This is a genomic window from Flavobacterium sp. F52, from assembly GCF_000278705.1.
Classification (GTDB): Bacteria; Bacteroidota; Bacteroidia; order Flavobacteriales; family Flavobacteriaceae; genus Flavobacterium; species Flavobacterium anhuiense.
Window position 1 is genome coordinate 1 of the sequence record NZ_AKZQ01000032.1, and the last position, 57,671, is coordinate 57,671.

The window sequence follows — 57,671 nt, forward strand, 5'->3', positions numbered from 1 at the left end:
AGATTCTGAGATTCTGAGATTCCCTAAAATAAATTTACTGCGCAAATTTATTTTCTGCAAGTCTGCAAATAAAAAAAGCCTCTTCAAAAGAAGAGGCTTTAGTACTCAGAGCGGGACTTGAACCCGCACGAACATTGCTGTTCACTGGATTTTAAGTCCAGCGTGTCTACCAATTTCACCATCCGAGCATTGTATGGTTTTAGAGCGAAAAACGGGGCTCGAACCCGCGACCTCGACCTTGGCAAGGTCGCGCTCTACCAACTGAGCTATTTTCGCATTTTCAAATTTTACTAAGAACCGCAACACTTGATTTGTTTCGTATTGCGAGTGCAAATTTAGGACATTTATTCAATTACACAAGCGTTTTTTCAAAAAAAAATCGACTTATTTTATAACATTCTGATAACCTAAAGTTTAAAATTGAAAATTTTTTGAATTTTATTTTTTAACCAGCATTCTTTTGATCTCATTCAGTTTCATCAATGCTTCTACCGGTGTAATGGCATTAATATCGAGATTCAAAATCTCTTCTTTTATCTCTTCTAGCAAAGGATCATCAAGATTAAAGAAACTCATCTGCATTTCTTCATTTGCCGATTTTATTCCATTCAAAGCATCACTAGAATGATTCTTTTCTAATTTCTTTAAAAGTTTCTGAGCCTTCGAAATAACCAGCTGAGGCATTCCAGCCATTTTTGCCACGTGAATTCCAAAACTATGCGCACTTCCTCCTTTCACCAGCTTTCTAACAAAAAGAACAGTGTCTTTTAATTCTTTTACAGCGACATTAAAATTCTGAATTCTCGGCATCGATTCTGTCATTTCGTTCAGCTCATGATAATGCGTCGCAAAAAGTGTTTTTGCTCTTCCTGGATGTTCGTGCAAGAATTCTGCAATTGCCCAAGCAATCGAGATTCCATCATAGGTACTTGTCCCTCTTCCAATCTCATCCAGCAACACCAAACTTCTATCTGATAGGTTATTCAAAATAGAAGCCGTTTCATTCATTTCGACCATAAAAGTAGATTCTCCCATCGAAATATTATCTGAAGCTCCTACTCTGGTGAAAATCTTATCTACAATTCCCATTCTAACGCTATCAGCAGGAACAAAACTTCCCATCTGAGCCAAAAGCACAATTAATGCCGTTTGCCTTAAAATAGCCGACTTACCCGACATGTTAGGCCCGGTAATCATTATAATCTGTTGCGTTTCTCTATCTAGGAAAACATCATTTGCAATATATGGCGTGCCAACAGGCAATTGTTTTTCAATTACGGGGTGTCTTCCGTTTTTGATATCCAACTCAAATGAATCATCAATTTCAGGCTGTACATATTGATTTTCGACAGCCATTTGCGTAAACGAACATAAACAATCCAACTGCGCAACCAAATACGCGTTCATTTGAACAGGTTTGATGTAAGTAGAAATCCAAGCTACTAATTGCTCAAAAAGCTCGCTTTCTATTTTATAGATCTTTTCTTCTGCTCCTAAAATTTTGGTTTCGTATTCTTTTAATTCTTCGGTAATATAACGCTCTGCATTTACCAAAGTCTGCTTACGAATCCATTCTTCTGGAACTTTATCTTTATGCGTATTTCTAACTTCAATATAATATCCAAAAACATTATTAAAAGAAATTTTCAATGAAGAAATTCCTGTTCTTTCCGATTCACGTTTTTCGATTCCTTCCAAGAATTCTTTTCCAGAAGTTGAAATAGAACGCAATTCATCTAATTCCTCATTTATTCCTGCCGCTATCGCATTTCCTTTTGAAATGGCAACTGGCGCATCTTGATTTAAAGTCGTTTTGATTTTTTCTCGAAGCAAATCACAAGCGTGCAAACTGTCTCCAATCACTTTTACCGCTTCCTGTGGACTTTCAAGCGCAAGAGTCTTAATTGGAATTATAGCATCTAAAGACTCTTTCAAATACACTATTTCTCTTGGTGAAACTTTTCCCGCAGCAATTTTAGAAATCAAACGTTCTAAATCTGAAATCTGCTTGATTTGATATTGGATATTATGAAGGATTTCAGGATTTGATTTTAAATACGCCACAACTTCATGTCTGCTTTTTACCTTGTTCGCATCTTTCAAAGGCAAAGCCAGCCATCTTTTCAGCAAACGCCCTCCCATTGGAGAAAGCGTTTTATCAATCACATCCAAAAGCGTCACTGCGTTCGGATTATAACTGTGGTATAATTCTAAGTTTCTAATCGTAAAACGATCCATCCAAACGTAGGCATCTTCCGCAATACGCTGAATTGCTGTAATATGCTGCACACGATTGTGTTGCGTCTCTGACAAATAATACAAAATTGCTCCAGAAGCAATAATTCCTTCTTTTAATTCTTCAACACCAAATCCTTTTAAAGAATTGGTCTGAAAATGCTTAGTCAAGGTTTCTAAAGCATAGTCTTCTTTATAAATCCAATCTTCTAGAAAAAAGCTATGAAAATCTTCTCCGAAAGCAGTTTTAAAGTCATTCTTACAAGTCTTTGGAACTAAAACTTCACTTGGATTAAAGTTTTGCAGCAATTTATCAATGTATTCTGCATTTCCTTGAGCGGTTAAAAACTCTCCTGTAGAAACATCTAAAAATGAAATTCCGATATTTTTATTAGCAAAATAAACAGATGCTAAGAAGTTGTTTGATTTTGACTGCAAAACCTCATCATTCAGAGAAACTCCAGGAGTAACAAGCTCCGTCACACCTCTTTTTACGATTGTTTTGGTCATTTTGGGATCTTCCAGCTGATCACAGATCGCCACACGAAGTCCGGCTTTTACCAGTTTTGGCAAATAAGTATTTACAGAATGATGCGGAAACCCAGCCAGTGCTGTTTCGGTATCAGACCCTGCTCCTCTTTTAGTTAAGGTTATCCCTAAAATTTTTGAAGCTCTAATGGCGTCTTCTCCAAAGGTTTCATAAAAATCTCCTACTCTGAAAAGCAGACATGCATCAGGATATTTAGCCTTGATTTCGTTGTACTGTTTCATTAAAGGTGTTTCCTTCACCACTTTCTCTTTAGCTGCCAAATTATTATATTTTTAAATGAAAAATTAAGACAGCGAATTTATGATTTTTTGGCGGCATATCGAAAGCTTCAAAAATTAAAATATTTTAAGATTTTTTTAGTTACTGATTTAAGAATTTTATATAGCTTTGTTTATCATTTAAAAAAAGACCCTTAAAGATGAAAAAAATAATTTTATTCGCTATGTTGGCTGTTGCTGGTATCACAGCTACAAATGCACAAACAACTAAAAAAGCTAAAGCAGCTAAAGTTGCTAAAGTTGAAGGAGCAGGAATGCTTTTCGAAACTGAAACTATTGACTACGGAACTATCGCGCACAATGCTGATGGAAAACGTGAGTTTGTTTTTGTTAACAACGGAACTAAACCATTAATCATTACAAACACTCAAGGATCTTGCGGATGTACTGTTCCAACTACTCCAAAAGAACCAATCGCTCCAGGAGCTAAAGGTGTTATTGGTGTAAAATATGCTACTGACAGAGTTGGTGCTTTTACAAAAACTGTAACTGTTACTTCTAACGCAGAAGGACAACCAACAAAAATCCTTACTATTAAAGGTACTGTTTTACCAGATCCAGTAAAAAGCTAATCTGAAAAACATTTAAAATAATGAAAAAGCTTCCTTATCTTTGGAAGCTTTTTTTATGACTACAATTCAAAAACAATGAGAAAACTCGAAAACAGCGAACTTGACCGTAAATCAATTGAAGATTTTAAAAAATCGGAGAAAACTCCTTTAATCTTGGTTTTAGATGATATTCGAAGTCTGCACAATATTGGTTCTGTATTTAGAACAGCTGATGCGTTTTTGATTGAAAAGATAATTCTATGCGGTATTACTGCCACTCCTCCAAACAAAGAAATTCATAAAACAGCTCTTGGCGCAACTGAAACTGTTGCATGGGAACATCACGAGAATGTTTTGGAAGTAATTGAAAATTTGAAGAAAGAAAATGTTTTAACAATGGCTATCGAGCAAGTTGAAAGCTCGGTATTTCTTCAGGATTTCAAAATTGAAAAAAATCAGAAATATGCTTTAGTTTTTGGAAATGAAGTTTATGGCGTATCGCAAGAGGCCGTTGCCATCTGTGATGGGTGCATTGAAATTCCTCAGTTGGGAACAAAGCATTCTCTTAATATTTCTGTAAGTGCCGGAATTGTTGTCTGGGATTTATTTCAAAAAATAAACTGGCCTGAATAAAAATTTATTTTTTTATTCTCAATTAATTGATATTTTTAGCGAATGAAGAATATCAAATTAACAGCATTTGCCGTTTTACTTTCCGTTTTAAGTTTTAATTTTTCTAATGCAAATGAAAAATCAAAAACTTTTAACAAAAAGAATATATACTTTTCAAAACCTATCGTAAATTCAAAAATAAAAAAACAAAAGAAAAGCGATTTTGCCATTGACCCTCCAAAACTTATTGCGCAAGGAGATCAATTTTACTGCCCACAAACATCTATAAAGATTGTAACCGACTTTACAATTAATCATGATATAGCCGAAAATGGGACACAAGTACTTTATATTCAGATTTCGTCTGGATATTCAAATGGCTTTGACCGATTAGAACTAACAAATCCGACCTTGCATCCTAATATTGTAACCAGTTGGGACGCTACTTCCGGAAAGCTAAGGTTGTCGGGAACAACTACTGCTGACATTCCTTATGATGATTTTGTTTCAGCAGTAAAGGATGTTGTATTTACTAACTCTTCTGCAACAGCTAATGGAACAAGAACATTTTCGATTACTATTGGACAAGCTAATTATTTGCCATCTACTGGACATTACTATCTCTTTATCCCAAATGTGGGTGTAACTTGGACAAGTGCACGAGATCTAGCCGCATCAAGCACCTATTATGGTCTTCAAGGATACTTAGCCACCATTTTATCTGCTGATGAAGCAAAACTAATTGGTGAGCAAGCTTCTGGAACTGGATGGATTGGAGGAAGCGATGCTGAAACTGAAGGCATCTGGAAATGGGTGACAGGCCCTGAATCTGGAACTGTTTTTTGGAATGGCAACGCAAATGGTTCGACTCCTAATTTTGCTTTTTGGAACACAGGCGAACCTAACCAACAGGGTGATGAAGATTATGCCCATATCACTCAGCCTGGTGTTGGAATAAGAGGTTCTTGGAATGATTTATCAAATACAGGAGATGCCACGGGTAATTATCAGCCAAAAGGCTATGTGGTGGAATATGGCGGAATGCCAGGAGAAGCTCCGTTAGAAATTGCCACAAGCACCAAAATCACTATTCCTACAGCAACTCCAGCTATTGATCCAACTCCAGTTTGTGATTCGGGAAGCTTTACCTTTAATGCGACTGCAACTGCTGGAACGACAATTAGATGGTTTGATGCCGCTGTTGGAGGAAATTTATTAGCTACTGGCCCAACATACACTACACCACCAATAAACGCAACTACAACTTATTATGTTGATGCTGGCTGCGAATCTAACCGTAAATCGGTAAAAGCAACTGTCAATGCAACTCCCGCCACTCCTATTGCAGAACAAGAAACTTATACGAATTGCGGTCCAGGAACTCTACCGATTAAAGCAACTTCAAATATTGGAACTATAAACTGGTATACTTCGGCAACTGGTGGAACAAGCGTTTTTCAAGGAACAACTTTTACAACTCCAACAATTTCATCCAATACAACTTATTATGCTGAAGCTTCAAATAATGGATGCACAAATCCAACTAGAACCCCTATAGACATTGTAATCTATACGCCTCCAACTGTTACAGATGAGACTTTGACTCTTTGTCAATTTCAATCCATAACATTAGATGCGGGAATTCCTGGAATGAATTATTTATGGTCAAATGCTAATGAAACTACTCAACAAATTACGGTTACCAAAGAAGGAACCTATACTGTTGTTGTTACAAGTCCTGAAAACTGTTCGAGCACAAAAACAATTGTAGTAGAAGAACACAAGATTCCGCAAATTGCACGTGTTGATGTTGAAGGAACAAGAGCTATTATTTATCCTGTAAAAGAAGAAGATTATTTTGAATATTCTGTTGATGGTGTCAATTATCAAAACTCTACTGTTTTTTACGATGTTCCTGGCGGATTGCAAACTGCTTATGCACGAGAAAAAAATGGATGCGGAGGAACTATCAAACAATTTGTAGTACTTGCTTTTCCTGCATTTTTTACGCCAAACAATGATTCATATAACGATGTTTGGGAGGTTACCGGAATGGAAAATTATCCTCAAGCTGTCGTTACAATTTTTGATCGCTACGGAAAACTAATAGCTCAATTAAGCCGTTTCAAAATGAGTTGGGATGGCACTCTAAACCAAGTTCCGCTTCCCGCATCTGATTATTGGTACGCTTTAAAAGTAGACGATTCAATGCCGGTTTTAAGAGGACATTTTACATTAAAAAGATAATTATGAATATAGAAACCATTCGAGAAATCTGTCAAAAACTAACTGGCACAACTGAAGATATAAAATGGGAACACGACCTAGTATTCTCTGTAGGCTCAAAAATGTATTGTGTTGTTGGACTTGACCAAAATCCCACTTCTGCTTCATTTAAAGTTTTGGATGAAGAATTTGAAGAAATGAGCAATAGACCTGGATTTAAACCTGCACCCTATGTTGCCAAATACAAATGGGTTTTAATTGATGATATCACTCGAATGAAAAAATCAGAATGGGAAAAATACATTCAACAATCTTATCGTCTTGTTCAGGAAAAATTATCTGCAAAACTTAGAAAACAGCTCGGAATAATATAAATTTAAGAAGCTATTTTATTCTTAATTTCATTTAAGATATAAAGATAATCTTCGTGGTTTTTTACAAAATCACGGTCAGAAACATCGATGATTAAAACATTCAAATCGGTTTGAGATTTTATGTATTCCAAATAGCCGTTATTGATTTTTTCTAAATAAGCAGCTTCAATATTCTGTTCATAAACTCTTCCGCGCTTTTTGATATTTTGAAGAAGGCGATCTGTATTTTGATATAAATAAATATACAAGTCTGGCTTTGGCATTTCTTTGTAAATAATATCGAATAGATTTCTGTACAAACGATATTCATCTTCTGCAAGCGTTATTTTTGCGAAAATCAGCGATTTAAAAATATGATAATCGGCAACTATAAAATCTTTAAATAAATCAAATTGCGCCAAATCATCGGCTAACTGCTGATAGCGATCGGCTAAAAAAGACATTTCTAAAGGAAACGCATATCGGCTTTGGTCTTTGTAAAACTTTGGAAGAAACGGATTATCAGCAAATCTTTCTAAAACTGTTTTCCCATTAAAATCTTCTGCAATTTTATGCACCAAAGTAGTTTTTCCTGCTCCAATATTGCCTTCAAAAGCAACATAATTAAATTGGTTTAACGGAATTTCACCAACTGGACTTTTTAAATCCTGAACAATTGTACATACACTGTCGTCTGTAGTAATGGCAATCAATTCTGAAACTGTTTTCTGCAAAATCGGATGTTTCCAATTTAACTTTAAATCTTGCATTGGCAGTAAAACAAAATTTCTATTCTGCATTAATGGATGAGGAATCTGAAGTTTTTCTGTATCAATTATTTCCGCATCAAAAGCAATTAAATCAACATCAATAATTCTAGACTGATACCCTTCTTGATTCAAGCGGATTCTTCCCAGTTCCTTTTCGACTTTTAAAATTTGATTGAGTATTTTTTGTGCAGATGAATAGGTATGCAAAAGAAGTGCGCAATTATAAAAAGCATCACTCTCAAAACCCCATGCAGGAGTCTCGTAAAGTTTTGAAACCTGAATGACAGTTCCCACATTTTGGTGTATTAAATCAATACATTTCTGAATGTTTTCTAGTCTGCTGCCTTGGTTGCTGCCTATCGATAAAACGACTTGATGCTGTAATTTCATAATTAATGCAAATTAACTAAAACTATTTTAGAATTAACCAATATATTTGTGAAACGACGTCTCAAATCAAATCATAAATTTAGAAGTCTAGTTTGTAACATTTTGCCCTTTTTCGCTACTTATTAAAAAAATATACATATGAAGTTTTTAGGAAATGTAATTGCCACAGTAATTGGTATTTTTGTATTTATTATGCTCTTCTTTTTTGGAGTAATCTTTATCGGAGCCATTTTTGGCGGAGACGACACGGTTTCTGTTAAATCTGATTCGGTTATCGAATTGAACTTAAAAGAAATCAAAAACGATTACGCAGGAAAATACAAAGATCCGTGGGTAACTGTTTTTTCAGACAAAAAAGGCATTGGCCTGACCGATGTTATTAATGCTATTGAAGCGGCAAAAACAGATGATAACATCAAAGGAATTTCGATTTTAAATGACGAATCTTCTCTTGGTCTCGCACAATATAAAGATTTACGAAATGCTCTTGAAAGCTTTAAAAAATCTGGAAAATTTGTCTGGGCTTATGCCAATACTTATTCTCAAAAAGAATATTATTTAAATTCTGTTGCTAATACGATTTATATAAATCCAGCAGGAGATTTAGATTTTAAAGGTCTTTCTTCTGAAGTTATGTTTTTCAAAGATTTTCAGGATAAATCTGGCATCCACATGGAAGTAATTCGTCACGGAAAATATAAAAGTGCCGTCGAACCTTTCTTAGAAAATAAAATGAGCGATGCCAACAGAGAACAGATTACTGCACTTTTGAAATCTATTTGGGCTACCGTTTCGGCTGATATTTCAAAAAGCAGAAATATTCCACTTCCTAAACTAAACGAAATTGCAAACGGGCTTCTGGCAAGAACTCCAGAAATGGCCAAACAACAGCATTTGGTTGATATTGTTGCTTATGAAGACGTTTACCATGATGCGATTAGAAAAGCCTTAAAGGTAGACAAAGACGAAGATTACAATAAAATCTCGATCACAGATTATACTCAAAATCACGTAACAACAGCTTTAGCTAATACTGCAACAGATCAGATCGCTATTATTTACGCTCAAGGCGAAATTGGAAGCGGCGAAGGAGATGTAAATACGATTGGAGAAGGTTCGATGAGACGTTCTCTACAGGAAGCAAGAAAAAATGACGATGTAAAAGCGATCGTTCTTAGAATTGACAGCCCAGGCGGAAGCGCTCTAACATCTGATTTAATTTGGAGAGAAATAGAAATCACGAAAAAAGTAAAACCAGTTGTGGTTTCTATGGGGAATTATGCTGCATCTGGCGGTTATTACATCGCTTGTAATGCCAATAAAATCTTTGCTGAAAACAACACTATCACAGGATCTATTGGAGTTTTCGGGATGCTTCCAAACTTTAGTCCATTGGCTAACAAATTAGGAATCAATTCTGAGCAAGTTAAAACGCATGAAAATGCTGCAAACTATAGTCCGTTTTTACCACTTGATGAAAAATTCAAAGCGTTTACTTTAGAAGGAGTAGAAAAAATTTATAACACATTTGTAAGCCATGTTGCTGAAGGCCGCAAAATGTCTTTTGCACAAGTTGATTCTATTGCTCAAGGTAGAGTTTGGTCTGGAACTGAAGCTTTAAAAATTGGTTTGGTTGATAAAATCGGCGGATTGAATGATGCGATTGCTGAAGCTGCAAAAATCGCTAAAGTGAAAAAATACAGCACTCAGAATTATCCTGAATATGAAAAAACCTTAAACGATCTGCTGGGTAATCTCCCTTTTGCAAAATCGAAAGAAGCGTTTATAAAAGAAGAAATTGGAGAAGAGAATTATCTTCTTATTGAACAGGTGAAAAAATTCCAAAAACAAAAAGGAATACAAGCCATATTGCCTTACGGAATCAATATTTATTAATTGGATTAAAAGATGAATAAAGCAATTCTTTTTCTAACGGTTTTGTTTTGGAGTTTCTTAAATGCCCAAACCAAAAAAGAAATCACGTTTAAGGAAACACCAGCGATTTTAAAAATAAACAATGATCAGATTTTTGGTACGCTGACAACGCCAGATTTAACCAAAAAGTTTCCAGTTGCTTTGATCATTGCTGGTTCTGGCCCAACGGACAGAAACGGAAATAATCCGATGATGAAAAACAATTCGTTGAAAATGCTGGCAGAAGCGTTGGCTAAAAACGGAATTGCATCTCTTAGATATGATAAAAGGGCAATCGGCGAAAGTAAAGCAGCAGGCGGATCTGAAAACAGTCTAGTTTTTGAAAACTACATCCAAGATGCCAAAAGCTGGATTAATTATTTAAAACAAGATAAACGTTTTTCTAAAATAATTATAATTGGACACAGCGAAGGTTCTTTAATTGGAATGGTTGCCAGTGCAAAAGCCGATAAGTTTATCTCGATTGCAGGCGCAGGCGAACCAGCAGATCAGATTTTAAAAACGCAGATTGGAGCGAAGTCAATGAAACAGTTAAATGACATGACTTTTCCAATCATTGACAGCTTAAAAAACGGATTTGAGGTAAAAAAAGTAGATCCAATGCTGAATTCGCTTTTCAGACCAAGCGTTCAGCCTTATCTAATTTCTTGGTTCAAATACAATCCGCAGACCGAAATACAAAAACTTACTATACCTGTTTTAATCGTACAAGGAAACAAAGATATTCAGATTGCAGTAAAAGATGCCGAAAACCTAAAACAAGCCAGCAAAAATGCAGATTTGCAGATTATTGACAAGATGAACCATATTATGAAAATTGTTGATGGCGATCAGGAAGATAATATGGCTAGTTATAATAATGAAGCACTTCCAATTTCTGAAGCCTTAGTTGAGAAGATTGTCTCTTTTATTGAGAAATGATAAAATAAATACCCTAAAAAATCCGTTTTGAAAATAGTTCTCAACGGATTTTTTTTATTTTATAAATTTTAATAAAATTCCTACACAATTAAGAAAACTTTATCTTCAAACTCTAGTAAAAAAAACTATTTTTGCAGGAGTCGATTTTAAAAATGTAAACCCTCAAATCTATTTATATGCTAAAAAAAGTTCTAAAAATAAGTGCCATAGTCCTTGTGGTATTTGTTGCTGCATTATTTGCCATTCCGTTTTTGTTTAAAGACCAGATTAAGGCTAAAATTGTCGAAGCCATTAACGAAAGTGTTGATGCTAAAGTAAGTTTTACAGATGCTGATTTAAGTTTGTTTAAGAATTTTCCAAACGCAACAGTTGGAATAGAGAAATTAGTCATCATCAACAAAGCTCCTTTTGAAGGCGACACTTTGGTTTCATTAGGAGAATTGAATTTAAAAATGAGCATTAAAGAACTTTTCAAAGGAAAAGATGAACCTTTAAGCATTCAGGGAATTAGTTCTACAAACGGATTAGTAAATATTATCTTCAATAAAGATGGTATCGGAAACTTTGATATTGCTCTAAAAGACAAAAAAGAAGAAAATGCCAAAGACGAAGCAAGCAAACCTCTTGCCTTGAAAATTCAAAACTATAAAATTGAGAATTTTACTTTTAGATACATCGATCAAGGTTCTAAAATTAAAATGGTAATTGACAGTTTAAACCACGAAGGAACTGGAGATTTTACCAATTCAAAATTAGATCTGGCTACAAAATCTACTGCAAAAGTTTCATTAGACATGGATAAAATAAATTACATGAAAAATGTGAAACTAACTTTAGACGCTGTCCTTGGAATCGATTTAGAGAAAAGCAAATATACTTTTAAAGAAAATAAAGCTTTAATCAATCAGTTGCCTTTAGAATTCGATGGATTCATTCAAATGGCAGAGAAAGCTCAGATTTACGACTTAAAGTTTAAAACTCCTACTTCATCTTTTACCAATTTCTTAGGCTTAATTCCTTCGGCTTACGCTGCTGGTTTAGATGGCGTAAAAACAACTGGAGATTTTACCGTAAATGGTTTTGCAAAAGGAGAACTTACAGATACAACTGTACCTAAATTTAATATTGAAATTGCATCAAACAATGCTTCTTTCCAATATCCAAACCTTCCAAAATCGGTTCAAAATATTGTAATTGATACGAAAATCATTAACGAAACTGGAATTTTAAATGATACTTATGTGAACCTAGACAAGCTATCATTTAGAATTGACCAAGATGTTTTTAACGCTAAAGCGAATATCAAAAACATTACTGTAAATCCTATTATCGATGCGGCTTTAAAAGGAACAATCAACTTAGCTAATCTTTCAAAAGCGTATCCAATTAAAATGGATAAACCTTTGGCAGGTATTTTAAAAGCAGATGTTACCACTAATTTCGATATGGCTTCTGTAGAAAAAAGTCAGTACCAAAATATCAAAAATGCTGGTACAATGAGCTTGTCAGGATTTAAATATACTGATGAAAACAATAAATCAATGAACATCAGCACAGCGTTGGTTGAATTCAATCCGAGCAAAATTAACTTAAAGCAGTTTGATGCTACGACTGGAAAAAGCGATATCAGCATTAACGGAGTTTTAGAGAATTTCTATGGTTTTATGTTTAAAAAACAAGAGCTGAAAGGAAACTTCAATATGAGCTCAAACCAATTAGCTGTTGATGATTTCATGACTGCTGGCGAACCTGCAAAAGAGGAAACCAAAACTCCAGCAAAACCAGCTGATGCAATGAAGATTCCTGCTTTCTTAAACTGTACGTTAAATGCAAAAGCAACAACAGTTTTATATGACAATCTGAAACTAAAAGATGTTTCTGGAAGATTGCTTATTAAAGATGAAAAAGCAACGCTTGAAAACTTTAAAACAAACATTTTCGGAGGGTCTATCGGTCTTAACGGAGCGGTTTCTACAAAAGAAAAAGTGCCGACTTTTGATATGAATTTAGGTTTCAATCAAGTTGATATTGCGCAGACTTTTACGCAGTTGGATATGATGAAAAAAATTGCGCCAATTGCTGGAATCATCAACGGAAAATTAAATTCGACTATCAAACTGAATGGTAATTTGGATGCAAAAGAATTGACACCAGATTTAAAATCGATTTCAGGAGACTTATTAGGTCAGCTGTTATCTACTACGGTAAATGCCAAAAATTCAACAGTTTTAAATTCACTTACTTCAAACGTGAAGTTTCTGGATCTAAACAAATTGAATCTAAACGATTTAAAAATGGCACTGACTTTTGATAACGGAAAAGTAAATGTTAAACCGTTTGATATTAAATACCAAGATATTAAAGTAAGCGTTGGCGGAACTCATGGCTTTGACCAAAGCATGAATTACAATCTAAAATTTGATGTTCCTGCCAAATATTTAGGAACTGAAGCTAATAATTTAATTGCGAAAATGTCTCCTGCGGACGCTGCAAAACTAGATAATATTCCAATTAATGCTTCTTTGACAGGGAATTTTTCAAATCCTAAAGTCAGTACAGATATGAAAGCTGCTGTTAGCAATTTGACTACGCAATTGGTCAACCAGCAGAAAGAAAAACTGACTCAAAAAGGAACTTCAGCACTTACAGATTTGATCAACAAAAACACTAAAGCAAAAGATACCACTCAGGCTGCTAAAACTGAAAAAGAGCAAAAAACTCAGGAAGTAACTAAAAAAGCTAGTGATTTATTGAATGGATTGTTTAAGAAGAAGAATCCATAAAGAAAGATGCTGAGATGCTAAGATGCTAAGTTTCTAAGTTTCTCAAAGCTAAAAAAAACTGAGAACCTCAGCACCTTAGAATCTTAGCATCTTAAAAAACAAAAAATCCTGTTCAAAATGAACAGGATTTTTTGTTTTTATATTGCTTTTGACAAACCATTCAATCTGCCGTTATTCAAAATAGTATTTATCGTTTTTATGTATTTCTTTTTGGTGTAGAGATTTACATCTATCCCAATGCTGCAATTATCGTACGGCTCATATTTTTTCAAATTTGATACGGAAAACAGCCCAATAGTTGGTGTATGTACCGCACTCGACAAGTGCATAATGCCACTGTCTGCACCAATAAACAACTCCGTATTTGCAATAACAGATCCTATTTCGCGAATATCTTTACTATAAAATGATGGTGCTTTAAACCCGATTTGCGATACGTTTTCTACCGGCAGAATTTCAATAATATTATAATCTTTATATTCTGCAGTAAGCTGAGAATAAAATTTTTCCCACCACTCTTCCGAAAGACATTTTGCTCCTGTCGCATAAGTAAAAATGCAAATCGTTTTTTTATCGTTGTCTGTAATTTCTTTTAGTTTTTTTCTACCTTCTGTAATTTCAGAAGCAGACAATTTGAGATCTATAGGCGCAATTATTTTATTGCCGTTTGTTGGCAACCTAAGTTTTGATAAAAAATTTCGAAAATTATAGACTGGATATTTTGCAATGTGTTCAAAATCATTCTTTTGTTCTACAGACTCATCGATGGAATCTCCAAAAAACTTGTATTTTGCATTTGAAAATTGAACTGCCAATCGGCCCGAAGAAGAATTTTGATCTACATTAATAGCTAAATCGTAGTGTGCTTTTTTTAATGAAATCCAAACCTTTGAGTATTCCACTAAACTTTTAAATGGCTTTTTAGGCAAATGAATTATTTTGTCAACGCTATCATATTTTTCAAAAATAATGGGAGCTAATGTACCTTTTACAAATAAATCGATTTTACAATTTGGAAACATTTCAGACACTTCTTGAACGAGTGGGGTAATCAATAAAAGGTTACCTAACCTTCCATTTGGTCTGCAGATAAGAACTTTCTTGATTTCACTCTTGTCGACCAAAATAAAATCGTCCTGTATATTTGCTTTTCCAACATTCTTTGTCAGGTTCCGCATTATGTTTCTTCTGTGTACATTAATTTTGCTTAAAACACTCATTTATGGAATAATTTAGGGGGATTACAAATCTCAATTAAAATTTAAAATAGTGGCAAACTCAAATCTACCTCCTTTTATTTTTTAAAAATAAATTCTTCCAATAAGCATTTGTTACAAAATTGTAACGAAATGTATCAATATTTACATCTTTTTGTTTTTGGAATTGAGTTAAAATTACAATAAATTATAATATATTTAACATTTTAATAGACGTATACATAAAAATTATCGACAAATACCGACCAAACCTAGACATTAATTGTGACAACATAACCTTCAGAACCGCGGATATTAAATACTGTTCCGTTCTCAAATAACAAATACTGGCCTTTAATCCCAGTTAGTTTTCCACTGAAAGAAGGTGTTTTATCTAAATTTAAACTATTCACTTTTGCAGGATAACTTAAAACTGGATATTGAAGTTCGTAAACATCATTTTTTTGAGCATAAAAATAATCTTTAACTTCTGACGGTATCAAACTTTCGATTTTGGCTTTTTCTGCAATCAGGTCAAAAGTCTCAACAGAATTTTGCAGCATTTTTCTCCAATTCGTCTTATCTGTATAATGATCTTTTAGCGCCACCTCTGTTATTCCAGCCAAATATCTGTTCGGAACCTCAACAATTGCAATAGCTTGAGAAGCGCCTTGATCTATCCAACGAGTTGGCACTTGCGATTTCCGCGTTACACCCACTTTTATCTCACAAGCCGAAGCCAAATACACAATGTGGGGCTGTAACTGCGCTTTTGATTCGTATTCTAAATCTCGGTCTGCAATTCCTAAATGTGCTGTGCTCAATTCTGGCCTCATAATCCAATCTCCAACAGCTGGACTTGAATAAAAGCATTCGTAACAAAAACCTTGTCGGTATATTTTTTTCTTCTTCTCGCAATTCAAGCATTGACAGCCTACAAAATTAATTTCAATTTCTTTGTCTAATAATTGATTCACATTTAAGAAACTATCTTCGAACACCAAATAATATTGAATTGGACTTCCAAGTTCAGTTTGCATTTTTGTCAGTACGCCTTGATATTGCATTCGTATTTTTTTATAATTGCTGATTTAGATTTATCAAAAGATTTAAAATTTTTTGTGTTAAAATTCGTTTATATAGTTGGAATCTTTACTTCAAATAGAATTGTTTTTTACAAAAAAATAGTATTTTTGATATGAAGACAAAGTTACTATTTGTCTCTCGATATTCAAATTTTATGTTTTTTGTTTTGCAAAGATTGTAAGATTTAAAACCTAAAATCAGTTAACTTAAAAACAAATTCATGCCTTTATCTATTATCAATTCGTTTGCATCTTGGGTCCTAAAACAAAGGATTCATCAAATAGAGCTTTTTTTAAAATACCCTAATGAAGTTCAGGAAGAATTATTGCACAACTTATTGACGGCATCTGAGAATACAGTTATTGGAAAACAATATGAATTTTCGAGTATTAATTCTTATCAGACCTTTGCAGAAAGAGTTCCTATTGCAACTTATGAAGAACTGCAGCCACTTATTGAACGCACACGTTTAGGCGAACAAAACGTTTTTTGGGAAAGCCCTATTAAATGGTTTGCCAAATCGAGTGGCACTACAAATGCTAAAAGTAAATTTATTCCCGTAAGTAATGAGGCTTTGGAAGATTGCCATTATAAAGGCAGTAAAGATCTTCTTTGTCTTTATTTGAATAATAATGAAGATTCTGAATTGTTTTTAGGAAAAAGTCTCCGTTTGGGAGGAAGTTCTCAGATTTACGAAAACAACAATACTTACTTTGGAGATTTATCGGCAATTTTAATTGAAAATATGCCAATTTGGGCAGAATTCAGCAGTACTCCAAGCAGCAAAACTTCATTGATGAGCGAATGGGAAACCAAACTTGCAGCTATTATCAACGAAACAAAAAATGAAAATGTAACTAGTTTTGCAGGGGTTCCATCTTGGATGCTGGTTTTAATGAATAAAGTTTTAGAGAATACAGGAAAACAAAACTTATTGGAACTTTGGCCAAATCTTGAAGTATATTTTCATGGCGGTGTGAGTTTTTCTCCATATAAAGAACAATACAAGAAAATTTTACCTAGTTCAGATTTTAAATATTACGAAATTTACAATGCTTCAGAAGGCTTTTTTGCGATTCAGGACCTAAATTATTCGAGCGATTTACTACTGATGCTGGACTACGGAATCTTCTACGAATTTATTCCGATGGACACTTTTGGAACTCCAAACCAAAAAGTAGTTCGTCTGGCAGATGTTGAATTAAATAAAAATTACGCTATTGTTATTACTACAAATTCTGGTTTATGGCGATATTTAATTGGCGATACAGTTCGTTTTACTTCTTTAAATCCGTACAGAATTAGAGTTACGGGAAGAACGAAGCATCACATTAATGTTTTTGGTGAGGAATTAATGGTTGAAAACACCGATCAAGCTATTGCAAAAGCTTGTCAGGTGACTCAAACTGAAGTTATAGATTACACAGTTGCTCCTATTTTTATGCAGGACAAAGAAAAAGGCGCGCACGAATGGATGATCGAATTCAAGAAAAATCCTGCCGATGTAGGTCTTTTCCAAAAAGTGCTTGATGAGACTTTACAAACGTTGAATTCTGATTACGAAGCGAAACGCTACAATAATATGACTTTAAATCCTTTGGTGGTTAATGTTGCCCGTGAAAATTTATTCTATGACTGGCTAAAGGAAAGAGATAAATTGGGCGGTCAGCATAAAATTCCGAGACTTTCGAATCAGAGAGATTATTTGGAACAATTGAAAGAAATGTGCTAAAACAACTTATAAAATGAAAGAAACAAAATTCAGCGAAATGACCACTGAAGAACTGATTAAAAATCAGAAAACACTAAAAACCGTGAATACCGTATTTTGCGTTGTGCTTTTTATGCTGTTCATTCTTAATATATTCATCGTTTTCATGAAGGGTTTTAGTGCCATGAATGTTATTCCTGTTGCCTTATTGCCTATTCTTTTCTTGAATCTTAAGAATTTGAAGGAGATTAAGAATGAATTGGAATCTAGAAAATAAAACGTTAATTCTACTAAACCTGCATTAGGGATAGAAGTGGAAATCCTTTTGTGGTAGTCCCGATAGTTATCAGGAGGCACAAAAGATTGCAACGGATAGCCCGACCCGACTTTTTCTGGCGGAACATGCCCATAAAAACAAACCTCAGCCTTTTATTGCAAAGACTGAGGTTTTTTTTTTATTTTGATTACGGAATTTCTAAATGCTATTTCTTCTTTGCCGAATAACATAGATGAATTTACTTTGCCAGGCTGAGCGGAGTCGAAGCCCTTTTCTACATGAAAGCCCTTCGACTCCGTTCAGGGCGACAGATTGCAAATTACATCATATCAATATATCTATCGTGATATCCTAATAAGTATAAAACACCATCAAGACCTAAACTTGAGATGGATGTTGAGGCGCTTTCTTTTACTTTTGGTTTCGCATGGAAAGCGATTCCAAGACCTGCTAAGTTTAGCATTGGCAAGTCATTGGCTCCATCTCCAACTGCGATTGTCTGATTGATGTGAATTCCTTCTTTTTCTGCGATTGCTTTTAGATATTCGGCTTTTTTCTGGCCATCTACGATGTCTCCTAAATATTTTCCCGTCAGTTTACCATCTTTTATTTCTAATTGATTGGCGTGAACGTAGTCTATTCCTAATTCTTTTTGAAGGTATTCTCCGAAATAGGTAAATCCTCCTGAAAGAATTGCAGTTTTATAGCCATAATATTTTAAAGCTTTCATCAAACGGTGTGCTCCTTGTGTTATTGGCAGATTTACGGCAACATTTTGCAAAACTTCTTCGCTTAAACCTTCTAGAAGTGCCATACGCTTTTTGAAACTTTCGTTAAAATCAATTTCACCGTTCATAGCCGATTCTGTAATAGCACGAACTTGATCTCCTACTCCATTCAATTCCGCAAGTTCGTCGATTACTTCGGTTTGAATTAAAGTTGAATCCATATCGAAGCAAACCAAACGGCGGTTTCTTCTGTAAATATTGTCTTCTTGGAAAGAAATATCAACGTTTAGCGTTCTGGAAATTTCCATAAAACTCGCTGTCATTATGATCTTGTTTACAATTTCACCCGTTACAGACAATTGAATACAAGAACGCGGATATTCTTCTTTTTCTACAACAGAAGTTCTTCCTGTTAATCGAATAATCGAATCGATATTTAAATTTTGGTCTGACAATATTTGGGTCACTGCAGACAATTGTGAAGCCGCCAGTTTTTCTCCCAAAATATTGATAATATAACGTTGTTTTGATTGTGATTTTACCCAAGTTTCGTAATCTTCTATAGAAATCGGAATAAATTTCACTTTGATTTCCAATTCGTATGCTTTAAACAAAAGATCTTTTAAAACAGGTGCAGATGATGATCCTGCGGCAATTTCGAACAAAATTCCTAGAGAAAGCGTATCGTGAATATCAGCTTGCCCGATATCTAAAATATTAGCATCGTATGCTGCTAATACAGCTGTTAATCCTGCTGTAACTCCAATTTTATCGTGTCCAGAAACTTTTAGTAAGATTATTTCTTTGTCTTCTGCTGCCATTTTTCTTTCTTGATTATGAAGCGACAAAAATCGACAATCTCTAGATGATAAAAAAGAATAATCTTTGTTTTTTTGAAACAAAAAAGCACATTTTCATGTGCTTTTTTGAGTAATTTAACAATTATGTCCCGCTATTAAAATAACGTAACTTTTATGTTATTTCATTCCTTCGTTTTTGTCAAAACTCACCATCCAGTTGATGCCGAATTTATCTTTAAACATTCCGAAATAAGATCCCCAGAAAGTGTCATTCATCGGCATTTCTACTTTTCCACCTGCCGAAAGTCCGTTGAAGATTTTGTCTGCCTCTTCTCTGCTTTCTGCATTAATAGAAACAGAAAAATTATCTCCAAAACCGACATCTCCATATCTTGGATGTGTGTCGCTTCCCATTAAAATACTATTTCCAATTGGAAGCGATACGTGCATAATTCTATTCAAAGCTTCTTCAGAAAGCACCTCGCCTTCTTCTGCCGGAGCATCTTTAAATTTTCCGATATAAGGAAAATCTCCACCAAAAACTGATCTGTAAAACAGAAATGCTTCTTCGCATGTTCCGTTAAACATTAAATATGGATTTACTGCTGTTGCCATGATATTTTGTTTTTAATTGTTAATTATCAGTTATAAATTGTAAATCTCTTTCTTCTATTCTCTTTTCTCTCTCTTCTAGCTTTACTTCTCTGACAATTCTTTAATCAATTCTACCGCTTTTGGAAAGGCATCTTTGAAATAATCAATATGTTTTTCGATTACATCTACCTCAACATGAAGATCTACAACATCTCCTTTTTGAGTCAGTCTGTATGTTTCCATAGAACCACTCCATTTTTCCGTTTCCTCATTTGGCGGCACTTCTTTAAAGTCTTTGATTTCGCCAAGATGTTTAAAAGCCATATATTCGTTTGGAATTTTAGTCTCAATAAGGCTATTCATCCCTGTTCCTCCAGGTCCAAGAAAATAAATTTTGTCCCCTTCGTTCCAATTCGATTCAGCGTAACTTCCTTCACAAAAAGCGCTTGTCCACTTTCGGTAAGTTTCATCATCCCATAAGACTTTCCAAATTTTCTCTTTAGAAGCCTTTATCTCAGTATTAAATATTAATTTTTCCATCTTAACCTGGTAATTTACTAAAATCCATAAATAGAATATTCCAACGATGACCATCCAAATCGGCAAAACCACAGCCATACATCCAACCTTGGTTTTCTGCAGGAGGAGCAAAAATGGTTCCGCCAGCTTCTTTGACTTTTTCAGCTAATTCATCAACTTCTTCCCTGCTTTCTGCGTCGATTGAAATCAAGACTTCCGAACTTGAATTCGTATCGGTAATGTTGTTCTTGGAAAAACTTGAAAAAAGTATTTCTTCAAAAAGCATTATCACAAAATGTCCTTCACCTACAACCATGCACGTCGAACTTGGCGTATCATGTTGTTCATTAAACGAAAAACCAATTTTCCAGAAAAAATCTTTCGCTTTTGCCACATCCTTTACAGGAAGATTCAACCATATTTGTTTTGTCATTTTTTTGTTTTTTTTTGTTGGGTTAGATATTTATTTCTTTTAAACCATATGAGTAATGTAAGCTAATTTAAGTTTGTAATCTTTGAACCTTTGTCACTTTGAGACTTTAGAAGTCTAAAAACTAATTTGCTTCAATGTAACTTTTAAAATTATCCAAAATTGCCTGCCAGCCAGCGCGCTGCATCTCTTCTGGATTTTGTGTTTCTGGATCGAAACTTTCAATTATTTCAACACCTTCTGCTGTTTCTGTAAAAGTAATTTCAACCTTTCTTCCGTCTCCCATAACATACGAAAGCGCTTGGTTTGGTTTTACTAAAGTAAATTCTCCTTCGAAATCAAAACTCATACTTCCGTCTTTTGCAGCCATAGTCGATTTGAATCTTCCTCCTTCTCTCACATCGGCTTCTGCATAAGGCGTGTGCCAATCAGGAGAAGCAAAGCTCCATTTTGTAATATGTTCTGGAGTGTTCCAAAAATTCCAAACTTTGTCAAGAGATGCATTAACGGTCTTTTTAATTGTGATCATTTTTAAGTTTTTTAATAATTTATTTTCCGTTTGATTTTGTTCTTACTTAATTACATGTTTTCTGGAATCTGACTTTCATCCATAAAGAAAACTTCCCAATGATGTCCGTCTACATCTAGAAAAGTTCTTTGGTACATCCAGCCATAATCTTGAGATTGCTGGTAATCTATTCCTCCAGCCTTAACTGCCTTCTCAATCATTTCATCTACCTGTTCTCGAGTTTCTACAGAAAGTGCCATAAGCGCTTCGCTGGTTGTTGTAGAATCACAAATTTCCTTCTTTGTAAATGTTTGATAAAACTCTTTTACCAAAAGCATCACAAAGATGCTTTCGCTTATAACGATACAAGCTCCTTTGTCATTAGTAAATTTCGGATTAGTTGGAAAGCCGAGTTCGTTAAAAAAAGATATTGCGCGATTTAAATCTTTTACAGCAAGATTTAAGAAGATTTTTGTTTTCATCTTTATAAAATTACGAATTAATTAAAACAAATTTAATTTTTTAAGATTACTTAAAAATGCCAATAAAAGTCATTTTTAGGGGCATTTGAGACAATTTGCTTATTTTTGTAAGATACTGAAATTCCAAAAGACCAAAAATCATGAGCAAGAAACTAGGATTAATCGTACCTCACGACTATAAATTACTGAGCATTGCTGCAATATTAGAAGTATTCGAAACCACAAATAAACTTACGTCTGGAGATGAGAAACCATTCGAAATTATGATTTTTCAATCGAAAGAACAAAACGATCAAGGAAATGTATTTGGATATAAAAGCAATGCCATTGAAACTTCGGATAGTATTCTAGACTTAATTTTAATTCCCGCTTTTACTACCGACAATATGAGCGAAATGATCAAGAAGAATAAAAGTTTTATTCCGTGGTTGCAAAAACAGCACAAGGCAGGAGCTGAATTAGCGAGTTTTTGTACTGGAGCTTTTTTGTTTGCTGCTTCTGGTTTACTAAATGAAAAATTGGCCACAACACATGTTGATGCTTGCAGCGCTTTTACAAAAGCTTTTCCGATGGTAAAACTAAAACCTGAAGAAACGCTAACTGCAGACGGAAGTTTATACACCAGCGGAGGATCAACTTCAACTTTTCACTTGCTGATTCTTTTGGTTCAGAAATTCTGTGGCAACGAAATGGCAGTCAAAATCGCCAAAATATTTTCTATCGATTTGAACAGATACAAACAAAGCTATTTCAGTACTTTTAGACCCAATCATTTACATAATGATTCTTTAGTAGCTATGCTACAGCAAAAAATTGAAAGCCAGTACCATTCAATCGAAAAACTGGAAGAAATCACAAAAGATATTCCGACAAGTGCTCGAAACATGACACGCCGTTTCAAACAAGTGACAGGAATTCCGCCAATTGAATATTTACAGAATATTAGAGTCGAAAGTTCGAAGAAATATTTAGAACAAACCCAACTTTCAATCTCGGAAATTATTGAAAAAACTGGCTATAACGATCCAAAAGCTTTTAGAAAAGTGTTTTATAAAATGGTCGGCATGAAACCAATTGAGTATCGCGAGAAGTTTAGAGTGCAATAATAAAAAAACCTGCTCAAATAAATGAGCAGGTTCTATAATTGAACTTTGTCAAAGTTATTTTTTACTTTAAGAAGCAATTTCCATACGCTTCAATAAGTTTTTGCTTAGCGTATGTTCTGCATATTCTTTGTCGATTGTCAAACTTATATCATCTGATGTTGGCAGTTCGTACATGGCATCTGTCAAGATAGCTTCACATAATGAACGCAATCCACGAGCTCCTAGTTTATACTCTAAAGCTTTATCTACAATAAAATCTAAAGCCTCGTCTGTAATCGTAAATTCAACATCATCCATTAAGAATAATTTCTGATATTGTTTGATCAATGCATTTTTAGGTTGTGTTAAAATCGCACGAAGCGTTGCTTTATCCAAAGGATCCATGTGCGTTAAAACTGGCAAACGTCCAATGATCTCAGGAATCAAACCAAAGTCTTTGATATCTTTTGGTATGATGTATTGCAATAAATTATCTTTATCAATATTGTCAGTGTTTTTAGAAGTAGAGTAACCAACTGCCTGACGGTTTAAGCGTTTTGAAATAATACGTTCTACTCCATCAAAAGCACCACCAGCAATAAATAAGATGTTTTGAGTATTTACCTCAACGAATTTTTGGTCTGGGTGTTTACGTCCACCCTTTGGCGGTACGTTTACGACTGTTCCTTCCAATAACTTCAATAATGCCTGTTGAACACCTTCTCCAGAAACGTCACGCGTTATTGAAGGGTTATCACTTTTACGAGCGATTTTATCGATCTCATCAATAAATACGATTCCTCTTTCTGCTTTTGCTACGTCATAATCTGCAGCTTGAAGCAAACGAGTCAAAATACTTTCAACGTCTTCCCCAACATAACCCGCTTCTGTCAATACTGTAGCATCAACAATTGCCAAAGGAACGTCTAACATTTTAGCAATAGTTTTTGCCACTAATGTTTTTCCCGTTCCTGTCTGACCAACCATAATGATGTTGCTTTTTTCAATCTCAACTTCATCGTCCAATTGCTGTTGCATTAAACGTTTGTAGTGATTGTAAACCGCAACCGACATTACTTTTTTAGTCTGATCTTGACCAATAACATATTGATCTAGGAAAGCTCTAATTTCTTTTGGTTTCTTCAAAATCAAGTCCCCAACTAGTTTCGCGCTTCCGCTAGATTTTAATTCTTCTAAAACAATTCCGTGTGCCTGTTCAATACACTTATCACAAATATGTGCATTGATACCAGCTATTAATAAATTAGTTTCTGGCTTCTTTCTTCCACAAAACGAACATTCTAATACTACTTTTGCCATTCTATTTAAGTTACTAAGCTGCAAAGATACTAAGTTTCTAAGCTTTTTGATTTAATTAAAACTTAAAAACTTAATTCTTTGCAGCTTAATATTTATTTTTTGTTTCAAGTTTCAGGTTCCAAGTTTCAAGTTGGTTTGTGTTATACACCAAATTTGAACTTGAATCCTTAAACAATTTAAAGCTTAAAAAATTATCCTCTTCTTAATACTTCGTCAATCATTCCGTATTCTTTTGCTTCGTCTGCTTTCATCCAGTAATCACGTTCACTGTCTTTGTGAACTCTTTCGAAAGTCTGACCAGAATGATGAGAAATAATATTGTAAAGCTCATCTTTTAATTTTAACATCTCACGTAAATTGATTTCCATATCTGTTGCAACACCTTGCGCTCCTCCAGACGGCTGGTGAATCATAACTCTTGAGTGAGGCAATGCAGAACGTTTTCCTGCAGCTCCAGCACATAATAAAACTGCTCCCATAGAAGCTGCCATTCCTGTACAAATTGTCGCTACATCAGGCTTGATGTATTGCATAGTATCGTAAATTCCTAAACCTGCGTAAACACTTCCTCCTGGAGAGTTTAAATAAATTTGAATATCTTTTGAAGCGTCAGCGCTTTCTAAAAATAACAACTGAGCCTGAACGATATTAGCAATCTGATCGTCAATACCAGTTCCTAAAAAGATAATTCTGTCCATCATTAATCTTGAGAAAACGTCTAATTGAGAAATATTCAGCTGACGCTCTTCTATAATATATGGAGTCATATTGGTTGGAGTCATTGCCGCTACGATTTTATCGTAATACATTGCGTTTACCCCTTGGTGCTTTGTAGCAAATTTTTTGAATTCTTTACCGTAGTTCATATTTTTAGTTTAAAGTTGAAAAGTCTAAAGTCAGAAAATAACTAAAACGAATTAAACAAAGTTCATACCTTTTTATGAAGGATGCCAATTTGTCTTCTTTTTTTAAGATGCTAAGATTCTAAGGCGCTAAGGTTCTAAGTTTTTTTTACTAAGGAACATTTTACCAACTTGAAATCTGAAACAAAAAAAGAACGTCAACAGAATAAAAATTCCATTGACGTTCAAATATAATTATTTTTATCTTTCAGTTTCTGTAATAAAATCTTAATTTTTAAAAAGTATACTTCTTAACTTTCGACTTTAAAACTTTTGACTTTTCAGACTTAGATTTATTCACCGTAAGAAGCTGCGATAAATTCTTCGTAAGTAACCTCTTTAGTAGTTGGGTTAGCTTTTTCTTTGAAGATTTCCAGCATCTTAGATGCTACAACTTGTTCAGAAAGTCTTTTCACTTCGTCTTGGTTAGATAAAACTCTAGCCACGATTCCTTGAACTTCTTCGTCAGTTGGGTTTGTTTGACCAAATTGAGCCATCTGCTGTCTGATTGCGTTTGATGTAAACTCTTTCAAATCTTCAAATGTAATTTGGATATTGCTTTGAGCTAAAGCTTTTCCTTCAATTAGTTGGAAACGTAAACCTTTTTCAGATCTTGCGTATTCTACCTCAGCTTCTTCTGGAGTTAATTTCTTCTCTCCAACAGTTTGCAACCATTTTTTCAAGAATTCAGCTGGTAAATCGAATTTTGTGTTTTCGATTAAGAAATCCTGAACATCTAATAATAATTTTTGTTCTGCTTGCTGCGCGAATTGTGCTTCAGCATCTTCTTTAATTTTAGCTTTTAAATCTTCTAAAGAAGCTACTTTTCCTTCTCCAAAAAGTTTGTCAAATAATTCTTGGTTCAATTCAGCTGGCTCAGAACCGTTGATAGCTTCGATTGTGAAGTTTACCTCAACATCTAAACCGTGAACTCCTTCGTGACCTACTTTTAAGTAATCCATTAATTGGTGATCGTCATCAAATAAACCTTTTGTGCTTACTGTAACGACATCTCCAACTTTTTTACCTATGAATTGTTTTTGAGCTTTTTTGCTGAATGTATCAACAGAGATTGTAGTAGTATTGTTGATTCCGTTTGCTTCGCTTGAGAAAGTTCCAGTTAAGTCAGATTTTGCATCAGATACTTCTTGTGGAACTGCTTTTCCAAATTGTTTTTGGATACGCTCAACTTGTCCGTCGATTAATTTATCGTCAGCAGTAACAATATATTTTACGATGTTATTTTTAGCTTCCAAATCAATTTCGAAGTTTGGCACTAAACCAATCTCGTACTCGAAAGTTAATTCTTCTGCATCCCAGTTAAAATCTTCGTTTACTTTTGGAAGCGGAGTTCCTAAAAGATTTAATCTTTCAGATTGAATATAACGCTCTAAAGCCAAATCAACTACTTTTTTGATCTCTTCTTGCTTAATAGCTTTTCCGTATTGTTTTTCAACAAGATCTTTAGGAACTTGTCCTTTTCTAAATCCTTTTACTTGCGCTAAAGGCATTTTTTCGTTGATTCTTTTTGCTACTTGACCTTTATAATCCATATGAACAACGTTCATAACAATCGTCTCGTTTACAGCGTCTATTGCTACTCTTTTAATATCCATCTTCTTCTTTAATTTACGTAATAAAATTGGGTTGCAAAATTATAAAATTTTTGCAACCCAACCAAGTTTTTAATCTATTGTATTTGAAGCAGTTTTAATCTGCTCGATTTGTTTTTATTTATCGTCTCCCAATATTTTATAAGTAAGGGATTGGAGTATAGACAAAATAATACTGAATATTAATGCTGTCCAAAATGAATTTACTGCAAAACCGCCTACAATATTAGTGCACAGCAAAATAATTACCGCGTTGATCACCAGTAAAAACAAACCTAATGTGACCAATGTAACTGGCAAAGTTAAAATCACTAAAATTGGTTTTATAAAAACATTCAGTAATCCTAAAACTACTGCAACAATTAGAGCTGTACCAAAACTAGCCACATGCACTCCAGTCAAAATATTAGACAACAACAAAACTAAAGCAGCAGTAACAAGGAGTCTAAGTAATAATTTCATGGTTCTTGAGGTTTAAAATTTATTTAAAAGTAATAAAATTTCATCAAAAAGAACTACTCTTTTAAAAACGTAGTGGTCAATTCGAAAAACAGCTGCGGATTTTCAGCATGAAGCCAATGTCCAGCATTTGGAATCGTTTCTAATTTTAAATTCGGAAAATGCTTTCGGATTCCGTCAATATCCTGATCTTGAATATAGCCCGAATTTCCTCCTCTAATAAATAATGTCGGATTATTAAAAACTAAATGATCTGCCAAAGGCTTCCCAATAGCATCTAAATTATTATTGAAAGCCTCTAAATTAAATCGGAAAGCCAATTGCCCAGGTTCTTTCCAATATAAATTCTTTAGCAAAAACTGGCGCGTTCCAAAATCTGTTACATATTGTGATAAAATTGCCTCCACATCATTTCGGCTTGGTTTTACCGAAAAATCAACAGCATTTAATCCTGCCAAAATATCTTGGTGATGCTGTTTGTAGAATCTCGGACCAATATCTGCCACAATCAATTTGTCTACAATTTCAGGATGAGTCGTTGCAAAAAGCATCGCTACTTTTCCTCCCATTGAATGGCCTAGGATATCAATTCGCGTTAAATTATTTGCCTGACAGTATTCATAAACATCTTGAACCATCGCCTCGTAACTCCATTCATCCGAATGAAAACTGCGGCCGTGGTTTCTTAAATCTAAAATATGAACTTGAAATCCGGCTTCTACATATTGTCCCGCAAGAGTTTTCCAGTTATCAGACATTCCAAGAAATCCGTGCATGATGATAAATGGTTTTCCTTCGCCTTCTATTTTTGAATAAAGCATATTTTTATTTTTTTCCTTTAAACGAATTATTTCAATTTATTCAGATACATATTTACAGTGTTATCCAAACCTACATAAAGTGCCTCCGAAATCAAGGCATGACCAATAGAAACTTCCAATAAACCTGGAATATTTTGTTTGAAAAACTTGATATTATCTAAACTTAAATCGTGTCCAGCATTGATTCCTAAGCCCAATTCATTTGCCAATTCTGCCGCTTTAGTGTACGGTTCAATTCCTTTTTCGTTTCCTAAACTATATTGATGCGCAAAAGATTCTGTATACAATTCAATTCTATCTGTTCCTGTTTTCTTTGCACCTTCAATCATTTCTAAAATCGGATCAACAAAAATAGACGTTCTAATTCCGTTTCTTTGAAATTCCTGAATAACTTCAGTTAAATAATCTTGATTTTTAATGGTATCCCAACCTGCAGATGAAGTTATCGCTCCAATTGCATCTGGAACCAATGTCACTTGATCTGGTTTGCACTCTAAAACCAAATCAATAAAATTATGCTGCGGATTTCCTTCAATATTATATTCTGTTGTAACAATAGCTTTTAAATCGCGTGCATCCTGATAACGAATATGACGCTCGTCTGGACGAGGATGAATTGTAATTCCCTGCCCTCCAAAACGCTGAATATCTGTCGCTACTTTTAATAAATTGGGAACATTTCCGCCTCGAGCATTTCTAAGCGTTGCTATTTTATTGATATTTACACTTAATTTTGTCATATAAGATAGATATTAATTCTAGTAACATTATATTTGTTACGACAAAAATACAAAGTAAAACAGAGCGGTTTTCGGTATTTTTTGATTATTTTGCATCAAATATCCTCAATTGATTTATGACAGAAATTACAAACTATATCACAAACGATTTCAGGGCAATTGACAGTCAGGAAACAATAGCGTCGATTCAGGACTTTTTTGTCGATGTAAATTTTTCTCATTTTCCGATTTTAGAAGATGGTGTTTTTATTGGAAGCATCTCTTCTGACGATGTTGAAACATTTGACATTGAAAAAAAAGCAATTGATTACAAATATACTTTAGAACGTTTTTTTGCCAGAAAATCAATGATTTGGCTAGACGTTCTAGAAGTTTTTGCCAAAAACCACACAAACCTTCTTCCAATTCTTGACGAGAATAATAATTACATTGGATATTACGAAATGGAAGACATCATGAAATTTTTTCAGGAAACTCCATTTTTAAAAGAGCCAGGCGCGATTATTATTGTTCAAAAAGGCCTTTTGGATTATTCTATGAGTGAGGTGACTCAAATTGTAGAAAGCAACAATGGTAAAATTTTAGGATGTTTTGTTTCGGAGGCTGATACAGAGAATGTTCAGATTACTGTAAAAATTGGTTTAGGGGCAATTAATGAAATCATCCAAACCTACAGAAGGTATGGTTACGAAATCATTTCAGAACATCAGGAAGACACCTATATTAACAGTTTAAAAGAACGATCAGATTACTTAGACAAGTATCTTAATATATAAGTTATGAATGTGCCAATGGGAAAATTAGATAATTAGATGATTTTAGCATTTTCTAATTCTCTAATTGAAACATTGACCAATTCTCTAATTTAACAACGAATGAAAATAGCCATTTACGGACAATATTATCAGAACAGTACCGAACCTATCATAAAAGACATTTTCAATTTCTTTAATACCAACAATATCGAGATGGTAATTGAAGAAAATTTTCTGAATATGCTTTATGAAAAACAGCTTGTAAAAAAAGAATACAAAACTTTTTCCCCAAGTACTGCTTTAGACAATAGTTTCGAAATGCTGATCAGTATTGGTGGTGATGGTACTATTTTAAGAGCCGCTGCTTTCGTTCGTAATTCTGGTGTTCCTTTATTAGGAATCAACGCTGGAAGACTAGGCTTTCTGGCTAAAGTTCAAAAAGAAAACATAGATATTTTGCTTCAATATGTTATTAGCCAAAACTATACAACTTCTGAAAGAACCTTATTAGGAATAACATGTGAACCGTATAACGAAGCTTTTAAGGAACTAAATTTCGCTATGAACGAAGTTACAGTGAGTAGAAAAGACACGACTTCGATGATTACAGTTGAAACTTACTTGAACAACGAATATTTAAATTCTTACTGGGCCGACGGACTAATCATTTCAACGCCAACCGGATCAACTGGTTATTCTCTAAGCTGTGGCGGGCCAATTTTAACACCAGATGTAAAGAGTTTAGTTATTACACCAATTGCTCCACATAATTTAACCGCTAGACCGCTTGTTATTCCTGACGATACCGAAATTACATTGCGTGTTACAGGAAGAGAAGACCAATATTTGGTTTCTTTAGACTCGAGGATTTCTTCTGTAAAAAACGAGTCTATTTTAAAAATAAAAAAAACAGATTACAAAATTAAAATGGTTGAAATACCAGGCGAAACTTTCTTGAAAACCTTAAGAAATAAATTGCTCTGGGGAGAAGATAAAAGAAATTAAACTCTTTTCTGATTCTTCACTATACGATAATACCACATTTTCTCGTTCTGCATGTAGTGAATCATCATTAAATGGCTCAAAATCATATCATAAAATGAAAAAAAAGCACATTTAACTAAAGGAACTTTGATTCGTATTGATAATTATTATATTTGCACGCAATTTTGAATTAAATGAAGAAAATTTTTAATTTATTGTTATGTTTTTTCCCTCTTATTACACTAAATGCTCAAATAAACGAGATTGGTGTTTTTTTTGGCGGAAGTAACTTTATAGGCGATGTTGGAAAAACAACCTACATCTCACCTGAAAAACCAGCTTTTGGTATTCTTTACAAATGGAATAGAAGTCCGAGGCACTCTTGGAGATTTTCTTACACACAATCAAATATTACTGGAAATGATTTTAAATCTGATGAAACAGGAAGAAATCAAAGGGGCTATCGTTTCGACAATGACATTAAAGAGCTATCTGCAGGATTAGAATTCAATTTTTTCGATTTTAATCTCCACGATTATCATACAAAAATAACGCCTTATGTTTTTACAGGATTAAATTACTTTTTCTTTAGCAACTTATACCGATACACTACAAGCCCAAACACAGTATACGAACTAAAAAATCAAAGCTCTATAGCCATACCTATTATATTAGGTATAAAATCAAATATATCGCCACGTTTTATTTTGGCCGCTGAAGTCGGGGCGCGTTACACTTTTACTGATAATATAGACGGAAGCAATCCTAATACAAGTAATCCAAATATTATGAAATTTGGAAATTTAAATAATAATGACTGGTATGTTTTTTCAGGTGTTACTTTAACGTATACCTTTGGACAGAAACCTTGCTATTGCCCAGAATAAAATGAATTTAATAGAATCAATAGATCACACAAACCTACCTAAACACCTTGCCATCATTATGGACGGCAACGGACGCTGGGCAAAACAACAAGGCTATTTACGCGCGTTTGGCCATGAAAATGGGACAAAATCTGTAAAAGAAATCATCAAAACCTCAGCCAGACTTGGAATTGAATATTTAACCCTGTATGCTTTTTCGACAGAAAATTGGAATCGCCCAAAATTGGAAGTACAGGCATTAATGAAAATATTGATCAATTCATTAAAAAAAGAGCTTGTTACCCTTCAGGAAAACAATATCAGACTTAATGCAATTGGAAATCTTGATAAATTACCAAAAACAGCCCAAAAAGAACTTTTGGATGTTATGGAAAAAACTAAAAATAATACTCGTTTAACCCTTACCCTCGCTTTAAGTTATGGCTCCAGAGAGGAACTGGTAAATGCTGTAAAAGCAATTAGTGATAAAGTTAAAAATAATATAATTTCAATAGACACTATTGACGATTCAATTATAAATGAGCATCTTTACACGCAAAATTTACCTGACGTAGATTTATTAATACGAACAAGTGGAGAACATAGAATAAGTAATTTTTTGTTATGGCAGATTGCCTACGCAGAATTGTATTTTACTAATGTCTTGTGGCCAGACTTTAAAGACCAAGATTTATATGAGGCTATTATTAGTTATCAAAAAAGAGAACGTAGATTTGGAAAAACCAGTGAACAAATTAAATAATTTTTTAGTGTTGCAAAAAAAAATACAAATAGTCTTTACCCTTTTACTTTTGGGTAGTTTTTCACAAATTAAAGCACAAGAAAGAGTTCCTTTTGATCAAGGGAAAAAATATATTCTAGCTAAAGTTTCTGTTGTTGGTAAAATAAGCTTCAATGAACAGACTGTTGTCACTTTTTCAGGGCTTCAAAAAGGTCAGGAAATCACTGTTCCTGGAGAAGAAATCAGTAGCGCAATTAAAAAATTAGGTAAACTGGGTCTTTTTGACGAAATCGCTTTCTATGTTAATAAAGTAGAAAATGATAGTATTTATTTAGATTTAGATATTGTTGAGCTTCCTAAATTAAACGAGGTTAAAATTGTTGGTGTTAAGAAAAGTAAAGTCGAAGGCTTAATTAAAGATAACAACCTGACAAAAAACAAAATTGTCAACGAAAACTTAATTACAACGACCAAAAATTACATCGAAAACAAATACAAAAAAGAAGGGTTTTATAACACAAAAGTTACTATCACCAATACTCCAGACACTATCAACGGGCATCAGGTAAACATGCTTGTCAGGATAGATAAAGGAGACAAAGTAAAAATCAGCAGCATTGATTTTACAGGAAATAAACAGCTTACAGACAACCAATTGCGAGCTGCAATGAAAGACACGAAACAGAAAAATTTCATTCGCGTATTTAAAGCCTCTAAATTTATTCCTGAGAAATATAAAACTGACTTAGAAAAAGTAATCGCGGCCTACAAAGAAAAAGGGTATCGTGACGCTCGTATTATCTACGATTCAGTACAATATAATAAGAAAAAAAATACGCTTGCAATTAAAATTAATGTAGAAGAAGGTAACAAATATTACTTTGGAAATATTAAATTCTTAGGAAATACAGTTTATTCAGATCAGCTATTAAGCCGTTATTTAGGAATCAAAAAAGGCGAAACTTATAATGGGGTTTTATTAGAAAAAAGAATCGCTGATAAAACAAAACCAGACGCAGAAGACATTACCAATTTATACCAAAACAATGGTTATTTGTTCTCAAATATTAATGCTGTAGAGGTAAAAACAGTTAATGATACTATCGATTTTGAGATTAGAGTAACAGAAGGTCCTATTGCTTATTTCAACAAAATTACAGTTGTTGGAAACGACAAAACAAATGACCACGTTATTTACCGTGAGTTAAGAACTAAACCAGGCGAAAAATACAGTAAAGAACAATTAGTGAGAACGATTCGTGAGATTGGTCAATTAGGTTTCTTTGATCCTGAGGCAATCGATCCTAAATTCAAAAACGTTGATGCCGGAGCTGGAACTGTTGATATTGAATACAACGTAGTAGAAAAAGGATCTAGCCAAGTCGAACTTCAAGGAGGTTATGGCGGCGGAGGTTTCATAGGAACTTTAGGGCTTTCGTTCAACAACTTCTCTGCTCGAAAATTATTTGACAAAGAAGCTTACAAGCCTTTACCAATGGGAGATGGACAAAAAGTAGCGCTTCGTTTACAAGGAAGTACTTATTTCCAAACCTATAGTTTATCTTTCTCAGAACCTTGGTTTGGAGGAAAAAAACCGGTACAGTTTAGTTCATCTATTTCATACAGTAAGCAATTTCTTAACAATTACATCACTAGAACTGTTGATAAAAGCAAAAGTTTTAATATTTTTACAGTACAAGTTGGTTTAGCAAAAAGATTAACAGTGCCAGATGACTACTTCGTATTATCACAATCTGTAAGTTATCAGCACTATGACTTGAACAATTATAATACTGGTTTGTTTACTTTTGGTAATGGTGCATCAAGAAACTTAGCGTATACTATAGGACTTTCAAGAAGCAATAAAGGGGTAAATCCAATATTCCCGACATATGGTTCTGAATTCAGTATTACAGCAAAAGTTACGCCTCCATATTCATTATTTAATGGAGTTGATTATGGTGATTTACAAAACCAAAAAGAATATAAAACACAATATACAGGAACATCTGGAAGTGGTATAGACGGAAAACCGCTTAATAATGGTGACTACGTTAAAACAGAAACTATAAATGGAACAACTGGATATGTAAGCGTTGGATCTGATTATGCAAGCGCTGATACAGATGTAGCAAAAGTCGATCAGAAGAAATATAACTGGTTAGAATATTATAAAGTTAAATTTAGAGGAGACTGGTATACTAAAGTTTATGGAAAACTAGTATTAAGAACCTTAACAGAGTTTGGTTTCTTAGGAGCGTATAATCAAGAAAGAGGTGTAATTCCGTTTGAGCGTTTTTATTTAGGAGGTGATGGTATGGCAAACTACTCAATGGACGGTAGAGAGACGATTCAGTTGAGAGGTTATCCAAACAACTCTTTGACTCCTGTAAATGCAAATGGAGATGCAATTGGAGCAACGATTTACAACAAGTTCTCGATGGAATTGCGTTACCCAATTACATTAAAAGCATCTGCTTCGATTTATGCCTTAACGTTCTTAGAAGCAGGTTCATCATATCCAACGTTCAAAGATTATAACCCATTTGACTTAAGCCGTTCTGCTGGTGCTGGTTTACGTGTATTCATGCCTGCATTTGGTTTATTGGGTATTGACTTTGGTTACGGATTTGATGCTCTTCCAGGACAAACAAAAGCTAATGGTTGGGAAACACACTTTATCATTGGACAACAATTTTAGTGAAATAACGTTTGGTTAAAAATCATCAAATAAAGTTATGTTATGAGAAAACAATTTTTATTTATATTTTTAGCCTTGATTGTAGCAAATACAAGTCAGGCACAAGGAAAGACTACTCGAATTGGCTACATCGACATGGAATATATTTTAGAAAATGTTTCCGATTATAAAGAAGCTAAATCACAATTAGAGCAAAAAGCTCAAAAGTGGAAACAAGAAGTTGAAGCCAAAAAATTAAATATAAATAATTTGAAAGAAAGCTTAAAAACAGAAAAAGCTTTACTAACAAAAGAATTGATAGAAGAAAGAGAAACAGAAATTAAGTTTCTTGAGCAGGAAATGATGGATTATCAGCAGAAGCAATTTGGTTCTGATGGAAATCTAATGAGACAAAAAGCGGCTTTGGCAAAGCCAATACAAGATCAGGTTTTTACTGCCGTACAAGATATAGCCGAAGCAAAAAATTATGATTTTGTTTTTGATAAATCATCCGATCTAACTATGCTTTTCAGCAATAAAAGATTTGACATCAGCGATCAGGTTTTAAGAATCTTAAACCGTACTGAAAAACGTGAGCAGCTGACCAAAAAGCAATTGAAGGAGCAAGAGGCTAAAGAAAATATGGAAAATGCTATTGACGAAAATCCAGCAATGGCCGATCGCCAAAAAGCACTTGACGAGAAAAGAGCTGCAAGAGAAAAACTAATTCAGGATAGAAAATTAGAGCAGGAAGCTAAGAGAAAAGAATACGACGACAGAAGAAAAGCGCTGCAAGAAGAAAGAGAAGCTAAAAAAAATGGCACGGTTTCTGGAACAGTTCCAGCAGCAGTCCCTGCCTCAGCGGCAGATGCTGCCAAAACAAACTCAACTGCTAAAACTGCAACGCCAACAGCAACTGGAGAAACACCTGCCGCTCAACAGCCAGCAATGACAAAAGCAGAGGAAAGACAATTACTGTACGAACAGCGTAAAAAGGAATTGGAAGAAAGAAGAAAGAAAATTTTAGAAGAAAGAGAAGCGGCTAAAAAAGCAAAAGAAGCCGAATCGCAAAAAACAAATACGACCAATAATTAATTAATATTTTAAAAATGATGAAACAAATCAAAACTTTACTAATTGCTGCAATTCTTATTTTAGGAGCAAGTAACACAATGAACGCACAAGCGAAGGTAGCTCATGTTGATGTAAGCGAGATCATGTCGAAAATGCCTGCTATGCTAGATGCTCAAAATCAACTGCAAAAATTAAGTGGTACATATGATGCTGAATACAAAAAAATGGTTGACGAATATCAAGTAAAAATTAAAAAGTACGAAGCTGAAGCTGCAACTGTAACAGATGCTGTAAACGGTGAGCGTTCTAAAGAAGTTCAAGATATGCAAAAGAGAATTGTTGATTACAGAGACAATGCTCAAAAAGAATTACAACAAAAAGAAACAGATATCGTAAAACCTTTAATGGAAAAAGTAAGAGCTTCTATCCAAAAAGTTGGAAAAGCTAAAGGTTTCCAATATGTTTTAGACGGTTCTACTTTATTATTAGCTGATGGTCCAAACATCACTGCTGATGTTAAAAAAGATTTAGGATTCTAAGAAATTAAATTCCGATAATTAAGCTGCTCAATTTATATAATTTGAGCAGTTTTTTTTTACAAAAAATTAAACCTAATCTTTGGTATTATTTCAAGATTTCGCTTAATTTAGAATAACGAATTTTATTAAAAAATATTAAATTTGCTTTATGATAAACAATAATCCTATAGGCGTTTTTGATTCTGGCATTGGTGGAACTTCCATTTGGAGCGCCATTCATGACCTTCTTCCAAATGAAAAAACCATTTATCTGGCTGACAGTAAAAATGCTCCTTATGGGCAAAGAAGCAAAGATGAAATTGTTGCATTAAGCAAAAAAAATGTAGAATTTTTACTAGAGAATAATTGCAAGCTAATTGTTGTTGCTTGCAATACCGCAACCACAAATGCTATAGTAGAACTTCGCGCAGAATATGATGTTCCGTTTGTGGGAATTGAACCTGCTATCAAACCAGCGGCCAACAATTCTCAAACTCAGGTTATCGGAATTTTAGCTACAAAAGGAACTCTTAATAGTGAACTGTTTAATAAAACTGCTGAGATGTTTCATAACACAAAAATCATTGAGCAGGTTGGGCATGGACTTGTACAACTTATTGAAGATGGCAATTTGTATTCGCCAGAAATGACTCAATTGTTAGAATCATATCTTCAGCCCATGATTGAAGCTAATATTGATTACTTGGTTTTAGGATGCAGCCACTACCCTTATCTGATTCCTCAGATAAAAAAAATTCTCCCAGATCATATTAAAATAATAGATTCAGGAGAAGCTGTTGCGCGCCAGACTAAAAATCTGCTTAAAGATAAAGTTGGATTTTCTGAAAGTACAGATATTGATCCAGTATTTTATGTAAATTCTGATCCTAAAGTTTTAGAATCAATTTTAGAATATAAATATCCAGTAATCAAAAAAGACTTTTAGATTATTATTCGAATTTTCGCTTGACGAACCAAATTCCGTCTAACGATAGATTGAGTGATATTTTATGGTAGTTTTCTTTTATTAAATCATTTGCGATTCTCCCTTTCTGTCCATAAGAATAAGAAATATTGAGTGATGAAAACGTATTTTCAATTGGCAGATTTAGTCCAATAGAAATAGAAGCACTGTTAACACGCTTTTTGTCAACTTCGAGATAACCATTGTCAAAGTTTATACCTGCCGCATATCCTACTCTATCCCAATATCTTCTAACATTCTTTTTGGTACTGTAAGTAAACCCCAGCGCAAAACGATCCTGATTTACAAACTTTCCATAAAGCTCAGACTGGTTGGTATCTTTCCATAAACTCCTTTCGTAATCTAAAGTTACATTCAGATTATTTTTAAATCGCTTACTAGCTCCAAAACCTATTTCTAAAGGCATATAGTAATCATCTACGTCTGTAGCTTTGTCCGTTTCTATAGAAGTCTCTACTTCATCTGCAATACTTGTTACCGTTTGCACTTTGGAAGCATTTATCCTTGTTGGAACTTTAACTGTAGTTCCAATTGTAAATGTAGAATCTATTTTATATTGAGCACCCAAAGTTGCGCGAACTCCTCTATAATCTGTTTTTTTGTGTATCGTAGTAATTGTATTTGAAATTAAAAAAGCGCGATCATCAACCGTGTTTCCAAAAAGCACTGTTCCAGTCGCCCCTACCGTTAATTTTTTTCCAAATCGATATCCGTATGAAAAATCCAGATTGTTTAAACCTCCTGATCCTTGTGCTGTTACATAGTAATATTCCTGACTGTCAGCAATTGGAAGTTTTAAATTAGAAATTTTAAATACAGAACTAGAATATGGACGAAGCGCTAAACTAAAACCAGAATTTTTAGAAACCGGAAAAGCAAAAGCCAAATGAGAAAATTGAAAATTATTTCGCTTTTCTGTGCGATTACTACTCTGATATGTGGTTGCGATAGCTTTTCCGCCAATATCAAAAAGAAAGTGATTCTGATACATAAATCCTAAAGAAGCTGGATTCAGATTATTGATAAAAGTATCTGAAGGCAAAGCAATTCCAGAACCGCCTATGGAAGGCAGATAACCAAAATCTGAATCATACAAACTTCCAACACCGTAAAGCGAATATGGAGAACTTGAAATACTTTGAGAAAATGAAGTCAGCGACATTAGAAAGAAGCAGCTCCATAAAACAATTCTATTTTTCATTTAGTAAGAGATGTAATAAATTTTCAGCTGAATTTTGTTGTTTGCATGTTTTTGGTTACCCAAAACAATGCGGTCAACAGATTTAGAAATTCCAGGTAATGTCAAGATTAGAGATGATCTTGAATCGGATAGTTTAAGCATTTCTTTCTGAAGGAAATTCCCAATTGGAATGGTATAACCAACATTTTCATTAAACTCATCACTTTTTTTATTCAATATTCCATAAACAGTGCTTCCAGCAGAATTTACCAATGTTCCGCTTATTCGATTTAAATTATCACCCACATACACAGCCAGCGAATCTGCCAACGGATATTTCTCAGAATAGGAATTATTTACTGGCTTCAAAATCAGTTCAGCATTTACAATAGCTCCATTAGTTGAAATATTTTTAAACTGCTTAATATTAGGAAATTCAACTCTGCAGGCTACTCCAGTTCCAGATTGAATAAACCCTTGATTATTTGTGAGGTTACTTGATAAATTACTGCTCGAGACGGGAAGATTTTGCAACAAGGTTCCCGTTTTATTCAAAGAAATAGAATTAAACTGCTTTGCATGATCTATGATCGTAAAATCGAGAAAAAAAGAATCCTGATCTGAATCTCCCATATATTTTGAGTAATACAATCTTACTTTGCTATTTCCCACACTAAATCCAATTAGGCTTGAAGAATTGGAGGTTTCTGGAACTAAAACCAGCCCTTTCAAATATTCGGTAAAGCTGTCAAAATCTGTAATTTCTCTTTTTTTTATTTTCTGAAAAAGAGCATCTCCAAATTCATTGCTCATTTTAATATTTATAGAGTCCTTTTCGGTTGGCCTTGGTATAAAAGATATTTTTCCCAAGCTTTCGGGACTATAACTTAATGTAGAATTATTGTAAAAACTTCTGTCGTCAGTATTAGGCTTCACCTTCTGAATTAAGCGATGAATATCAAATGTTTGCACTTTGGTCGTATCTCCATAATAATATTTATCATATTTAAGAATCATAGAAATCGAATCGAAAACATAATTTATCGATTCGGTATCGGAACCCGAACTATTTAAAGCATAATTAGTACCTGAAAGCTGAAAATAACTGTCTGATTTTACTTTTCCGAAAATAGGATCATCGTAATTTCCTATCAAGATTCTACTCATGTTCGAAGTTACAAGCGAATCAAAATTGATGGTTGACATTTCTACCGTAACAGTATCTATCATGATCACTTTATTGCTTAAAGCCAAATAATCTGACCCAACAGTAAATTCTCCAGTATCTGTATCTGTACCGCACGAAAATAAGCTAAGTACAAAAAGCAGTATCAAAATAAACTTGTGCATAATTTAATTTTTGAGCAAATATAAATTGCACGCTTTGGCGACACACTATAACATATACTACTGCGCTTTTTATGGCTACAAACTGTACAAAACAATCTATAATCTGAATTCTATTCTCAAAATTTAATTCGACCCTAAAAACGGCGATTTTGTCTATCAAAACACGTCATATATATATCTTCTTTTTTTTAAGGACTTCATCCGTCTAATTTTGAGCCAATAAAATAAGTAATGAAAGTAAGGTTTTTAGTTTGTTCTCTTTTTTTGATTTCATTTTTAGGTTTAAAAGCTCAGGAAAATTTTGGCGCCGCTTTTAATTTAAGAACCGAGCCAACAGAAAAGATAAATTTTAGCGAAACAGACCTTGCTATTTTTTATCAGAAAAAATTAGGACCAAAAAGCAAAATAGCGAACACTTTAGAATATTCTAATTTGAAGGTGAATTACGAATTGAATCCATACAATTTTTATGCGGATCAGGATAAATTCAACCAAGTTCAAAACAAATTTGAATATTCATCTGAAATAGCAGAAAGAACAAATTGGAAACTTTCTGTTATTCCGACGGCAAATTTTCAAAGCAAATTGGATTTTTCAGACGTTACTGTTTTAGGAAGTTTAGAAATCATTCAGCAAATTAGTTCAAAACTGAGTGTAATTGTCGGAACTGGTAGAACATCAATTTTTGGAGCGCCCAAGATTACACCAATTGTTGCTTTTGATTATAAAGTGAATGAGAAAACCGATTTTAAAATCGGATTCCCCGACTCAAAGATTTCTTATTCTAATAATGATCGAAACAAATTCAGTCTGACGAATAGTTTTAATGGAAATTTTTATCATTTGGATAAAACATCTAGTACAGGAAACAATTCTGAAAAAGCTGTTTTATCGCAAATGACTTCGGCTTTAGAATACGAAAGGAATGTTGCCGGCAATTGGTTTTTAAATTTTAAAGCTGGTTATGATTTCAACAAAAAATACAATTTACTAGATAGTAATGACCATAAGGTTTACGACTATAATACCGGAAACGGTTATGTTTTAGGAATAGGGATCAAATACAAACAATAAATTAAATACACTATGATTAATCTAAAAAAAGGAATTTTATTCACAGCGCTTTTTTCAAGCCTCTTTTTTATAAGCTGCAGCAATGATGATGACGATGATGATTTGGTAGGAAACTGGATTAAAAAATCAGCCTTTGATGGCCCTGCAAGATCTAGTGCTACAAGTTTTGTTATCGGAGATTATGCTTACGTAGTAGGTGGTTATACTGGCGACGTTTATTTAAAAGATCTTTGGGTTTACAATTCAAATGGAGATTATTGGGAACAGAAAGCTGATTTTGGTGGTGTTGGAAGAAGTTCTGCTTCTAGTTTTGCATTAAACGAAAAAGGTTATGTAGGTCTTGGTTATGACGGAACAAACAAGCTGAAAGACTTTTATCAATACGACCCTACTGCAAACAGCTGGACACAAAAAACAGATTTTGCAGGAACGGCACGTTATGCAGCTGTAGGTTTTCAGGTTGGCGGTAAAGCGTATTTTGGAACAGGTTATGACGGGAATTATCTGAAAGATTTTTATCAATACGATGATCAGGCCAATACTTGGACTCTAGTAAATGGTTTTAGCGGTAACAAAAGACGTAATGCAACTGTATTTACAATTGCAGACAAAGCATATTTAGTAACTGGTGTAAATAATGGTGTTTATCAAGAAGATTTCTGGGAGTTTGATCCATCAACAGATGTTTGGACAAGAAAACGTGATATTGATAAAGATACTGATGACGATTACAGCTACAACGACGATTATGCGATTGTACGTTCTAATGCTTCAAGTTTTTCTATGAATGGTCTAGGATATGTTGTAGGAGGTGAAAACATCAAAACAGTTTGGGAATACAATCCGTCAACAGATTTATGGACAGAAAGAACTCCAATGGAAGGTGCTACACGAACAGATGCTGTTGGTTTCTCAATAAATAATCGCGGATTCTATATGCTAGGAAGAGTTGGTTCTACGTACTTTGATGATGCTTGGGAATTTAAGCCATTAGACGAACAAAGCGATGACGATAATTAATATTAAACAATTCTTCTGGAGTAATATCCAGAAGAATTTAATGGTTTTTACAGTTCTTTTGCTTTTTGCTGCGTGTGCAAAAAAAGAAGCTTTAACTGCCACATCTTTTAAAACAAATTCTGGATGGGGATATTCAATTGCCTACAAAGAAAAAGTTTTAATTAAACAATCCATTATTCCCGTAATAAGCGATACTAAAAGTTTTGAAACAGAAAGTGATGCTCTAAAAGTTGCAGAGCTTGTAAAGCAAAAACTCAAACAAAACTTATCTCCAACGGTAACCAAAAATGAACTAATTTTATTAAAAATAAAATTATAAATGCAGATCGATACCATTAAAAATACAGGCTATAACAAAATATTATTCCATTTCATGATTTGGATTTTCTTTATTCTGACTTCATTAATTCAGTTTTATGAAAGTCCGTTTAAGCTCGACAATGATTTTTATGCCCAATGGCTTTCAGGGATTTTCTTGTTTTATCTGAACTATTTTTATTTGGTTCCAAATTATCTGTTGCAAAAAAAATATTGGCTGTACGGCGCATTTGCCATTGGTCTGATTGCGCTATTTATGGTAATACGGTTAAATTATTTTATTCCTGAATTTAGACATTTAAGGCCGGAAAACATGATGCATGCTGACACCATTATTCGTGATCCGCATTTTTTTCCAAGAGGAGGCAGAATGCGTCACAGAATAGAAATGAGACAGCCGTTCTTTTTTAAGATTGCTCCATCATTTTTCTATATCCTGATTATTACAATTTCTGCAATTATTAGAACATTAACTGAATTTTATAACAATCAGCAAAATAAACTGATTGCTGAAACTCATAGAACAAATACCGAATTAATTTATTTGCGCAAACAAACCAATCCGCATTTTTTATTTAATTCGCTAAACAGTATTTATTCTTTGGCACATAAAAAATCTGATTTGGTCCCTGATGCCATCGTAACCTTGTCTGAACTAATGCGCTATATGCTGTATGAAACAGACAATAAAACGGTGGCTTTAGAAAAGGAAGTCAATTATATTCAGAACTATATCGAATTGCAAAAACTGCGATTAAATAATATTGAAGACATTGTGATCAATGTGCATGGCGATACTAAAAACAAATTTATTGAGCCTTTACTATTGATTTCATTTGTTGAAAATGCTTTTAAATACGGAACCGATTATAAAGGCGCAGCTCACGTAAAAATCAAAATTCTGATTACAGACTACAATCTTGATTTTTGGATTGAAAATACAATTGAAAATTATGTGAAAGATCCTGAAAATTCAGGAATTGGATTAGTAAACATTCAAAGCCGTCTTGATCTTCTTTATCCAAACGCACACGAACTGACCATTACGCAAGATGATAACTATTACCGAGTCCATTTGAATTTAAAATTAGATGAAATTAAAACCGCAATAGATTAAAAAATGATTTCAGTGAGCAAAAAATCAAAATATTTTTTACTCACAAAAACGATAACACTTAACGCTTAATTTGATTTGTAAAAACCAGTATTTTATGAAAATTTTAAAACTTAATTTACTGGTTTCAAACTACTTTTGAATGCGAAATGAAATTTTAAAAACTAATCCAGAAAAGATGAAATGTGTAATTATTGATGACGAACCTTTAGCGGTAGAACTATTAGAGGATTTTGTCAAAAAAGTAGATACTCTTGAACTGATCAGCACTTTCAATAATGCTATCGATGCCGTTTCATTTATCAATCAAAATAATGTTGATTTGATTTTTCTGGATATTCAGATGCCCCATTTTTCTGGAATTGACTTTTTAAATACTATAGAGAAAAAACCTCTAGTTATTTTCACGACCGCCTATTCAGATTATGCTGTGGAGGGATTTAATCTTGGCGCGGTCGATTATTTAGTAAAACCGATTCCGTTTCATCGTTTTTTAAAAGCGGTAGTTCGTGCTCAGCAAGTTTTACAGCCTGTGGCAACTCCAGCACTTACAGAAAGCACTAATACGCCAGAAATTGAACAGGATTTTATGTTTGTTAGAGCTGAATATGAAAACGTAAAATTGAATTTTGCCGATATTCTTTTTATTGAAGGTCTTAAAGATTATGTCAAAATTTACACTACAGACAATAAATTTACGCTGACATTAATCAGTTTAATAAAACTTGAAAATTTGCTTTCAAACAAAGGTTTTGCGAGAATTCACAGGTCGTATATTATTAATATCAAACATGTAAAATCAATTCAGAAAAACAAAGTGTTAATAAGCGATAAAAGAATTCCAATAAGCGAAAGTTATAAGAATACTTTCTTCGAAAAAATCAACCTCTAAATTTTTTAAATTCCAATAAAAAAATTCCAAATTCCAAAAAGCTAAAACTCTTGGAATTTGGAATTTCTATTTTGAGATTTCCATTTGGAATTTCTATTCTTCGTTTTTGAACCAACTCGAATACATCACGTAATTATTCGAAATGCGTTCAATTTCGCCAGCAAAATCAGACTGATCGATGTCTTTAACTTTTTTGGCAGGAACACCGGCATAAATACTTCCAGAAGTTACCACCGTATTTTGTGTTACTACAGCTCCAGCAGCAATTATGGCATTACTTTCTACCACGCAATTATCCATTACGATTGCTCCCATTCCAATTAAAACATTATCATGAATCGTACAGCCGTGAACTATTGCATTGTGACCAATTGAAACGTTATTTCCTATAATCGTTGGGTGCTTTTGATACGTACAGTGAATTACAGCACCGTCTTGAATGTTTACTTTGTTTCCAATTTTAATAAAATGAACATCTCCTCTTACAACAGCGTTAAACCAAACACTGCAAGATTCCCCAAAAGTAACATCTCCTACAATAGTAGCATTTTCGGCTACATAACAATCCTCTGGAATAAGAGGCGATTTTCCGTCTACAGATTTAATCAGCATAAAAAATAAATTTAGTTAATGGCAGGACAGTTACAGTCGTAGCGTTCTTTTTTACAGAATAAATTAATTCCTAAAGTAATTTGATGATATCCTCCAGTGTCAAACTTAACATCTCCCATTACTTGAGAATACGTATAAGCAAACATAAAGTTCTTGTAGTTAACCCCAATAATTGGCGTAAAGTATTGTAATTTTTGAGACGCTACACCGCTTCCTGAAATATATTGTGCTCCATCAAAACCTCTCCTATACGATAAAGCAGCCCACAGACTTCCAAAATCCATGCTTTTATAGGCTTTCATATTTATGTCGAGTGTTTTTTCTTTCGTCTGGTCAAACAGCTGAAAAAGGATCGAAGGCTCCCAAGTCCAATTATCATTTTTACCAAACACATAACCAGCACTTAATAAAAACTTCCTCAAGTTATCACTTTCATAATCTGAATATAACTCTCTCCTCGTTTCCAATAGACCTTGAACTGTTGCATGTGCATAGAAATTCAAATAATTATAAGAAGCTCCAACATCAATATTGAAATAGGAATCTTTCTGAATGGAACCAAAAACTATTGGATCAAATGTGTTGCCAAATTTTGTTTCGTCTAATTGGTTTTGAATCAAACCACCACTGATTCCAAAAGACAGCTGATTCAAATCCAGTTCATCTCTTGAAAACATAATATGATGTGCGTAAGTCAACTTTATGCCTTTTTCAGAATGGTATCCATTTTTGTCGTTAAAAACAATAATCCCAGCTCCAGAACGCTCTCCTATTCTTCCATTAAAACTCAAAGTTTGAAGCGATGGAGAATCTTCTTCTCCAAACCATTGTTTTCTAGCTGTTAACCGCACTTTGGCACAATTGGCTGCGCCTGCCATAGAAGGGTGAATAAGGTAATAATTATCAGACAAATAATCAGAATAAACAGGGATTCCCTCTTGGGAATAAGAGTGAAAAACAGTAATGAGAAAAATTAATAAAACCCTGATTTTTAATTTCATAAAGACAAAATTCTTACTATATATTTTTCACTCTTTCAATTTAACACGATTTATTTGAAAAGAGTCTTAATTATTTTATTAAAAAATCAAATATAGCCATTAGTAGAAAATAACTTTAGTAAATTTGCAAAAAATATATTATCATGACTAAAATCACTATAAAAGAGACTCAAAATCCAACAATTTTAAAGTTTGAATTTGAGGATTTCATCACTCAAAATCAAAATTTTGAGTTCAAAAATATCGATGAAGCGCAAGCTTCTCCGCTAGCTCAGCAATTATTTTATCTGCCGTTTGTTAAAACAGTTTATATTTCTGGAAATTTTATCGCTATCGAAAGATACAGCATTGTAGATTGGGATGATGTAAAAGATGCTGTAGCAGAACAAATCAGCGCTTTTGTTGATAAAGGTGGCGTTATCATTAAAATTGATGAAACAAAACCAAAAAAACAGCCTATTACGGTATACGGAGAAACCACTCCAAATCCATCTGCATTGAAATTTGTTGTGAGCCGTATGCTTACTCGCAATGCCGTAGAATATAAAAATATTGATCAGACTGCTTCTTCTCCTTTAGCTCAGGAATTATTCAAATTTCCTTATGTGAAAGAAATTTTTATAGACGAAAATTACATTTCGGTTACAAAATATGAAATCAATAACTGGGACGAAATTACTTTAGAACTAAGAACTTTCATTAAACAATTTATTGAAAACGGAGGAACTGTTTTAGATGAAAGCTTAATCGAAACTAAAGCGAAAACTGAAGCAAAAAAAGATGAAGCTTTTGATAAGTTGGATGTTACATCACAGCAAATCATTAACATCTTAGAAGAATATGTAAAACCTGCGGTAGCTGCTGATGGTGGAAACATTGCTTTTGAATCTTATAATGAAGATGACAAAACGGTAAAAGTATTATTGCAAGGTGCTTGCAGCGGATGTCCTTCATCTACATTTACTTTAAAAAGCGGAATTGAGAATATGCTGAAAAGCATGCTGAATGATGAAGCTATTAAAGTGGAAGCGGTTAATGCTTAGTTCACTAAAACACTTATAAAAAGCGCCTCAAATGAGGCGCTTTTTTTTTTATTGTTAATCTCTAGCTTTCAATTATTTATCATTAAAAAAACGAGTAGTTCTATAAAATTAATTAATATTGTATTCTTAACCAATTAATTAAAAACCATGGGATTATCTTCATTTTTTAAAAATTTATTTGGCTCAACTAAAGAGTCTGTAACTGAATTGGCAAATAATGCCGAAGAGACTTTTGAACAAGCAAAAGAAGCTGCTGCTCCGTATATTGAGAAAGCTGAAGCTTTTGCAGAAGAAACAATAGAAAAAGTAAAAGAAGTTTCGGATCCGATTATTGACCGCGCTTCAGAATATGCTGAAAAAGCAAAAGAAACTGTAAGCGAGTATGCAGATAAAGCATCTGAAGCCATAAATAACGTTGTAGATACTGTTAAGGAGAAAACGGCTTCTCTGGCTTCTGAAACCCCAGAAACTATTTCTGAAACCGTTGTTGATGTAAGCGAAAAATCTGTTGCAGAAACAGAAGAAATAGCCGACGAAGCTGCTGAGAAAGCATAAACACAGTTTTCTGATAATGTAAATATTTTTATATTTGCACCGCTAATATACCTTCTCTTTTGAGAAGGTTTTTTATTTTAAAATCATGAATCTTAGTCCAGAACAAGTCAGTAAATACATCAGTCGATTTATTGACATTTTAGTTGATTATTCGCCAAAACTTATTTCTGCATTTTTAATTCTATTTGTTGGTTTATATGCCATCAGATTAATCAACAGAATCATTCGAAAAGTAATGATTCAGCGAAATCTAGATCCTACATTAACAAAATTCTTAGCCGACATTTTATTGTGGGCGCTACGAATTTTATTATTTGTAACCTTTATTTCTAAATTAGGAATTGAAACCTCTTCGTTCGTAGCTATTTTAGGAGCAATGGGTCTTGCTGTTGGTTTATCATTGCAAGGATCACTTTCAAATTTTGCCGGCGGAATGCTTATTATCGTTTTCAAACCGTTTAAAGTTGGAGACACTATAGAAGCTCAAGGAGTTATTGCAACTGTTCTTGAAATTCAGATTTTTGTAACTAAGATGCTAACTGGAAATAACCAGACGGTATTTGTTCCGAATGGAGCTTTATCTAACGGAAACATTATTAATTACTCTATGCAGGGAGAAAGAAGAGCCGATTTGACTTTCTCTATTTCGTATGATTCTGACATCAAAAAGGCTAAAGAAGTACTTTTAGCGGTGTTGAACAATAATCCAAAAGTATTAAAAACGCCTGCACCAGAAGTTTTTGTAAAAAATCTTTCTGCAAGTTCAATAGATTTTGCTGTTCGTCCTTGGGCAAAAAACGCCAATTATGGAGCCGTTTTTTCTGAAACATTAGAAAATTGCAAAACAGCTTTAGATGAGGCAGGAATTGCAATTCAGCCTTACACAATACAGAAATAAAAAATATTATTCCTTTTTTGAAGGAGCAGTAATCATAAAATCTTTTAAATAATAAGGTTCAAAATAAGCGACATCTACAGTGTCGCTTTTTTGATACTTATCAAAACTGATTTTACTCATAGCTTGTGCTGATGGGTATTTTATATTTTCTAAAAACACAAAGTTGTCTTTAGTCAGAACCGTTTTACATTTTTCTGCACAATCGCCAACAAAGTAAAGTTTGTCTGTATATTTCTGAAATGAATTTTCGTCAATAATTTCGGCTTTAATAGCTCTTTCGACAGTCAAATCAGAATTAAAAATGGCACTGTAAACTTCCATACGGCGCGCATCTAGCATAGGTATAATTTTTCCGTCTGTAACTCCTGCTTGCGATGCTAAAGTCTGCATCGTGTCAACAGCAATCAACGGAATATTTAAAGCATAACACAAGCCTTTTGCTGCCGAAACGCCAATTCTCAAACCTGTATAAGATCCTGGTCCTTGGCTAACTGCAACAGCTTTTAAATCCTGCGCCGATATTCCCGCTTTTGCGATTACTTCTTCAATAAAGACATGAAGTTTTTCGGCATGCGAATATCCTTCATCAGCCAATTCGCTGCAAACAATGGTCTGACCATCTTTTGCAATAGATACTGAACAATTTTTAGTAGCCGTTTCGATATTGAGAATAAAAGACAAAGTATTAAATTTTAAATTATTGTGGTATTATATTATTTCTTTGGAGCTTCAGCTTTCTTAAGCTTTATCTTGTCTCCAGAATTTAGTTCTTTAGAAACTGTTGTGTATGGACCCGTAATAACAACATCACCTGGTTTTAATCCAGACATTACTTCAATATTAGTATCGTCCTGAATTCCAGTTTTAATGATCCTAATTTTAGCCTTATCTCCAACTTTTACAAAAACACATTCGAATTTTTTATCGCTTTTTGGAGCTGCTTTTTTATCCTCATTTGGATCTTCAACCTTAAAATCTTTCACCGCTGTAGTATCTGATTTTACTACAACAGAACTAATTGGCACTGCCAAAACATTTGTTTTTGTTGTCGTAATAATATCAACTGTAGCCGTCATTCCAGGTCTGAAAGGAGAGTATGTGCTTGGCTTTCCTTCTAACAAATCTTGGTAAGAATCTTTAAGTATACGAACTTTAACTTTAAAATTAGTTACCTGATCTGAGGTTAAGGTAGTGCTCGCAGAATTAGAAATGCTGGTTACAACACCTTTAAATTTCTTCTTCAAATAGGCATCCACTTCAACATTTGCTTCATCCCCTATTTTAATTTTTACAATGTCATTTTCATTCACATCAACTTCGACCTCCATATTGTTTAGGTTGGCAACACGCAAAAGCTCAGTTCCTGCCATTTGCTGCGTTCCTAAAACTCTTTCTCCCAATTCTACATTCAATACAGAAATGGTTCCGTCAGCAGGAGAATAAATCGTTGTACGTCCTAAGTTATCTCTAGCTTCTGTAACAGATGCCGAAGCACTTTGAACATTATAATAGGCGCTTTGTTTTGTTGCTTTTGCAACTTCAAAAGTAGAAACGGCTTTATCCCAATCTGATTTTGAGATTACTCCTTTGTCATACAATATTTTATTACGCTCATAATTTGCTTTTGCTTCTTTAAAACTCGCGTCAGATTGAGTAAGACTTGCTTTTGTTCCTGCCAAATTTGCAACAGATCTTTCTAATCCTGAGGTATATAAATCTGGATTTATTTTTACCAATAAATCGCCTTTTTTAACCACCTGCCCCTCTTTTACATTAAGTGAAATAATCTCGCCCGAAACCATCGAGGCAATTTTAACTTCAATTTCGGGTTGGATTTTCCCTGTTGCAGAAACTGTTTCAACAATTGTTGATGCCGTAACTTTTGCAGTTTCTACCTCTTTTCCTTCGTCCTTATTCCCTATTACTCCAGCCTTAGAAAGACCAACCAAAGCCACAATAAGCACTACTGCAGCACCTAATAAAGAATAAACTGTTTTTTTCTGCATAATAAATTATTTTGTAATAATTGGAACGATTGGAATTCCGAAATAAAACTCTAATATTTTAATTTTAAACATGTAATCGTATTTTGTTCTGATAACATCAGACTGCGCATTGGTCAATAAGGTTTGAGCTTGCGTAAAGTCAAATGAATTCATCAAACCAACATCATACTTTTCTTTTGCATAGTTGTAAGCTTGCTGTCTTGCTTCTAAAGTTACAGTAGCCGATTCATAAGTATTTAAAGCTCCTCTTGCATCGGTAAATGCTGTATAAACGTTACGCTGCAAATCTAAACTTTTTTGTTCTAAATCTATTTTAGATTTTTCTAAACTTACTTTATTACGCTCTACATTATTTCTAACTGAGAAACCATTAAAGATAGGCACAGAAAGCTGAAATCCGAAAGATTGTCCTTTGTTATCTTTAAATTGATCCAAAATTGGGTCTGCTTTTCCTAAAACAGGGATATAATTATCTTGTAAAACTGCTTGGTTTGTCCCTTGAACATAGCCAATCTGAGAAGTTGGGTTTGTTGTATTTGGCGTTGATCCAACTATAATATCAGAATAACTTGCTCTTGTATTAAAACTGTAGAAGGCGCTTAAAGTTGGCTGATATGCTCCTTTAGCAATAGCAACGTTTTTCTCTGCAATCTCCAAATTTGTCTGGGCCAATTTTAACTCTGTTCTAGTTTCTTTCGCTTTATTATAGATTTCTATAGGACTTTGGGCTAATATATTGTTTTCATCCATCACATTTGTATCATCAACTACATCAAAATCAGCGAATTCTTTTAATTGTAAGAGCTGAGCCAAACTCAATTTAGAAATCAGTAAATTGTTTTCAGAAACTGCTATATTTTGTTTGTCTGTTGCAACGGTAGCTTTTAAGTCGAACAAATCTCCACGCGGAATGGTTCCTGCATTTACCATTTCTTCAGAACGAGCAAATCTTTTCTCATCGATTGCCAACTGTTCTTTCTTAACTTTTAAATCTTCTTTATTAGATAAAATTTGCAAAAATGCACTAGCCACATTTAAAGAAATGTCTTCTTGCATTTTTAATAGCTGATACTGTGAGGCAACGATACTTAATTTTGCTTTTCTCATAGTGTTTTGATTCTGCAGACCTTTGTAGATGTCAACTCCTGCATTTATTCCAACTGAAGAGTATTGTGTAGTTTGATTACGTAAAATACCCGTTGTAACGTCTTGATTCAAACCAATATTCCATGAGTGAGAAGCGCTCCCATTTACAGATGGAAGATAATTGCCTAATGCCGCTTTTTTATCAATATCAGCATTTTTTAAATCTAACTCTGATTGTTTTATCGTAATATTATTTTCGAGTGCATATCTTACACACTCTTCTAGTGTCCATTTCTTTGATTGCGCCTGTCCAGTTAATCCGAAACCGAATAACAATGCTATAACCAGACTATTATATTTATTTATTTTCATATACTTTTAATGAAGGCGCAGTAAACCGAACTACGCAAATTTAACATTTTTAAAACCAAAAAGATCCTTAACCTTTCAAATTAGCTTATTTTTTTTCTTTGTCTCCTTCGTTAATTAAGCCTTGATTCCAGATTTTAATTTTATCTGTATCATTTACACCACTTTTAACTTGAACGTAGATTCCGTCGCTTACCCCAAGAACCAAATCTCTTCTTTGAAATTTCTGTGGAGCAGTTTCAACTTCTACATAAGGCTTTTGTGTTTTTTTGTCAAATTGAACTAAAGACTCTTTAATTGCCAAAACTTTCTCTGCTTTTTCTAAAATAATTGAAGCATTGGCACTTAAACCAGCTCTAATAAAAGTATCATCTCTGTTAACCATTTGTGCTTTGATTTCAAACTGGATTGCTCCATTTTCAGTAACTCCTTTTGGAGCAATATAGTTTAAAACTGCATCAAATTTTTTATTTTCGATTGCACCAATTGTAATCTCAATTGGCATTTTTTCTTTAATTTTTCCAACCTCAGATTCATCGATTTTTCCAATAAAAATCATTCTTCCAACATCAGCAACACTTGCAATTGTGGTTCCTTCGTTGAAGTTATTACTTTCGATAACTTGGTTACCGACTTTTACCGGAACATCCAATACCATTCCGTTAACTGTAGAACGAATTAATGTATTAGCATAACTTCCCAAAGAAGAAGTTGTCCCTGTTTTAACGATATCTAAACCTTGTTTTGCAGCCAAATAATTTTGTTTTGCCTGATTGTAAGCCAACAAAGCCGCATCATAATCATTTGCAGAAATCACATCTTTCTCAAATAATGTTTTCTGTCTTTTATAGATTTTTTCCTGATTGTCTAATGCAATTTTAGCGGTCTGAACCTGGTTTTGAGAATTGCTTACATTCGAAACGTTTGCTACAACTCTAATCTTGGCAATCATATCACCAGCTTTGATTTTTTCACCAGCTTTGATATACACTTCTTCAATAATACCTGAAATATTTGGTTTGATTAGAACCTCTTCATCAGGCTGAATATTACCTGTCGCAATAGTATTTTTTACGATAGTCTTGATTTCTGCTTTTTCCGTTTTAAATACAATCGGCGATTCTTGGTTTTTAGCGTACAAATAGTATAGCGCGCCAAAAAAAACAACTGCGATAAATATTAAAATGGTTACGGTTACTCCTTTTTTCATTTGTTCTGGGTTTAATCGATTTATTTTGATTGATAATTTATTCTGTTCTTAGTGCATCTACAGGCTTTACATTGATCGCAGTCTGTGCTGGGATAAATCCGGCAAGCAAACCAGATCCGACCAAGATGATTAATGCAACAAATACAACTCCTAAATCTACAGTTGGATTCGCAAACATAGTATTTTGATCTGGAGGCATCGAGTCTAGGACCATATTTAAAACCGCTATAATTCCTGTGGCAACAGCAATTCCGAGCATACCCGAAATAATAGTTAAAAATATAGACTCAGTTAATATTTGACTTCTAATTGCTCCAGGTGTTGCACCTAAAGCTCTTCTGATTCCGATTTCTTTTGTACGTTCCTTAACCACAATCAACATGATATTAGAAATTCCGATTACGCCTGAAATTAAAACTAATGTCCCTACGAAATAGGCAATTACTTTTAAAATATTGAACAAGCTTTGCACTTTATTAAACTGCTCGTACAAATCAAAATTTCCAACTGCCCTATCATCTGTTGGATTTATAGAATGCAATGATTTTATAATTTCTAAAATTTTAGGCTTTAAATCGGTTATTGAAGTTTCATCTTTCGCGGTAAGCGCCATCCACCCTACTTTATCGCCATAATTAAAGGCTTGCTGAAAAGTTGTAAAAGGAATAAAAATATTCTTCTGTTCCTGCTCTGCATTTCCTCCCTGTTGTTTGGATTTATAAACCCCAACCACCATAAAATTGATGCTGTTAATCTTGATATACGTTCCAACAGCTTCCTCTTCTTTTCCATAAAGTTCACTGATAACCCCTTTTCCAATTACACAGACTTTTCTTCTTTGCTCAATATCCTGCTGATTTACAAATCTTCCTTTAATAATATCCATCGGCTGCTGTTTAATCAGCTCTGGATAATCGCCATAAATTGTAAAAGCCGAAGTTTTAGTGCCTCTTACAACGTTATTTGTTCCGTTAAAATCACCTAGCTGATTTCTTGGCGAAACATATAATAAATCTGGCAATGCTGCTTTTAAAGCTGTTACATCACTATTTCTAAAGTCATAACGTCTTGTTTTTGGCAAACCTTTATAAGCTTTAGAAGTAGTCTGACTCCACATAAACATAGTATTGGTCGCAATTCCATCAAAACCTTTTTTAATACCATTTTCCAAGCCATTACCCGCAGCAAGTAAAATTACCAAGATAAAAATACCCCAAAAAACACCAAAAGCCGTCAGGATAGTCCTGAAAGGGTTGGCGGTTAAGGCCTGTAAAATCTCGTCCCAATTATCTTTTTTAAACATAATTATTCGTCTCTAAGTGCTACAATAGGTTTAATTTTGGCTGCTCTGTAGGCTGGAAAAAATCCTGCCATTGCTCCTGCAAAAACAAGTAATACCAAAGTAGTTAAAGCTACACTAAAATCTACTTCAGGATTTCTGAAATATTCACTCTGAACCATTGGTCCAACAAATTCCAATAATGCAAGACTGGCCAATAGTCCAACAAAACCTGCAATGGTCGTAATAAAAATCGATTCATGAAGAATCATGGTGATAATTGAAAAAGGCGAAGCTCCCAATGCTTTTCTAATTCCAATTTCTTTTGTTCGTTCTTTTACAATAATAAGCATGATATTACTTACTCCAACCACTCCTGCAATGATAGTACAAATACCTACCCACCAGAAAAACAATCTTATATACAAGTTTAAATCGTAAAACTGTTTGGCATCTTTAACTGAATTGTAAACTCCTACACCACCATCATCTTCAGGAGCCACAACATTTTTACTCTTCAATAAATCTTTTAAATCTTGGGTAAACTTTTCCGATTGAGCCAGCGCTTCATCATAATCTTTTGTCTTTTTTAAAGTAAAAAACAAATTGCTGATTTTGTCGCCTCCGCCAAATGTTTTCTGGACTGTAGTCAATGGCAGATAAGCACGAGTTTCTTCTCTTTCTCCTCCTGGATCCGTAAAAACTCCAACTACTTTAAAGTTGATATTGTTAATCAGAATTTCTTCCCCTATTGCCTCTTTGTCTTTAAGCAAATCGTTTTTAAGTTTCATTCCAATGACAGCCACTTTTGCATTACTTTCTAAATCCTTAGCATTGATATAGCGACCTTGAACTATGGTTAAATTTTCTATTCCACCATAATCTGGATTTACACCTCTAAACTGGTAACTTCCAGATTCCTTCCCGTAAGCAAAAGCCTGTCCCCAGTAATTATTGGTTGAAGCTCTCAGATCTAATTTATCTTCAAATTTCTGCACCGACTGATTGTAATCGCTATTGCGAAATTGAATCTGCCTTCCTGGATTTAGTCCTTTATATTCTTTAGTAGTTGTTCCAGACCAAACTTCAATAATTCCAGCTGCATCACGCTCAAATTGTTTTTCAATTCCGTTTTGCAAACCTTTACCTGCCCCAAGCAGGATCACCAAAATAAAAATTCCTGAAGCCACAGAAACACCTGTTAAGAATGTTCTTAAACGGTTTTTAGAAATGGCTTCAAATATTTCCTGCCAGCGTTCAATATTAAACATAAGACGAAGCTCTAACTTGTTCTACTTTTTTATCATCGATAATTAATCCATCTTTTAGGACTACATTTCTTTTGCACATTGCAGCAATATCAGGTTCGTGTGTAACAATCAAAATTGTTTTTCCCTCATCATTAATTCCTTGAATAAGTTCCATAACTTCATAAGAGGTTTTAGTATCTAATGCCCCTGTCGGCTCATCGGCAAGCAAGACTTTCGGGTTTGATGCCAATGCTCTTGCAATAGCCACACGCTGTTTTTGACCTCCGGAAAGTTCGTTTGGCAAGTGGTGAACGTGAGAACCTAAACCTACTTTTTCCAAATATTTCATTGCAATATCGTAACGTTCTTTTCTTTTAACACCTTGATAGTATAGCGGCATTGCAACGTTGTCTAATGCAGATTTATAATTAATTAAATTAAAAGATTGGAAAACAAAACCTAAAAATTTGTTACGGTATTTTGAAGCAAGGGTTTCATTTAATTTTTTTATCGGAGTTTTATCTAAAATATAACTTCCAGAATCGGCTTCATCCAAAATTCCCAAGATGTTAAGAAGTGTTGACTTACCAGAACCAGACGATCCCATAATCGCAACCAATTCTCCTTCTTCTATATTAAAATTAATGCCTTTTAATACATGTAATTCTGAACTTCCCATCTTATAGGATTTGTGTAAATCTTTAATTTCGATCATGGTATTGTTAAATTTTTTAGACAATAATAACGTTTTTATTAAGTAATTTATGATAATAAAAAGTTAATACTTTTGTTACCTATTTTGTATTAGACTGCATTTTTTTGTTATTGTTACACTTTTTACATAAAATATGATTGTTTTCGTAATTTTACCTCGCAATAAAAATCATCTTAAATGAAGCTTAGTTCTATTATTTCAATGTTTATAGTACTTGCGGTACTAACGAGCTGTTCATCGGCTCAAAAATTAGAAACATTAAAACCTGAACCAGACGATGCCAGTCCGTTAATTTATGACAGCAATCCTTCTTTTATTAACCTTCCTATAACCATCAAATTAAGCGATATTGAAAATCAGACCAACTCTTTGCTTAACGGTTTAATTTATGAAGACAACAACATCGAAGACGATGATATTGAGATGAAAATTTGGAAACAGGCTCCAATTAAAATTCAAAATGATCCTTCAAATCTTGACAAAAGAATCAAGACCATTTTACCGCTTAAAGCGAATATCAAGTACCGAATTGGCACAAAAAAACTGGGAGTAGAATTGTACGATGTGAGAGAATTTAACTTAAACGGAGTTATAACACTTTCCAGCGAAACGGCTTTAACCAATTGGAAACTGACCACGAAAACAGAGTTCAAATCTCTAGATTGGAACGAAAGTCCAACTATGACCATATTTGGCAAGAACATGCCAATTACGTATTTGATCAATCCTGCGATTTCTATTTTTAAAAGCAAATTGGAAAAGAAAATAGACGAAGCAATTGAAAAATCAATGGATTTTAAACCTAATGTTCTTCAAGCGGTTGAAAAAATCTGCACTCCTTTTCAGATGAGTGACACTTATGAAAGCTGGTTGCGAATTGTTCCTATCGAAATATATTCGACAAATGCCAAACTTAAAAACGATTCTTTCCTGCTTGACATGGGAATAAAATGCAACATGGAAACTATCGTTGGCAAACAGCCAGAATCAAAATATAGCGCTAGTAAAATTGTTCTGAAACCTGTTGCTAAAATTCCAAATCAGATTTCTGCCAATATTGCCGCCATTTCAAGTTATGTAGATGCCTCTAAAATTATGACCAAGAATTTTGCAGGTCAGGAATTTGGTTCTGGCAGTAAAAAAGTGACTGTAAAAAATGTTTCGATCTGGCATAAAGATGGCAAAATGGTAATTGCTCTAGACGTTTTAGGCTCTATCAA

54 protein-coding genes and 2 tRNA genes (1 of these 56 running past the window's edge) are annotated in these 57,671 nt (G+C 33.8%); 27 read left to right on the forward strand and 29 right to left on the reverse strand.

Features of this window, described 5'->3' with window-relative positions; translation table 11 throughout:
- Positions 1-102 precede the first annotated feature (102 nt).
- The 3 genes from FF52_RS16495 to mutS all read right to left on the reverse strand — a co-directional run bounded on the left by FF52_RS16495 (position 103) and on the right by mutS (position 3,045).
- A tRNA-Leu gene (locus FF52_RS16495) sits at positions 103-188 on the reverse strand.
- 15 nt (positions 189-203) lie between these two features.
- Positions 204-276: transfer RNA gene (locus FF52_RS16500), tRNA-Gly, on the reverse strand.
- Positions 277-438: 162 nt separating this feature from the next.
- Positions 439-3,045, reverse strand: a complete 2,607-nt coding sequence (mutS, locus tag FF52_RS16505; RefSeq protein ID WP_008467272.1) for a DNA mismatch repair protein MutS — start codon at positions 3,043-3,045, stop codon at positions 439-441.
- A gap of 158 nt (positions 3,046-3,203) precedes the next feature.
- Between mutS and FF52_RS16510 the strand changes: the two genes are divergently transcribed.
- From FF52_RS16510 to FF52_RS16525, 4 genes are all read left to right on the forward strand, one after another.
- Positions 3,204-3,635 carry a DUF1573 domain-containing protein gene (locus FF52_RS16510; RefSeq protein WP_008467274.1) on the forward strand — a complete coding sequence of 144 codons (432 nt, stop codon included), beginning with the start codon at positions 3,204-3,206 and terminating at the stop codon, positions 3,633-3,635.
- 75 nt (positions 3,636-3,710) lie between these two features.
- The gene (locus FF52_RS16515; protein WP_008467275.1) at positions 3,711-4,247 is read left to right on the forward strand and encodes an RNA methyltransferase; all 537 of its coding nucleotides are present in this window, start codon (positions 3,711-3,713) and stop codon (positions 4,245-4,247) included.
- Between the two features lie 42 nt (positions 4,248-4,289).
- Positions 4,290-6,473, forward strand: coding sequence for a T9SS type B sorting domain-containing protein (locus tag FF52_RS16520; protein ID WP_008467277.1), 2,184 nt, complete (start codon positions 4,290-4,292; stop codon positions 6,471-6,473).
- A gap of 2 nt (positions 6,474-6,475) precedes the next feature.
- Positions 6,476-6,826 (forward strand): MmcQ/YjbR family DNA-binding protein, encoded by a 351-nt coding sequence (locus tag FF52_RS16525; RefSeq protein WP_008467279.1) that lies wholly within the window; start codon positions 6,476-6,478, stop codon positions 6,824-6,826.
- 2 nt (positions 6,827-6,828) lie between these two features.
- Here the strand turns inward: FF52_RS16525 and folK are convergent, their stop codons facing one another.
- Positions 6,829-7,965 carry a 2-amino-4-hydroxy-6-hydroxymethyldihydropteridine diphosphokinase gene (gene folK, locus FF52_RS16530; protein WP_008467281.1) on the reverse strand — a complete coding sequence of 379 codons (1,137 nt, stop codon included), beginning with the start codon at positions 7,963-7,965 and terminating at the stop codon, positions 6,829-6,831.
- 138 nt (positions 7,966-8,103) lie between these two features.
- On the opposite strand from folK, the gene sppA reads away from it, so the two are divergent.
- The 3 genes from sppA (at position 8,104) to FF52_RS16545 (ending at position 13,604) form a co-directional block, all read left to right on the forward strand.
- On the forward strand, positions 8,104-9,861 hold the full coding sequence (gene sppA / locus FF52_RS16535; RefSeq protein ID WP_008467283.1) for a signal peptide peptidase SppA: 1,758 nt from the start codon (positions 8,104-8,106) through the stop codon (positions 9,859-9,861).
- A gap of 12 nt (positions 9,862-9,873) precedes the next feature.
- Positions 9,874-10,821: an alpha/beta hydrolase gene (locus FF52_RS16540; protein ID WP_008467285.1), complete on the forward strand. Its 948-nt coding sequence runs from the start codon at positions 9,874-9,876 to the stop codon at positions 10,819-10,821.
- A gap of 176 nt (positions 10,822-10,997) precedes the next feature.
- A complete protein-coding gene (locus FF52_RS16545; RefSeq protein WP_008467287.1) occupies positions 10,998-13,604 on the forward strand; it encodes an AsmA-like C-terminal region-containing protein in 2,607 nt (868 codons plus the stop codon).
- Between the two features lie 137 nt (positions 13,605-13,741).
- Here FF52_RS16545 and FF52_RS16550 read toward each other — a convergent pair whose 3' ends face one another.
- Positions 13,742-14,824 carry a glycosyltransferase family 9 protein gene (locus tag FF52_RS16550; protein WP_008467289.1) on the reverse strand — a complete coding sequence of 361 codons (1,083 nt, stop codon included), beginning with the start codon at positions 14,822-14,824 and terminating at the stop codon, positions 13,742-13,744.
- A gap of 248 nt (positions 14,825-15,072) precedes the next feature.
- Positions 15,073-15,867 (reverse strand): DUF2797 domain-containing protein, encoded by a 795-nt coding sequence (locus FF52_RS16555; protein ID WP_008467292.1) that lies wholly within the window; start codon positions 15,865-15,867, stop codon positions 15,073-15,075.
- 239 nt (positions 15,868-16,106) lie between these two features.
- Between FF52_RS16555 and FF52_RS16560 the strand changes: the two genes are divergently transcribed.
- Both FF52_RS16560 and FF52_RS16565 read left to right on the forward strand, forming a co-directional pair.
- On the forward strand, positions 16,107-17,618 hold the full coding sequence (locus FF52_RS16560; protein ID WP_008467294.1) for a GH3 auxin-responsive promoter family protein: 1,512 nt from the start codon (positions 16,107-16,109) through the stop codon (positions 17,616-17,618).
- A 13-nt stretch (positions 17,619-17,631) separates the two neighbouring features.
- Positions 17,632-17,874: a hypothetical protein gene (locus FF52_RS16565; protein ID WP_008467296.1), complete on the forward strand. Its 243-nt coding sequence runs from the start codon at positions 17,632-17,634 to the stop codon at positions 17,872-17,874.
- Between the two features lie 319 nt (positions 17,875-18,193).
- Here the strand turns inward: FF52_RS16565 and serB are convergent, their stop codons facing one another.
- The 6 genes from serB to FF52_RS16595 form a co-directional block, all read right to left on the reverse strand.
- The gene (gene serB / locus FF52_RS16570; RefSeq protein WP_035691791.1) at positions 18,194-19,423 is read right to left on the reverse strand and encodes a phosphoserine phosphatase SerB; all 1,230 of its coding nucleotides are present in this window, start codon (positions 19,421-19,423) and stop codon (positions 18,194-18,196) included.
- Positions 19,424-19,579: 156 nt separating this feature from the next.
- Positions 19,580-20,017, reverse strand: a complete 438-nt coding sequence (locus FF52_RS16575) for a VOC family protein (RefSeq protein WP_008467300.1) — start codon at positions 20,015-20,017, stop codon at positions 19,580-19,582.
- Between the two features lie 81 nt (positions 20,018-20,098).
- Positions 20,099-20,536: an ATPase gene (locus FF52_RS16580; protein WP_008467301.1), complete on the reverse strand. Its 438-nt coding sequence runs from the start codon at positions 20,534-20,536 to the stop codon at positions 20,099-20,101.
- A 1-nt stretch (position 20,537) separates the two neighbouring features.
- On the reverse strand, positions 20,538-20,948 hold the full coding sequence (locus FF52_RS16585; protein WP_008467302.1) for a VOC family protein: 411 nt from the start codon (positions 20,946-20,948) through the stop codon (positions 20,538-20,540).
- Positions 20,949-21,069: 121 nt separating this feature from the next.
- Positions 21,070-21,474, reverse strand: a complete 405-nt coding sequence (locus FF52_RS16590; RefSeq protein ID WP_008467303.1) for an SRPBCC family protein — start codon at positions 21,472-21,474, stop codon at positions 21,070-21,072.
- Between the two features lie 50 nt (positions 21,475-21,524).
- Complete coding sequence (locus tag FF52_RS16595) at positions 21,525-21,935, reverse strand: VOC family protein (protein WP_008467304.1); 411 nt, start codon at positions 21,933-21,935, stop codon at positions 21,525-21,527.
- A 140-nt stretch (positions 21,936-22,075) separates the two neighbouring features.
- Between FF52_RS16595 and FF52_RS16600 the strand changes: the two genes are divergently transcribed.
- A complete protein-coding gene (locus tag FF52_RS16600; RefSeq protein ID WP_008467305.1) occupies positions 22,076-23,041 on the forward strand; it encodes a GlxA family transcriptional regulator in 966 nt (321 codons plus the stop codon).
- Between the two features lie 66 nt (positions 23,042-23,107).
- Here FF52_RS16600 and clpX read toward each other — a convergent pair whose 3' ends face one another.
- The 6 genes from clpX to FF52_RS16630 all read right to left on the reverse strand — a co-directional run bounded on the left by clpX (position 23,108) and on the right by FF52_RS16630 (position 28,875).
- Positions 23,108-24,340, reverse strand: a complete 1,233-nt coding sequence (clpX, locus tag FF52_RS16605) for an ATP-dependent Clp protease ATP-binding subunit ClpX (protein WP_008467306.1) — start codon at positions 24,338-24,340, stop codon at positions 23,108-23,110.
- Between the two features lie 191 nt (positions 24,341-24,531).
- Complete coding sequence (gene clpP / locus FF52_RS16610) at positions 24,532-25,206, reverse strand: ATP-dependent Clp endopeptidase proteolytic subunit ClpP (protein ID WP_008467307.1); 675 nt, start codon at positions 25,204-25,206, stop codon at positions 24,532-24,534.
- 329 nt (positions 25,207-25,535) lie between these two features.
- Positions 25,536-26,858, reverse strand: coding sequence for a trigger factor (locus FF52_RS16615; protein ID WP_008467308.1), 1,323 nt, complete (start codon positions 26,856-26,858; stop codon positions 25,536-25,538).
- A gap of 114 nt (positions 26,859-26,972) precedes the next feature.
- Positions 26,973-27,317, reverse strand: coding sequence for a phage holin family protein (locus tag FF52_RS16620; protein WP_008467309.1), 345 nt, complete (start codon positions 27,315-27,317; stop codon positions 26,973-26,975).
- A gap of 53 nt (positions 27,318-27,370) precedes the next feature.
- The gene (locus FF52_RS16625) at positions 27,371-28,135 is read right to left on the reverse strand and encodes an alpha/beta fold hydrolase (RefSeq protein WP_008467311.1); all 765 of its coding nucleotides are present in this window, start codon (positions 28,133-28,135) and stop codon (positions 27,371-27,373) included.
- A gap of 26 nt (positions 28,136-28,161) precedes the next feature.
- Positions 28,162-28,875, reverse strand: a complete 714-nt coding sequence (locus FF52_RS16630; protein WP_008467314.1) for a pyridoxine 5'-phosphate synthase — start codon at positions 28,873-28,875, stop codon at positions 28,162-28,164.
- Positions 28,876-28,991: 116 nt separating this feature from the next.
- Between FF52_RS16630 and FF52_RS16635 the strand changes: the two genes are divergently transcribed.
- The 8 genes from FF52_RS16635 (at position 28,992) to murI (ending at position 37,440) form a co-directional block, all read left to right on the forward strand.
- The gene (locus tag FF52_RS16635; protein ID WP_008467315.1) at positions 28,992-29,651 is read left to right on the forward strand and encodes a CBS domain-containing protein; all 660 of its coding nucleotides are present in this window, start codon (positions 28,992-28,994) and stop codon (positions 29,649-29,651) included.
- Between the two features lie 99 nt (positions 29,652-29,750).
- Positions 29,751-30,635, forward strand: coding sequence for an NAD kinase (locus FF52_RS16640; RefSeq protein WP_008467317.1), 885 nt, complete (start codon positions 29,751-29,753; stop codon positions 30,633-30,635).
- 173 nt (positions 30,636-30,808) lie between these two features.
- Positions 30,809-31,501: a DUF6089 family protein gene (locus FF52_RS16645; protein ID WP_008467319.1), complete on the forward strand. Its 693-nt coding sequence runs from the start codon at positions 30,809-30,811 to the stop codon at positions 31,499-31,501.
- A gap of 1 nt (position 31,502) precedes the next feature.
- Positions 31,503-32,243 carry an isoprenyl transferase gene (locus FF52_RS16650; RefSeq protein ID WP_008467320.1) on the forward strand — a complete coding sequence of 247 codons (741 nt, stop codon included), beginning with the start codon at positions 31,503-31,505 and terminating at the stop codon, positions 32,241-32,243.
- Positions 32,176-34,923 (forward strand): BamA/OMP85 family outer membrane protein, encoded by a 2,748-nt coding sequence (locus FF52_RS16655; protein WP_035691792.1) that lies wholly within the window; start codon positions 32,176-32,178, stop codon positions 34,921-34,923. Before FF52_RS16650 ends, FF52_RS16655 begins: the two co-directional genes overlap by 68 nt.
- A gap of 42 nt (positions 34,924-34,965) precedes the next feature.
- Positions 34,966-35,997 (forward strand): OmpH family outer membrane protein, encoded by a 1,032-nt coding sequence (locus tag FF52_RS16660; RefSeq protein WP_008467322.1) that lies wholly within the window; start codon positions 34,966-34,968, stop codon positions 35,995-35,997.
- 14 nt (positions 35,998-36,011) lie between these two features.
- A complete protein-coding gene (locus FF52_RS16665; protein WP_170830271.1) occupies positions 36,012-36,515 on the forward strand; it encodes an OmpH family outer membrane protein in 504 nt (167 codons plus the stop codon).
- A gap of 148 nt (positions 36,516-36,663) precedes the next feature.
- A complete protein-coding gene (gene murI, locus FF52_RS16670) occupies positions 36,664-37,440 on the forward strand; it encodes a glutamate racemase (protein WP_008467324.1) in 777 nt (258 codons plus the stop codon).
- A 4-nt stretch (positions 37,441-37,444) separates the two neighbouring features.
- Here the strand turns inward: murI and FF52_RS16675 are convergent, their stop codons facing one another.
- Both FF52_RS16675 and FF52_RS16680 read right to left on the reverse strand, forming a co-directional pair.
- On the reverse strand, positions 37,445-38,680 hold the full coding sequence (locus FF52_RS16675) for an aromatic hydrocarbon degradation protein (protein ID WP_008467325.1): 1,236 nt from the start codon (positions 38,678-38,680) through the stop codon (positions 37,445-37,447).
- The gene (locus FF52_RS16680) at positions 38,681-40,009 is read right to left on the reverse strand and encodes a DUF4270 family protein (RefSeq protein ID WP_008467327.1); all 1,329 of its coding nucleotides are present in this window, start codon (positions 40,007-40,009) and stop codon (positions 38,681-38,683) included.
- 231 nt (positions 40,010-40,240) lie between these two features.
- Here FF52_RS16680 and FF52_RS16685 point away from each other — a divergent pair, with 231 nt between their 5' ends.
- From FF52_RS16685 to FF52_RS16705, 5 genes are all read left to right on the forward strand, one after another.
- Positions 40,241-41,083: a DUF6268 family outer membrane beta-barrel protein gene (locus FF52_RS16685; protein ID WP_008467330.1), complete on the forward strand. Its 843-nt coding sequence runs from the start codon at positions 40,241-40,243 to the stop codon at positions 41,081-41,083.
- Between the two features lie 12 nt (positions 41,084-41,095).
- Positions 41,096-42,103 (forward strand): Kelch repeat-containing protein, encoded by a 1,008-nt coding sequence (locus tag FF52_RS16690; RefSeq protein ID WP_008467332.1) that lies wholly within the window; start codon positions 41,096-41,098, stop codon positions 42,101-42,103.
- Positions 42,090-42,422 (forward strand): DUF4907 domain-containing protein, encoded by a 333-nt coding sequence (locus FF52_RS16695; protein WP_008467334.1) that lies wholly within the window; start codon positions 42,090-42,092, stop codon positions 42,420-42,422. The genes FF52_RS16690 and FF52_RS16695 overlap by 14 nt, the downstream gene beginning before the upstream one ends.
- Positions 42,423-43,538: a sensor histidine kinase gene (locus FF52_RS16700; RefSeq protein WP_008467335.1), complete on the forward strand. Its 1,116-nt coding sequence runs from the start codon at positions 42,423-42,425 to the stop codon at positions 43,536-43,538.
- A 139-nt stretch (positions 43,539-43,677) separates the two neighbouring features.
- Positions 43,678-44,427, forward strand: a complete 750-nt coding sequence (locus tag FF52_RS16705) for a LytR/AlgR family response regulator transcription factor (RefSeq protein ID WP_008467337.1) — start codon at positions 43,678-43,680, stop codon at positions 44,425-44,427.
- A 93-nt stretch (positions 44,428-44,520) separates the two neighbouring features.
- On the opposite strand, the gene FF52_RS16710 is transcribed toward FF52_RS16705, so the two are convergent.
- A complete protein-coding gene (locus tag FF52_RS16710; RefSeq protein ID WP_008467340.1) occupies positions 44,521-45,039 on the reverse strand; it encodes a gamma carbonic anhydrase family protein in 519 nt (172 codons plus the stop codon).
- Between the two features lie 11 nt (positions 45,040-45,050).
- Positions 45,051-46,040 carry a type IX secretion system membrane protein PorP/SprF gene (locus FF52_RS16715; RefSeq protein ID WP_008467343.1) on the reverse strand — a complete coding sequence of 330 codons (990 nt, stop codon included), beginning with the start codon at positions 46,038-46,040 and terminating at the stop codon, positions 45,051-45,053.
- A 143-nt stretch (positions 46,041-46,183) separates the two neighbouring features.
- On the opposite strand from FF52_RS16715, the gene FF52_RS16720 reads away from it, so the two are divergent.
- The 3 genes from FF52_RS16720 to FF52_RS16730 all read left to right on the forward strand — a co-directional run bounded on the left by FF52_RS16720 (position 46,184) and on the right by FF52_RS16730 (position 48,536).
- The gene (locus tag FF52_RS16720; protein ID WP_008467344.1) at positions 46,184-47,083 is read left to right on the forward strand and encodes a NifU family protein; all 900 of its coding nucleotides are present in this window, start codon (positions 46,184-46,186) and stop codon (positions 47,081-47,083) included.
- 147 nt (positions 47,084-47,230) lie between these two features.
- On the forward strand, positions 47,231-47,638 hold the full coding sequence (locus FF52_RS16725) for a YtxH domain-containing protein (RefSeq protein ID WP_008467346.1): 408 nt from the start codon (positions 47,231-47,233) through the stop codon (positions 47,636-47,638).
- Between the two features lie 85 nt (positions 47,639-47,723).
- The gene (locus FF52_RS16730) at positions 47,724-48,536 is read left to right on the forward strand and encodes a mechanosensitive ion channel family protein (RefSeq protein WP_008467348.1); all 813 of its coding nucleotides are present in this window, start codon (positions 47,724-47,726) and stop codon (positions 48,534-48,536) included.
- A gap of 6 nt (positions 48,537-48,542) precedes the next feature.
- Here FF52_RS16730 and tsaB read toward each other — a convergent pair whose 3' ends face one another.
- The 7 genes from tsaB to FF52_RS16765 all read right to left on the reverse strand — a co-directional run bounded on the left by tsaB (position 48,543) and on the right by FF52_RS16765 (position 56,451).
- Positions 48,543-49,217: a tRNA (adenosine(37)-N6)-threonylcarbamoyltransferase complex dimerization subunit type 1 TsaB gene (gene tsaB / locus FF52_RS16735; protein WP_008467349.1), complete on the reverse strand. Its 675-nt coding sequence runs from the start codon at positions 49,215-49,217 to the stop codon at positions 48,543-48,545.
- A 32-nt stretch (positions 49,218-49,249) separates the two neighbouring features.
- A complete protein-coding gene (locus FF52_RS16740; RefSeq protein ID WP_008467351.1) occupies positions 49,250-50,542 on the reverse strand; it encodes an efflux RND transporter periplasmic adaptor subunit in 1,293 nt (430 codons plus the stop codon).
- 6 nt (positions 50,543-50,548) lie between these two features.
- On the reverse strand, positions 50,549-52,000 hold the full coding sequence (locus FF52_RS16745; RefSeq protein WP_008467352.1) for a TolC family protein: 1,452 nt from the start codon (positions 51,998-52,000) through the stop codon (positions 50,549-50,551).
- A gap of 85 nt (positions 52,001-52,085) precedes the next feature.
- Complete coding sequence (locus FF52_RS16750) at positions 52,086-53,207, reverse strand: efflux RND transporter periplasmic adaptor subunit (RefSeq protein WP_008467354.1); 1,122 nt, start codon at positions 53,205-53,207, stop codon at positions 52,086-52,088.
- 37 nt (positions 53,208-53,244) lie between these two features.
- On the reverse strand, positions 53,245-54,510 hold the full coding sequence (locus FF52_RS16755) for an ABC transporter permease (RefSeq protein WP_008467355.1): 1,266 nt from the start codon (positions 54,508-54,510) through the stop codon (positions 53,245-53,247).
- 2 nt (positions 54,511-54,512) lie between these two features.
- Positions 54,513-55,757, reverse strand: coding sequence for an ABC transporter permease (locus tag FF52_RS16760; RefSeq protein WP_008467356.1), 1,245 nt, complete (start codon positions 55,755-55,757; stop codon positions 54,513-54,515).
- Positions 55,750-56,451: an ABC transporter ATP-binding protein gene (locus tag FF52_RS16765; protein ID WP_008467357.1), complete on the reverse strand. Its 702-nt coding sequence runs from the start codon at positions 56,449-56,451 to the stop codon at positions 55,750-55,752. Before FF52_RS16765 ends, FF52_RS16760 begins: the two co-directional genes overlap by 8 nt.
- A 177-nt stretch (positions 56,452-56,628) precedes the next feature.
- On the opposite strand from FF52_RS16765, the gene FF52_RS16770 reads away from it, so the two are divergent.
- Positions 56,629-57,671 carry the 5' portion of a DUF4403 family protein gene (locus tag FF52_RS16770; RefSeq protein WP_008467358.1) on the forward strand. It continues 364 nt past the right edge of the window, so only the first 1,043 of its 1,407 coding nucleotides appear in the window; the start codon lies at positions 56,629-56,631; the stop codon falls past the right edge of the window.

Excerpts from the sequence above, each read along its gene's own strand:
- FF52_RS16730 (WP_008467348.1), top strand. The coding sequence starts at position 47,724 with ATGAATCTTAGTCCAGAACAAGTCAGTAAATACATCAGTCGATTTATT.
- FF52_RS16660 (WP_008467322.1), top strand. The coding sequence starts at position 34,966 with ATGAGAAAACAATTTTTATTTATATTTTTAGCCTTGATTGTAGCAAAT.
- FF52_RS16745 (WP_008467352.1), bottom strand. The coding sequence starts at position 52,000 with ATGAAAATAAATAAATATAATAGTCTGGTTATAGCATTGTTATTCGGT.
- FF52_RS16685 (WP_008467330.1), top strand. The coding sequence starts at position 40,241 with ATGAAAGTAAGGTTTTTAGTTTGTTCTCTTTTTTTGATTTCATTTTTA.
- FF52_RS16525 (WP_008467279.1), top strand. The coding sequence starts at position 6,476 with ATGAATATAGAAACCATTCGAGAAATCTGTCAAAAACTAACTGGCACA.
- FF52_RS16680 (WP_008467327.1), bottom strand. The coding sequence starts at position 40,009 with ATGCACAAGTTTATTTTGATACTGCTTTTTGTACTTAGCTTATTTTCG.
- FF52_RS16630 (WP_008467314.1), bottom strand. The coding sequence starts at position 28,875 with ATGACAAAATTAAGTGTAAATATCAATAAAATAGCAACGCTTAGAAAT.
- murI (WP_008467324.1), top strand. The coding sequence starts at position 36,664 with ATGATAAACAATAATCCTATAGGCGTTTTTGATTCTGGCATTGGTGGA.
- FF52_RS16555 (WP_008467292.1), bottom strand. The coding sequence starts at position 15,867 with ATGCAATATCAAGGCGTACTGACAAAAATGCAAACTGAACTTGGAAGT.
- FF52_RS16710 (WP_008467340.1), bottom strand. The coding sequence starts at position 45,039 with ATGCTGATTAAATCTGTAGACGGAAAATCGCCTCTTATTCCAGAGGAT.
- FF52_RS16665 (WP_170830271.1), top strand. The coding sequence starts at position 36,012 with ATGATGAAACAAATCAAAACTTTACTAATTGCTGCAATTCTTATTTTA.
- FF52_RS16590 (WP_008467303.1), bottom strand. The coding sequence starts at position 21,474 with ATGATCACAATTAAAAAGACCGTTAATGCATCTCTTGACAAAGTTTGG.
- FF52_RS16650 (WP_008467320.1), top strand. The coding sequence starts at position 31,503 with ATGAATTTAATAGAATCAATAGATCACACAAACCTACCTAAACACCTT.
- FF52_RS16580 (WP_008467301.1), bottom strand. The coding sequence starts at position 20,536 with ATGGAAAAATTAATATTTAATACTGAGATAAAGGCTTCTAAAGAGAAA.
- FF52_RS16520 (WP_008467277.1), top strand. The coding sequence starts at position 4,290 with ATGAAGAATATCAAATTAACAGCATTTGCCGTTTTACTTTCCGTTTTA.
- FF52_RS16620 (WP_008467309.1), bottom strand. The coding sequence starts at position 27,317 with ATGAAATTATTACTTAGACTCCTTGTTACTGCTGCTTTAGTTTTGTTG.
- FF52_RS16545 (WP_008467287.1), top strand. The coding sequence starts at position 10,998 with ATGCTAAAAAAAGTTCTAAAAATAAGTGCCATAGTCCTTGTGGTATTT.
- serB (WP_035691791.1), bottom strand. The coding sequence starts at position 19,423 with ATGGCAGCAGAAGACAAAGAAATAATCTTACTAAAAGTTTCTGGACAC.
- FF52_RS16565 (WP_008467296.1), top strand. The coding sequence starts at position 17,632 with ATGAAAGAAACAAAATTCAGCGAAATGACCACTGAAGAACTGATTAAA.
- FF52_RS16515 (WP_008467275.1), top strand. The coding sequence starts at position 3,711 with ATGAGAAAACTCGAAAACAGCGAACTTGACCGTAAATCAATTGAAGAT.
- FF52_RS16615 (WP_008467308.1), bottom strand. The coding sequence starts at position 26,858 with ATGGATATTAAAAGAGTAGCAATAGACGCTGTAAACGAGACGATTGTT.
- FF52_RS16760 (WP_008467356.1), bottom strand. The coding sequence starts at position 55,757 with ATGTTTAATATTGAACGCTGGCAGGAAATATTTGAAGCCATTTCTAAA.
- FF52_RS16715 (WP_008467343.1), bottom strand. The coding sequence starts at position 46,040 with ATGAAATTAAAAATCAGGGTTTTATTAATTTTTCTCATTACTGTTTTT.
- FF52_RS16755 (WP_008467355.1), bottom strand. The coding sequence starts at position 54,510 with ATGTTTAAAAAAGATAATTGGGACGAGATTTTACAGGCCTTAACCGCC.
- FF52_RS16695 (WP_008467334.1), top strand. The coding sequence starts at position 42,090 with ATGACGATAATTAATATTAAACAATTCTTCTGGAGTAATATCCAGAAG.
- FF52_RS16640 (WP_008467317.1), top strand. The coding sequence starts at position 29,751 with ATGAAAATAGCCATTTACGGACAATATTATCAGAACAGTACCGAACCT.
- FF52_RS16585 (WP_008467302.1), bottom strand. The coding sequence starts at position 20,948 with ATGACAAAACAAATATGGTTGAATCTTCCTGTAAAGGATGTGGCAAAA.
- FF52_RS16765 (WP_008467357.1), bottom strand. The coding sequence starts at position 56,451 with ATGATCGAAATTAAAGATTTACACAAATCCTATAAGATGGGAAGTTCA.
- FF52_RS16740 (WP_008467351.1), bottom strand. The coding sequence starts at position 50,542 with ATGCAGAAAAAAACAGTTTATTCTTTATTAGGTGCTGCAGTAGTGCTT.
- FF52_RS16705 (WP_008467337.1), top strand. The coding sequence starts at position 43,678 with ATGCGAAATGAAATTTTAAAAACTAATCCAGAAAAGATGAAATGTGTA.
- clpP (WP_008467307.1), bottom strand. The coding sequence starts at position 25,206 with ATGAACTACGGTAAAGAATTCAAAAAATTTGCTACAAAGCACCAAGGG.
- FF52_RS16600 (WP_008467305.1), top strand. The coding sequence starts at position 22,076 with ATGAGCAAGAAACTAGGATTAATCGTACCTCACGACTATAAATTACTG.
- FF52_RS16575 (WP_008467300.1), bottom strand. The coding sequence starts at position 20,017 with ATGGCAACAGCAGTAAATCCATATTTAATGTTTAACGGAACATGCGAA.
- FF52_RS16750 (WP_008467354.1), bottom strand. The coding sequence starts at position 53,207 with ATGAAAAAAGGAGTAACCGTAACCATTTTAATATTTATCGCAGTTGTT.
- FF52_RS16675 (WP_008467325.1), bottom strand. The coding sequence starts at position 38,680 with ATGAAAAATAGAATTGTTTTATGGAGCTGCTTCTTTCTAATGTCGCTG.
- FF52_RS16510 (WP_008467274.1), top strand. The coding sequence starts at position 3,204 with ATGAAAAAAATAATTTTATTCGCTATGTTGGCTGTTGCTGGTATCACA.
- FF52_RS16700 (WP_008467335.1), top strand. The coding sequence starts at position 42,423 with ATGCAGATCGATACCATTAAAAATACAGGCTATAACAAAATATTATTC.
- FF52_RS16720 (WP_008467344.1), top strand. The coding sequence starts at position 46,184 with ATGACTAAAATCACTATAAAAGAGACTCAAAATCCAACAATTTTAAAG.
- folK (WP_008467281.1), bottom strand. The coding sequence starts at position 7,965 with ATGAAATTACAGCATCAAGTCGTTTTATCGATAGGCAGCAACCAAGGC.
- FF52_RS16725 (WP_008467346.1), top strand. The coding sequence starts at position 47,231 with ATGGGATTATCTTCATTTTTTAAAAATTTATTTGGCTCAACTAAAGAG.
- FF52_RS16645 (WP_008467319.1), top strand. The coding sequence starts at position 30,809 with ATGAAGAAAATTTTTAATTTATTGTTATGTTTTTTCCCTCTTATTACA.
- FF52_RS16655 (WP_035691792.1), top strand. The coding sequence starts at position 32,176 with ATGAGGCTATTATTAGTTATCAAAAAAGAGAACGTAGATTTGGAAAAA.
- FF52_RS16540 (WP_008467285.1), top strand. The coding sequence starts at position 9,874 with ATGAATAAAGCAATTCTTTTTCTAACGGTTTTGTTTTGGAGTTTCTTA.
- FF52_RS16635 (WP_008467315.1), top strand. The coding sequence starts at position 28,992 with ATGACAGAAATTACAAACTATATCACAAACGATTTCAGGGCAATTGAC.
- sppA (WP_008467283.1), top strand. The coding sequence starts at position 8,104 with ATGAAGTTTTTAGGAAATGTAATTGCCACAGTAATTGGTATTTTTGTA.
- FF52_RS16625 (WP_008467311.1), bottom strand. The coding sequence starts at position 28,135 with ATGCTTTATTCAAAAATAGAAGGCGAAGGAAAACCATTTATCATCATG.
- FF52_RS16690 (WP_008467332.1), top strand. The coding sequence starts at position 41,096 with ATGATTAATCTAAAAAAAGGAATTTTATTCACAGCGCTTTTTTCAAGC.
- FF52_RS16595 (WP_008467304.1), bottom strand. The coding sequence starts at position 21,935 with ATGAAAACAAAAATCTTCTTAAATCTTGCTGTAAAAGATTTAAATCGC.
- FF52_RS16560 (WP_008467294.1), top strand. The coding sequence starts at position 16,107 with ATGCCTTTATCTATTATCAATTCGTTTGCATCTTGGGTCCTAAAACAA.
- clpX (WP_008467306.1), bottom strand. The coding sequence starts at position 24,340 with ATGGCAAAAGTAGTATTAGAATGTTCGTTTTGTGGAAGAAAGAAGCCA.
- FF52_RS16550 (WP_008467289.1), bottom strand. The coding sequence starts at position 14,824 with ATGAGTGTTTTAAGCAAAATTAATGTACACAGAAGAAACATAATGCGG.